This window comes from Micromonospora sp. NPDC005171 (assembly GCF_040608575.1).
GTDB lineage: Bacteria > Actinomycetota > Actinomycetes > Mycobacteriales > Micromonosporaceae > Micromonospora.
The window spans coordinates 1-51049 of record NZ_JBEXIM010000044.1 but is presented as its reverse complement, the minus strand read 5'-3'; the positions used below and the strand labels follow the sequence as shown (position 1 = coordinate 51049).

46 protein-coding genes are annotated in these 51049 nt (G+C 71.4%); 16 read left to right on the top strand and 30 right to left on the bottom strand.

Features of this window, described 5'->3' with window-relative positions:
* Positions 1 to 185 precede the first annotated feature (185 nt).
* Positions 186 to 821, top strand: a complete 636-nt coding sequence (locus tag ABZU74_RS30025) for a DUF998 domain-containing protein (protein WP_355430841.1) — start codon at positions 186 to 188, stop codon at positions 819 to 821.
* 94 nt (positions 822 to 915) lie between these two features.
* Here ABZU74_RS30025 and ABZU74_RS30020 read toward each other — a convergent pair whose 3' ends face one another.
* Both ABZU74_RS30020 and ABZU74_RS30015 read right to left on the bottom strand, forming a co-directional pair.
* A complete protein-coding gene (locus ABZU74_RS30020; protein WP_355430838.1) occupies positions 916 to 1962 on the bottom strand; it encodes a S1 family peptidase in 1047 nt (348 codons plus the stop codon).
* A 344-nt stretch (positions 1963 to 2306) separates the two neighbouring features.
* The gene (locus ABZU74_RS30015) at positions 2307 to 2783 is read right to left on the bottom strand and encodes a helix-turn-helix domain-containing protein (RefSeq protein WP_355430835.1); all 477 of its coding nucleotides are present in this window, start codon (positions 2781 to 2783) and stop codon (positions 2307 to 2309) included.
* A gap of 55 nt (positions 2784 to 2838) precedes the next feature.
* Here ABZU74_RS30015 and ABZU74_RS30010 point away from each other — a divergent pair, with 55 nt between their 5' ends.
* Entirely contained in the window at positions 2839 to 3345 is a 507-nt protein-coding gene (locus ABZU74_RS30010; RefSeq protein WP_238659783.1) for a PaaI family thioesterase, read from the top strand.
* A 116-nt stretch (positions 3346 to 3461) separates the two neighbouring features.
* On the opposite strand, the gene ABZU74_RS30005 is transcribed toward ABZU74_RS30010, so the two are convergent.
* The 3 genes from ABZU74_RS30005 to ABZU74_RS29995 all read right to left on the bottom strand — a co-directional run bounded on the left by ABZU74_RS30005 (position 3462) and on the right by ABZU74_RS29995 (position 6587).
* The gene (locus ABZU74_RS30005; protein WP_355430833.1) at positions 3462 to 4403 is read right to left on the bottom strand and encodes an acyl-ACP desaturase; all 942 of its coding nucleotides are present in this window, start codon (positions 4401 to 4403) and stop codon (positions 3462 to 3464) included.
* Positions 4404 to 4474: 71 nt separating this feature from the next.
* Positions 4475 to 5803 (bottom strand): histidine--tRNA ligase, encoded by a 1329-nt coding sequence (gene hisS / locus ABZU74_RS30000; protein WP_355430830.1) that lies wholly within the window; start codon positions 5801 to 5803, stop codon positions 4475 to 4477.
* 73 nt (positions 5804 to 5876) lie between these two features.
* Complete coding sequence (locus tag ABZU74_RS29995) at positions 5877 to 6587, bottom strand: MBL fold metallo-hydrolase (protein WP_355430827.1); 711 nt, start codon at positions 6585 to 6587, stop codon at positions 5877 to 5879.
* Between the two features lie 270 nt (positions 6588 to 6857).
* On the opposite strand from ABZU74_RS29995, the gene ABZU74_RS29990 reads away from it, so the two are divergent.
* Both ABZU74_RS29990 and ABZU74_RS29985 read left to right on the top strand, forming a co-directional pair.
* Positions 6858 to 7742, top strand: a complete 885-nt coding sequence (locus ABZU74_RS29990) for a peptidylprolyl isomerase (RefSeq protein WP_355430824.1) — start codon at positions 6858 to 6860, stop codon at positions 7740 to 7742.
* Between the two features lie 59 nt (positions 7743 to 7801).
* Complete coding sequence (locus tag ABZU74_RS29985) at positions 7802 to 8641, top strand: peptidylprolyl isomerase (protein ID WP_355430822.1); 840 nt, start codon at positions 7802 to 7804, stop codon at positions 8639 to 8641.
* Positions 8642 to 8736: 95 nt separating this feature from the next.
* On the opposite strand, the gene ABZU74_RS29980 is transcribed toward ABZU74_RS29985, so the two are convergent.
* From ABZU74_RS29980 to ruvC, 8 genes are all read right to left on the bottom strand, one after another.
* Positions 8737 to 11259 (bottom strand): bifunctional (p)ppGpp synthetase/guanosine-3',5'-bis(diphosphate) 3'-pyrophosphohydrolase, encoded by a 2523-nt coding sequence (locus ABZU74_RS29980; RefSeq protein ID WP_355430819.1) that lies wholly within the window; start codon positions 11257 to 11259, stop codon positions 8737 to 8739.
* Between the two features lie 197 nt (positions 11260 to 11456).
* Positions 11457 to 12023, bottom strand: coding sequence for an adenine phosphoribosyltransferase (locus ABZU74_RS29975; RefSeq protein ID WP_355430816.1), 567 nt, complete (start codon positions 12021 to 12023; stop codon positions 11457 to 11459).
* Positions 12024 to 12101: 78 nt separating this feature from the next.
* The gene (secF, locus tag ABZU74_RS29970) at positions 12102 to 13298 is read right to left on the bottom strand and encodes a protein translocase subunit SecF (RefSeq protein ID WP_355430813.1); all 1197 of its coding nucleotides are present in this window, start codon (positions 13296 to 13298) and stop codon (positions 12102 to 12104) included.
* A 1-nt stretch (position 13299) separates the two neighbouring features.
* A complete protein-coding gene (gene secD / locus ABZU74_RS29965) occupies positions 13300 to 15219 on the bottom strand; it encodes a protein translocase subunit SecD (protein ID WP_355430810.1) in 1920 nt (639 codons plus the stop codon).
* A gap of 279 nt (positions 15220 to 15498) precedes the next feature.
* Positions 15499 to 15855 carry a preprotein translocase subunit YajC gene (gene yajC / locus ABZU74_RS29960; RefSeq protein WP_355430808.1) on the bottom strand — a complete coding sequence of 119 codons (357 nt, stop codon included), beginning with the start codon at positions 15853 to 15855 and terminating at the stop codon, positions 15499 to 15501.
* Between the two features lie 122 nt (positions 15856 to 15977).
* On the bottom strand, positions 15978 to 17045 hold the full coding sequence (gene ruvB, locus ABZU74_RS29955; RefSeq protein WP_355430805.1) for a Holliday junction branch migration DNA helicase RuvB: 1068 nt from the start codon (positions 17043 to 17045) through the stop codon (positions 15978 to 15980).
* Positions 17046 to 17061: 16 nt separating this feature from the next.
* Entirely contained in the window at positions 17062 to 17664 is a 603-nt protein-coding gene (ruvA, locus tag ABZU74_RS29950; protein ID WP_091401818.1) for a Holliday junction branch migration protein RuvA, read from the bottom strand.
* Positions 17661 to 18188: a crossover junction endodeoxyribonuclease RuvC gene (gene ruvC / locus ABZU74_RS29945; RefSeq protein WP_210821188.1), complete on the bottom strand. Its 528-nt coding sequence runs from the start codon at positions 18186 to 18188 to the stop codon at positions 17661 to 17663. Before ruvC ends, ruvA begins: the two co-directional genes overlap by 4 nt.
* A 451-nt stretch (positions 18189 to 18639) precedes the next feature.
* Between ruvC and ABZU74_RS29940 the strand changes: the two genes are divergently transcribed.
* Complete coding sequence (locus ABZU74_RS29940; protein WP_355430802.1) at positions 18640 to 19422, top strand: 3-hydroxybutyrate dehydrogenase; 783 nt, start codon at positions 18640 to 18642, stop codon at positions 19420 to 19422.
* Positions 19423 to 19436: 14 nt separating this feature from the next.
* Positions 19437 to 21356 carry a helix-turn-helix domain-containing protein gene (locus ABZU74_RS29935; RefSeq protein WP_355430799.1) on the top strand — a complete coding sequence of 640 codons (1920 nt, stop codon included), beginning with the start codon at positions 19437 to 19439 and terminating at the stop codon, positions 21354 to 21356.
* Between the two features lie 10 nt (positions 21357 to 21366).
* Here the strand turns inward: ABZU74_RS29935 and ABZU74_RS29930 are convergent, their stop codons facing one another.
* From ABZU74_RS29930 to ABZU74_RS29895, 8 genes are all read right to left on the bottom strand, one after another.
* Entirely contained in the window at positions 21367 to 21975 is a 609-nt protein-coding gene (locus ABZU74_RS29930) for a TetR/AcrR family transcriptional regulator (protein ID WP_355430796.1), read from the bottom strand.
* Between the two features lie 11 nt (positions 21976 to 21986).
* A complete protein-coding gene (locus ABZU74_RS29925; RefSeq protein WP_355430847.1) occupies positions 21987 to 23555 on the bottom strand; it encodes an MFS transporter in 1569 nt (522 codons plus the stop codon).
* Between the two features lie 84 nt (positions 23556 to 23639).
* A complete protein-coding gene (locus ABZU74_RS29920; RefSeq protein WP_355430793.1) occupies positions 23640 to 24311 on the bottom strand; it encodes a transcriptional regulator in 672 nt (223 codons plus the stop codon).
* A gap of 78 nt (positions 24312 to 24389) precedes the next feature.
* The gene (locus tag ABZU74_RS29915) at positions 24390 to 25403 is read right to left on the bottom strand and encodes a branched-chain amino acid ABC transporter permease (RefSeq protein WP_355430790.1); all 1014 of its coding nucleotides are present in this window, start codon (positions 25401 to 25403) and stop codon (positions 24390 to 24392) included.
* Positions 25400 to 26281, bottom strand: a complete 882-nt coding sequence (locus tag ABZU74_RS29910; protein ID WP_355430787.1) for a branched-chain amino acid ABC transporter permease — start codon at positions 26279 to 26281, stop codon at positions 25400 to 25402. Before ABZU74_RS29910 ends, ABZU74_RS29915 begins: the two co-directional genes overlap by 4 nt.
* On the bottom strand, positions 26278 to 27519 hold the full coding sequence (locus ABZU74_RS29905; protein WP_355430844.1) for an ABC transporter substrate-binding protein: 1242 nt from the start codon (positions 27517 to 27519) through the stop codon (positions 26278 to 26280). Before ABZU74_RS29905 ends, ABZU74_RS29910 begins: the two co-directional genes overlap by 4 nt.
* 61 nt (positions 27520 to 27580) lie before the next feature.
* Entirely contained in the window at positions 27581 to 28273 is a 693-nt protein-coding gene (locus ABZU74_RS29900; protein WP_355430784.1) for an ABC transporter ATP-binding protein, read from the bottom strand.
* Positions 28260 to 29021: an ABC transporter ATP-binding protein gene (locus tag ABZU74_RS29895; protein ID WP_355430781.1), complete on the bottom strand. Its 762-nt coding sequence runs from the start codon at positions 29019 to 29021 to the stop codon at positions 28260 to 28262. The genes ABZU74_RS29900 and ABZU74_RS29895 overlap by 14 nt, the downstream gene beginning before the upstream one ends.
* Before the next feature lie 223 nt (positions 29022 to 29244).
* Here ABZU74_RS29895 and ABZU74_RS29890 point away from each other — a divergent pair, with 223 nt between their 5' ends.
* Complete coding sequence (locus tag ABZU74_RS29890; protein ID WP_355430778.1) at positions 29245 to 30102, top strand: SPFH domain-containing protein; 858 nt, start codon at positions 29245 to 29247, stop codon at positions 30100 to 30102.
* Positions 30103 to 30173: 71 nt separating this feature from the next.
* On the opposite strand, the gene ABZU74_RS29885 is transcribed toward ABZU74_RS29890, so the two are convergent.
* The gene (locus ABZU74_RS29885; RefSeq protein ID WP_355430775.1) at positions 30174 to 31550 is read right to left on the bottom strand and encodes a permease prefix domain 1-containing protein; all 1377 of its coding nucleotides are present in this window, start codon (positions 31548 to 31550) and stop codon (positions 30174 to 30176) included.
* Complete coding sequence (locus ABZU74_RS29880) at positions 31547 to 31912, bottom strand: PadR family transcriptional regulator (RefSeq protein WP_355430772.1); 366 nt, start codon at positions 31910 to 31912, stop codon at positions 31547 to 31549. The genes ABZU74_RS29885 and ABZU74_RS29880 overlap by 4 nt, the downstream gene beginning before the upstream one ends.
* Before the next feature lie 176 nt (positions 31913 to 32088).
* On the opposite strand from ABZU74_RS29880, the gene ABZU74_RS29875 reads away from it, so the two are divergent.
* Both ABZU74_RS29875 and ABZU74_RS29870 read left to right on the top strand, forming a co-directional pair.
* Entirely contained in the window at positions 32089 to 32352 is a 264-nt protein-coding gene (locus ABZU74_RS29875) for a hypothetical protein (RefSeq protein ID WP_091402229.1), read from the top strand.
* A 128-nt stretch (positions 32353 to 32480) separates the two neighbouring features.
* On the top strand, positions 32481 to 33227 hold the full coding sequence (locus ABZU74_RS29870) for an aminoglycoside phosphotransferase family protein (protein ID WP_355430769.1): 747 nt from the start codon (positions 32481 to 32483) through the stop codon (positions 33225 to 33227).
* 6 nt (positions 33228 to 33233) lie between these two features.
* Here the strand turns inward: ABZU74_RS29870 and ABZU74_RS29865 are convergent, their stop codons facing one another.
* Genes ABZU74_RS29865 through ABZU74_RS29855 form a run of 3 tightly spaced genes read right to left on the bottom strand, consistent with a single transcriptional unit; the run spans position 33234 to position 36591 of the window.
* Complete coding sequence (locus ABZU74_RS29865; RefSeq protein ID WP_355430766.1) at positions 33234 to 34427, bottom strand: alcohol dehydrogenase catalytic domain-containing protein; 1194 nt, start codon at positions 34425 to 34427, stop codon at positions 33234 to 33236.
* The gene (locus ABZU74_RS29860) at positions 34424 to 35878 is read right to left on the bottom strand and encodes an aldehyde dehydrogenase family protein (RefSeq protein WP_355430763.1); all 1455 of its coding nucleotides are present in this window, start codon (positions 35876 to 35878) and stop codon (positions 34424 to 34426) included. Before ABZU74_RS29860 ends, ABZU74_RS29865 begins: the two co-directional genes overlap by 4 nt.
* 56 nt (positions 35879 to 35934) lie before the next feature.
* Positions 35935 to 36591: a TetR/AcrR family transcriptional regulator C-terminal domain-containing protein gene (locus ABZU74_RS29855; RefSeq protein WP_355430760.1), complete on the bottom strand. Its 657-nt coding sequence runs from the start codon at positions 36589 to 36591 to the stop codon at positions 35935 to 35937.
* A gap of 185 nt (positions 36592 to 36776) precedes the next feature.
* On the opposite strand from ABZU74_RS29855, the gene ABZU74_RS29850 reads away from it, so the two are divergent.
* Positions 36777 to 37949 carry an acyl-CoA dehydrogenase family protein gene (locus tag ABZU74_RS29850; protein ID WP_355430757.1) on the top strand — a complete coding sequence of 391 codons (1173 nt, stop codon included), beginning with the start codon at positions 36777 to 36779 and terminating at the stop codon, positions 37947 to 37949.
* Positions 37950 to 38010: 61 nt separating this feature from the next.
* Here the strand turns inward: ABZU74_RS29850 and ABZU74_RS29845 are convergent, their stop codons facing one another.
* From ABZU74_RS29845 to ABZU74_RS29835, 3 genes are all read right to left on the bottom strand, one after another.
* On the bottom strand, positions 38011 to 39048 hold the full coding sequence (locus ABZU74_RS29845; protein WP_355430754.1) for an aminotransferase class V-fold PLP-dependent enzyme: 1038 nt from the start codon (positions 39046 to 39048) through the stop codon (positions 38011 to 38013).
* Between the two features lie 210 nt (positions 39049 to 39258).
* Complete coding sequence (locus ABZU74_RS29840; protein WP_355430751.1) at positions 39259 to 41448, bottom strand: FUSC family protein; 2190 nt, start codon at positions 41446 to 41448, stop codon at positions 39259 to 39261.
* Between the two features lie 87 nt (positions 41449 to 41535).
* Entirely contained in the window at positions 41536 to 42948 is a 1413-nt protein-coding gene (locus ABZU74_RS29835) for an FAD-dependent oxidoreductase (RefSeq protein ID WP_355430748.1), read from the bottom strand.
* A gap of 181 nt (positions 42949 to 43129) precedes the next feature.
* On the opposite strand from ABZU74_RS29835, the gene ABZU74_RS29830 reads away from it, so the two are divergent.
* The gene (locus ABZU74_RS29830; RefSeq protein ID WP_355430745.1) at positions 43130 to 43768 is read left to right on the top strand and encodes a hypothetical protein; all 639 of its coding nucleotides are present in this window, start codon (positions 43130 to 43132) and stop codon (positions 43766 to 43768) included.
* A 127-nt stretch (positions 43769 to 43895) separates the two neighbouring features.
* The gene (locus tag ABZU74_RS29825) at positions 43896 to 44768 is read left to right on the top strand and encodes a DUF4231 domain-containing protein (protein ID WP_355430742.1); all 873 of its coding nucleotides are present in this window, start codon (positions 43896 to 43898) and stop codon (positions 44766 to 44768) included.
* Between the two features lie 166 nt (positions 44769 to 44934).
* Here ABZU74_RS29825 and ABZU74_RS29820 read toward each other — a convergent pair whose 3' ends face one another.
* A complete protein-coding gene (locus ABZU74_RS29820; protein ID WP_355430739.1) occupies positions 44935 to 46320 on the bottom strand; it encodes a cation:dicarboxylase symporter family transporter in 1386 nt (461 codons plus the stop codon).
* 96 nt (positions 46321 to 46416) lie between these two features.
* Between ABZU74_RS29820 and ABZU74_RS29815 the strand changes: the two genes are divergently transcribed.
* The 4 genes from ABZU74_RS29815 (at position 46417) to abc-f (ending at position 50986) form a co-directional block, all read left to right on the top strand.
* A complete protein-coding gene (locus tag ABZU74_RS29815) occupies positions 46417 to 48003 on the top strand; it encodes a sensor histidine kinase (protein ID WP_355430736.1) in 1587 nt (528 codons plus the stop codon).
* Positions 48000 to 48695 (top strand): response regulator, encoded by a 696-nt coding sequence (locus tag ABZU74_RS29810; protein ID WP_355430733.1) that lies wholly within the window; start codon positions 48000 to 48002, stop codon positions 48693 to 48695. Before ABZU74_RS29815 ends, ABZU74_RS29810 begins: the two co-directional genes overlap by 4 nt.
* Positions 48696 to 48792: 97 nt before the next feature.
* Positions 48793 to 48993, top strand: a complete 201-nt coding sequence (locus ABZU74_RS29805; RefSeq protein ID WP_355430730.1) for a hypothetical protein — start codon at positions 48793 to 48795, stop codon at positions 48991 to 48993.
* Between the two features lie 355 nt (positions 48994 to 49348).
* Positions 49349 to 50986: a ribosomal protection-like ABC-F family protein gene (gene abc-f / locus ABZU74_RS29800; protein ID WP_355430727.1), complete on the top strand. Its 1638-nt coding sequence runs from the start codon at positions 49349 to 49351 to the stop codon at positions 50984 to 50986.
* Positions 50987 to 51049: the final 63 nt, after the last annotated feature.

Below are 51049 nucleotides of genomic sequence, written 5' to 3'. Positions count from 1 at the left end.
GATCTTTTCCTCGCCCCGATTGACCTGGCGTCCGCGCGGTCGGCCGGTCGGCCGGAGTCTTTCCTCGCCCCGCCTGGTCTCGCGGCCGCGCCGTCGGCCGGTCGGCCCGAGCGCGCGGCCGGGTGGGTCGATGCCGAGGTTGGCGGCCCGGGAACCGCGCCGGTCGGCATCGTTACGATCGCCCGATGTCCGCCGTTCCCCGTTGGGCCCTGCTGTCGGCCGCTGGCGCACCGCTGTTCCTCATCGGCGGCTGGACCCTGGCGCAGGCCGCCCAATCCGACGGGTTCGACCCGGTGCGGCAGACCATCAGTGCGCTCGCCGCCACGGGTGCGGACCATCGCTGGATCATGACGGTCGGGCTGGCCGGTCTGGGCCTCTGTCACCTGACGACCGCGCTCGGCCTGGTCAGCGCCTCGGCGGCGGGCCGAGGGCTGCTCGCGCTGGGCGGGCTGGCGACAGTGGTCGTGTCGGCATTCCCGCAGAACCCGGCCGGTGACTCGACGACGCACGCCGTGGCCGCCGGTGTGTCGTTCGGGGCGTTGGCCGTCTGGCCGGCCCTGGCGGTGCCCCGTCGCGCGACGCCGTCCCTCGACCGAACGGACCGCCACCCGCCGGGCGAGGGGCCGGCTCCCGTACGCCGGCGGGCGCTCGCGGCGGCGGCGGTCCTCCTCGGGCTGGTCGGCTGGTTCGCCGTCGAGTTCTTCACCGAGGGGACATGGATCGGGCTGACCGAGCGGCTGGCGGCGGCCGCCGAGGCGGGCGTACCGCTGGCCGCCGTGCTGCTTTCCCGGCGGCGGCCGAGGCCGTCCGGTCCCGGCTGACCGCCGTCGCGCTCCCCCGGCGTCGGCGGTTCGGTGGCCGTCAACGCGACGCGGGCCGCCGGAGTGTTCCGGCGGCCCGCTGGCGGTGTGTGGATCAGAAGACGCTGACGCCGTAGCGGCTGAGCGCCTCGGTGACCGGCTGGAAGTAGGTCGTGCCACCGGTGCGGCAGTTGCCGCTACCACCGGAGGTCATACCCAGGGCGGTGCTGCCGGCGAAGAGCGAGCCGCCGCTGTCGCCCGGCTCGGCGCAGACGTTGGTGCGGATCAGACCGGAGACCGAGCCCTCGGCGTAGTTCACGGTGGCGTTGGTCGCGTTCACCGAGCCGCTGTGCAGGCCGGTGGTGCTGCCGGAGCGCTGCACCGACTGGCCGACGGAGGCGTTGCCGGCGCCGGTGATGTCACGGAAGCTGCCGTTGTAGAGGGAGACGTTGCCGGCGGCGTTGGCCGAGTTGCTGTGCCGCACGATGCCGTAGTCGTTGCCCGGGAAGCTGGTGCCGGTACGGGTGCCGATCAGCGCGGTCTGGGCGGAGTTCGAGTACCAGCTGGCCGAGATGTTGGTGCAGTGCCCGGCCGTCACGAAGTAGTAGGTGCTGCCACTGCGCACGTTGAAGCCGAGCGAGCAACGCCCGCCCCCGCCGGCGTAGATGGCCTGGCCGCCGGAGATCCGGGTGCTCAGCACGCCGGCCTCGGCCTCGATCCGGACCGCGCCGTTGGCCCGCGCGGCGGCGGCCTTGACCCGCTCCAGCTTGGCCCCGGTGACGGTGCTGTCGACGGAGACGACGACCTGGTTGGTGACCGGGTCGCTCCACCAGGCGGTGCCCGGGATCTTGGCGGAGCGCTCCAGCTCGGCCGTGGCCCGGTTGAGCTCGGCGGCACCGCGGGTGACGTAACGGACGACGGCGCCGGCCTTGCTCGCCTTGCTGGCGGCGGCCGCGTCGGTCACCGTGACGACGGACTTGCCACTGGCGTCGATGTACGAGCCGGCGGAACGGTCGCCGAGTTCCGCGGAGATCGCGGCGGCGGTGTCGGGCGACGCGGCGGGAGCGGCCTGAGCGGGCGCGCCGATGAGCGAGCCGACGACCAGGGTTCCGGAAACGGCGACTGTAGCCGCAACGCGGAATGAGGACCTCGTGGGTCGCATGTAACAACCTCCTGGGCGGGGGAGCGGGTCTGGCCGGGGGCGGCTGACCCGAGGACAACCCGGCCGATCTGGGGAAACCGGCCAGCTGAGACTGAAGTATTCACATACTTAAGATCATTAACAAGGCTTGGATTCGCCCGGATTCACCGACCTTGATCGGCCACCTGGCCGCAACACCCCTGACGCGCTGGTGAACAGGCACCGTCACACCCGACCGACATCCGGTCCATCAGGGAGAGCGCGATCATCGATGTGTTGTCGCGCCGGGCGTCGCGTGCACCGCACACCAGAACGGCACGACGACGAGCGCCGCCCGCTGAGCACGCCGCGATGAGCGCCGCCTGTCAGGGGGTACGGCGACGGGCGCCGGGACCCGGACTGGGCACCACGTCGCGTAGCCGGACCACGTCGTGCCCGTCGGCGCAGCGCAGTTCGGCGCGGACCTCGGCGCCGCAGTCGCGGTGCGTGACACTGAGCGGGGGGCCTTCCGCGTCGGCGAGGTACCGGTCACCCCACCCGAGGACGGCGACCAGCACCGGCCACAGGTCCAGCCCCTTCTCCGTCAGCCGGTACTCGTGGCGCAGCCGACTGCCGGGCTCCCGGTACGGCTCGCGACTCAGCACGCCCTGCTCCACCAGGCCGGCGAGCCGGTTGGTCAGCACCTGGCGCGGAATGCCGGTGCGCACCCGCATGTCGTCGAAGCGGCGTACGCCGGTGAACACCTCGCGGAGGACCACAAGCGTCCACCGCTCACCGAGGATCTCCATCGCGCGGGCGATGGTGCAGTTCTCCACTGACCAGTCCAGAGCCGCGGGTCGCATCCGACCAGGCTAGATCTCGTTGACAGACTCAGCAACCGGCTGCCAGGCTGCGTCCATGACGCAGACGCAGGAACCAGCGCGCAGCCGCACCTTCACCTGGGCGGACCCGTCGGTCAACGCGGCCCAGGTCGGTCGACGCAGCGGCCTCGACATGCTCCGGGCGATGATCGCCGGCGAACTGGCCGCGCCGCCGGTGATGCACCTTCTCGACATGACCCGGATGGAGGCCGACGAAGGTCGGGTCGTGGTCGAGCTGACTCCGCAGGAGTTCCACTACAACCCGCTCGGCAGCGTCCACGGTGGCGTGCTGTCGACCCTGCTGGACACCGCCGCCGGGTGCGCGGTGCACACCACCCTGCCGGCCGGCGTCGGCTACACCTCGCTGGACCTCAACGTGAAGTTCCTCCGCCCGGTCACCGTCGACAGTGGCACGCTGCGCTGCGAGGGAACGGTGCTGCAACGCGGCCGCCGCACCGCCTTGGCCGAGGCCCGCATCACCGACGCCACCGCCCGCCTGATAGCCCACGCCACCAGCACCTGCCTCCTACTCCCCCTCCCCTAACCCCGCCCCCAATGCGTTGATCATGAAGTTATTGCCCCGACACGCCGGCGCGAGTGGCAACAACTTCATGATCAACGGGGCGAGGGACGGGGGCAGCAGGGTGGGGCGGGGGTGGGCTAGCGGAGGGCTAGGCGGGCGGCTCGGGCGTCGCGCTTCTCCTCGAAGCGGCTCGCGGCGCGGTCCAGGTCCTCCAGCTGGGCGGCGAGCTGCTCGCGGGCGGCTTCGCCGTCGGCGTTGAGGCCGGTCACGTTGAAGACGTCCCACTGGCGCAGGACCGGCTGCAGCACCTCGTCGCGGTGCTGGCGCAGGTCGTAGATGCCGGCCAGGGCGATCGCCACCGACTTGCGGGCGAACCCGTCGATGCCGCTGCCCGGCATCTGGAAGTCGGCCACCACGTCGGCGACGGCCCGCATGGCCTGGCTCGGAGCCAGCTCGAACGCGGCCGCGAGCAGGTTGCGGTAGAAGACCATGTGCAGGTTCTCGTCGGCGGCCACCCGGGCCAGCAGCGCCTCGCAGGTGGGGTCGCCGGTGGCCTTGCCGGTGTTGCGGTGCGAGATCCGGGTGGCCAGCTCCTGGAACGAGACGTACGCCAGTGAGTGCAGCACCTCGTCGCCGTGGGCGTTGGTGTAGCCCTCCGACATGTGCGTCATCCGGGCCCGCTCCAGCGCCACCGGGTCGACCGCCCGGCTGACCGTCAGGTAGTCGCGGATCGCGACGCCGTGCCGACCCTCCTCGGCGGTCCACCGGTGCACCCAGGTGCCCCACGCGCCGTCGCGGCCGAACAGGGTGGCGATCTCGTGGTGGTACGAGGGCAGGTTGTCCTCGGTCAGCAGGTTCACGATCAGCGCGGTGCGGGCCACGTCCGGGATGGTGGAGTCGGTCGGTGACCACGCCTCGCCGCCGAGCGGCCCGTCGAAGGTCCGCCCTTCGCTCCACGGCACGTACTCGTGCGGGAACCACTCCTTGGCGAGCGAGAGGTGGCGGTCCAGGTTGCGTGCGACAACCGGCTCCAGCTCGACGAGCAGCGCGGTCTGGCTCACTGTGGTGCTGACGGTCACGAGAAACTCCCTACGGTGGCGTAACTTACGCTACCGTAGGTCCCCGCGGCCGTCAGCGCCAGTGGGGACACTCAACCGACCGTCGGCTTGAGGTCCGCCAGGGGTGGCATCCACTCCTGGGCGACGGCGGTGACCTGCTCGCCGGAGCGGATGTCCTTCACCTCGTCGGGCGCGCCCTCGGCGCCGGGGAACCAGACGTACGGGATGCCGCGCCGCTCGGCGTAGCGGATCTGCTTGCCGAACTTCGCCGCGCTCGGCGACACCTCGGTCGGCACCCCGCGCCGCCGCAGCGCCTCGGCCACCCGGTTGCTGGCCGTACGCTGCTCCTCGCTGATCACCGCGACGAGCACGGCGGTCGGCACATCCCGCGAGACCGACAACTCCCCCGCGCTGAAGAGCAGCCCGAGCAGCCGGGTCACGCCGATCGAGATCCCCACCCCCGGGTACGAGACAGTGCCCGCGCTGGCCAGGTTGTCGTACCGGCCGCCGGAGCAGATCGAGCCGAAACGCTCGTAGCCGCGCAGCTGGGTCTCGTAGACGGTGCCCGTGTAGTAATCCAGGCCACGGGCGATGCGCAGGTCAGCCACGCAGAGGCCGGGCGAGTGCTCGGCGGCGGTGTCCACCACCCGGACCAGTTCCTCGATGCCCTCGTCGAGCAGCGGGTCGCTCACCCCGAGCGCCCGCACGGCGTCGGCGAACGAGGCGTCCGGGGCGGAGATCTCGGCGAGCGAAAGGCACGCCTTGGCCTGCGCCTCGCTCGCCCCGGCGGTCTGGGCCAGCAGCTCGGTCACCTTCGCCGGGCCGATCTTGTCGAGCTTGTCCACGGCGCGCAGCGTCGCCTCCGGGTCGGTCAGCCCGATGCCCCGGTAGAAACCCTCGCAAATCTTGCGGTTGTTGACCTGGATCGTCACCGGCGGAATCGGCAACGAGCGCAGCGCGTCCCCGATGACCAGCGGCATCTCCGCCTCGTGGTGCGCGGCCAGGGTGTCCCGGTCGACGATGTCGATGTCGGCCTGGACGAACTCGCGGTAGCGGCCCTCCTGCGGCCGCTCACCCCGCCACACCTTCTGGATCTGGTAACGGCGGAACGGGAAGCTCAGCTTGCCGGCGTTCTCCAGCACGTACCGGGCGAACGGCACGGTCAGGTCGAAGTGCAGGCCGAGCTGGTCGTCACCACCGGCACCCTCGGCGTCGGCGTGCAGCCGCCGGATCACGTAGACCTCCTTCGAGGTCTCGCCCTTGCGCAGCAACTGGTCCAGCGGCTCCACGGCGCGGGTCTCCAGCGGCGCGAAGCCGTACAGCTCGAACGTGGCCCGGATCTTGTCGAGCACGAACTGCTCGATCATCCGCTGGCCGGGGGTCCACTCCGGGAAGCCGGAGATGGGCGTGGGCTTGCTCATCGGCGTACTCCTTGCGGTTCCGCGCCCGCGGCGCGGTGGTGTCGTGGGTCCGCGCGCGGCGCGGACAAAAGATTTAGAGGCCCCGGGTGGGCGCGGCCGGCGACGTGCCAGCCACCTCGATGAGGTACGGGTTGCTGGCGCGCTCGCGGCCGATCGTGGTGCTGGGGCCGTGGCCGGGCAGCACGACGGTGTCGTCGGCCAGCGGAAGGATCTTGTTGCGCAGGCTGGTGAGCATGGCTGGCATGCTCCCGCCCGGCAGGTCGGTGCGGCCGATCGACCCGGCGAAGAGGACGTCGCCGGAGAGGCACAGCTCGTCAGCCTCCCAGCTCGACCCGGCGCCCGGCAGCCGGAACAGCACCGACCCGCCGGTATGGCCCGGGGCGTGGTCGACGGCGATCTCCAGGCCGGCGAGGGTGAGGGTCGCGCCGTCGGTCAGCTCGGCCACGTCCTCCGGCTCGGTGTAGCTCAGCCGACCGCCGAAGAGCGACGTCAGGTCGGTCGAGAGGCCCTTGGCCGGGTCGGCGAGCATCTCCCGGTCACCGGGGTGCACGTACGCGGTGATGCCGCGCGCACCGCAGACCGGCGCGACCGAAAACGTGTGGTCGAAGTGGCCGTGGGTGAGCAGCACGGCGGCCGGATACAGGCGGTGCTCGGCGAGCAACGCGTCGAGCTGGTCGAGCACCCCGACGCCGGGGTCGACCACCACGCACTGCTCCCCCGGCGCGGTGGCAACCACGTAGCAGTTGGTGCCGAAGGCGTCCGCGGGAAAGCCGGCCACGAGCACGGGCGCTGTCCTTTCCGTCGATCAGCTGTCGTCCTGCACAGCAGCCTATCGGGCGCGCCGAGCGAGTTTGCCGCGTCCGTCCCGCGCGCCCCGTACGGCACAGTGACGATCTCCGATAAGCGCTGCTCGGGATGGGGTGGACCTCGTACACCACATTCTCAGTCACTAGCCGTACACTCTGGCGGGCGTGTGGCGCGGCACACGTGACGCCCGGACGGGCCGGGGCGACCGGCCGCCGGCGACGACCAGGTAGAGGAAAGGGGAGCACGGGTGGCTTCCAGCAGGGACCGGCAGCGCAAACTGGCGCGGGCCAAGCTCGACCGGCAGTTGGCTCGCCGGGCTGCCGCTACGCGGCGCCGACGGCAGATCCAGGCCGGAGTTGGCGCCGCTCTGATCCTCGTGTTGGTCGTGGCCGGCTCGGCCTGGGCGCTCGGCGCGTTCGACTCCGACCCGAAGCAGAACACGGCCGCGGAGGACACCTGCCTCTGGACGCCGCAGGACGCGACGGCCAACACCAACCTCAAGGACGTCGGCACGCCGGCCACCAAGGATCTGCCCACCGACGGCACCCGGCCGATGACGGTGACCACCAACCAGGGCGCGCCGATCACCGCGGAGCTGAACCTCACCAACTCCCCGTGCGCCGCGGCGAGCATCGCCCACCTGGCGAGCCGGTCGTTCTACGACAACACCAAGTGCCACGAGATCACCGCCGAGGGCGCGCTGCGCTGCGGCGACCCCAGCGGCACGGGTCTCGGTGGGCCGACCTACTCGTTCTACGACGAGGAGCTGCCGACCGTGCCGTCGGCGTCCCCGTCGGCCAGCCCGGCCCCCGGCCAGCCGCCGACGTACCCGAAGGGCACGGTGGCGATGATCTCCAACCCGCCGGGCAGCAACGGCAGCCAGTTCCTGATCTTCTTCAAGGACTTCACCACCGCCGACCCGAAGTACCCGGTCATCGGCCGGGTGACCGGCGGGCTGGACGTGGTGGAGAAGATCGGCGCCCTCCCGACCGTGGACAATGGGACCGGGGCGAAGGTCAAGCCCAGCACCGATGTGACGATCCAGAGCCTCACGGTCGGTGAGCCGGTCACCGGTGCGGCACCGGCACCGTCGGCCTCCGGCACCCCGGCCAGCAGCCCGAGCGCCGGCTGACCGGGCGCCACCACCCACCCAAGCGGCACCCAGCAGCAGACAGCCAGGAGGATCCAGGCGTGACGTCCACCAGAGAGCGGCAGCGCGCGGCGGCACGCGCCCGGCTCGAGAAGGAGATGGCCGAGCGCGCGGCCAAGGCCCGCAAGCGCCGGCAGACGACGGCGATCATCAGCGCGGGTGCCGCGCTGGTGCTCGTGGTCGCCGGCACCGTCTGGCTGGCGGTGAGCCTCGGCGGCGACGACGACAAGCCCGGCACCACCACCGCGGCGCCCGGCGCGTCCGAGTGCGCGTACAACGCGCTGCCCACCGAGCAGCGGCCCCCGCAGATCAAGGACGTGGGGGTGCCGAGCAACGAGCAGTCCGGCACCGGCGTGCAGACCATGACGATCGACACCAACCTCGGCCCGATCACCGCCAAGGTCGACCGGTCGGTGGTGCCGTGCACGGCGGGCAGCTTCACCTACCTCGCCGAGAAGAACTTCTTCGACAACACCAAGTGCCACCGTCTCGTGACGGAGGGCATCAAGGTGTTGCAGTGTGGTGACCCCAGCGCCACCGGCAACGGCTGGCGGGACACCGACGGTCAGGGCGGCCCGAGCTACCGGCTGCCCGAGGAGAACCTGCCCACCGACAAGCGCCCGCCGTACCCGGAGGGTGTCATCGCGATGGCCAACTCCGGCCAGCCGGGCAGCACCGGCAGCCAGTTCTTCATCGTCTACGGCGACTCGCCGCTGGACCCGGCGTACACGGTGCTGGGCACCATCACCGGCGGCCTGGACCTGGTCAAGGACGTGGCCAAGGCCGGCGACGACGGGGCGTTCGCCCAGCAGGCCGGCGGCGGCCACCCGAAGAAGGAGGTCATCATCAAGGACCTCACGATGAGCAACCCGCAGGGCTGACCCCCGCGCAGACGACACAGCGCCCGCCGGCTGAGCCGGCGGGCGCTGTCGCGTTCTCGGGTACACGTCGAGGCGTGGAACTGGTCCGGTGGGCGTCAGGCCCCGGAGATGACCCGGTAGGCGTCGAAGACGCCGTCGACCTTGCGGACCGTGGCCAGGAGGTGGCCCAGGTGCTTCGGGTCGGCCATCTCGAAGCTGAACCGGCTCACCGCCACCCGGTCGCGGGTGGTCGTGACGGTGGCGGAGAGGATGTTGACCCGCTCGTCGGAGAGCACCCGGGTGACGTCGGCCAGCAGCTTGTGCCGGTCCAGAGCCTCGACCTGGATGGCGACCAGGAACGTCGAGGCGGAGGTGAGCTTCCAACTCACCTCGACGACCCGCTCGCTCTGCGCGCGCAGGTCCTCGGCGTTGGCGCAGTCGTCGCGGTGCACGCTGACCCCGCCGGAGCGGGTGACGAAGCCGAACACCGAGTCCGGTGGGACCGGTGTGCAGCAGCGGGCCAGCTTGATCCAGACGTCGCTGACGCCCCGGACCACCACGCCCGGGTCGCTGCTGCTCTGCCGACTGCGCGGCGGACGGGTGGCGACGGCGGTCTCGGCGATGTCCTCCGCCGCGCCCTCCTCGCCGCCGTACGCCGCCATCAGCTTCTGCACCACCGACTGCGCGGAGACCTGGCTGTCGCCGACCGCCGCGTAGAGCGAGGCCACGTCGGCCAGGTGCAGGTCCCGGGCGATCGACATGAGTGCGTCGGAGGTGAGCATCCGCTGCAACGGCATGCCCTGCTTGCGCATCGCCTTGACGATCGCGTCCTTGCCGGCCTCGATCGCCTCTTCGCGGCGTTCCTTGTTGAAGTACTGCCGGATCTTCGTGCGGGCGCGCGGGCTCTTGACGAAGCCCAGCCAGTCCTGTGTCGGGCCGGCCGTCTCGGACTTCGACGTGAAGATCTCGATCACGTCGCCGTTGGACAGCGTCGACTCCAACGGCACCAACTTGCCGTTGACCCGCGCCCCGATGCACTTGTGCCCGACCTCGGTGTGCACCGCGTACGCGAAGTCGACAGGCGTCGACCCGGTCGGCAGCGGGATGACGTCACCCTTCGGGGTGAAGACGTACACCTCCTGGCTGGACAGGTCGAAGCGCAGCGCGTCCAGGAACTCGCTCGGGTCGGCCGCCTCGCGCTGCCAGTCGAGCAACTGCCGCAGCCAGGTCATCTCGTCGATGTGCGCGGGCGGGCCGACGATCTGGGTGCCCTTGTGCTCCTTGTACTTCCAGTGCGCGGCAATGCCGAACTCCGCGGTGCGGTGCATCGCGTACGTGCGGATCTGCATCTCCACCGGCTTGCCGGTGGGCCCGATGACAGTCGTGTGCAACGACTGGTACATGTTGAACTTGGGCATCGCGATGTAGTCCTTGAACCGGCCCGGCACCGGCTGCCAGTTGGCGTGGATGACCCCCAGCGCCGCGTAGCAGTCGCGAACCGTGTCGACCAGGATCCGCACACCCACCAGGTCGTAGATGTCGTTGAAGTCGCGACCCCGCACGATCATCTTCTGGTAGATCGAGTAGAGGTGCTTCGGCCGCCCGGTGGTCTCCGCCTTGATCTTGGCGGCCTTCAGGTCGGTCTGCACCTTCTGCGTCACCTGCCGCAACAGCGCCTCGCGCTGCGGCTGGTGCTCCCCGATCAGCCGGTTGATCTCCTCGTAGCGCTTCGGGAACAGCGTGCCGAAGGACAGATCCTCCAGCTCCCACTTGATCGTGTTCATACCGAGCCGGTGCGCCAGCGGCGCCAGGATCTCCAGCGTCTCCTTGGCCTTCTGCTCCTGCTTGGGGCGGGGCAGGAAGGTCAGGGTGCGCATGTTGTGCAGCCGGTCGGCCAGCTTGATCACCAGCACCCGCGGGTCCTTGGCCATTGCCACGACCATCTTGCGGATCGTCTCGGCCTTGGCCGCGTCGCCCAGCTTGACCTTGTCGAGCTTGGTGACGCCATCGACGAGCAGGGCGACCTCGCCACCGAAGTCGGCCCGCATCTGGTCGAGGGTGTACTCGGTGTCCTCGATGGTGTCGTGCAGCAGCGCGGCGACGAGCGTGGTGGTGTCCATCCCCAGGTTGCCGAGGATCGTCGCCACGGCAAGGGGGTGGGTGATGTAGGGGTCACCGGACTTGCGGTACTGCCCGGAGTGCCACCGCGCGGCCGTGTCGAAGGCGCGCTGGAGCAGCCGGGCGTCCGCCTTGGGGTGGTTGTCCCGGTGGCTGGCGATCAGCGGCTCCAGCACCTCGCTGACCTGTGAGGTCTGCCAGGGCGCGTTGAACCGGGCCAGCCGGGCCCGGACCCGCCGGCCGGTGGGCGCGTTGGACAGCCCGAAGCCACCAGTGGGCGACGGGTCGATGCCGGCGTCGGTCGGGAACGGCACCACGACACCATCGGCGCCGGGAGACGCCTCGGCGCTCGGCGGGCCACTGGTCGGACGCACCGCGCCCTCGCCGGGAGCCCTGCCGGAGCCGTTGCCGGTGCCCGTCACCCGGGCCGGCGCGTCGCCTGTCAGGTCGGTCACCGAGCCGTCAGCGTCGCCTGTCGGGTGCACCGTGCCCTCCGCCGGAGGGACGACATCGTGGGACACCGGCCTCCTCACCGCTCGCCGGAAACACGCCGGCCGAAGATCGGCCGACCTGGTCTCGCCCGCCGGACGGGGTACCGCCGGCGTCAGCAAAGGGCAATGCTACCCGCACGGACGGTCCCCTGCCGCTCCGCCGGACGGTCGGCGCCGGGTCCGTCCGACGGGTCCGGGATCAAACGGTCATCAGAGCACCGACCGGCTCAAACGGTCAACAGGGCGTGCACAGGACGCGGCGCCAGTCGCTCACGCCCACCCAGGAAGCCGAGCTCCAGCAGCACGGTGAAGCCGGTCACGGTCCCGCCGGCCCGCTCGACCAGGTCCAGCGTCGCCTCGGCGGTGCCACCGGTGGCCAACACGTCGTCGACCACAAGCACCCGGTGCCCGGCGGTGAAGGCGTCCTCGTGCACTTCGAGGGTGGCCTCGCCGTACTCCAGCGCGTAGGAGACCGAGTGCGCCGGGCGGGGCAGCTTGCCGGCCTTGCGCACCGGCACCACGCCCACCCCGGTCGCGTACGCGATGGCCGCCGCGACGACGAACCCGCGCGCCTCGATGCCGACCACCACGTCGAAGGCGTCCCGCCCGTGGTACGCGACGATCCCGTCAATCACGTCATGGAAGACCTTGCCGTCGGCGAACAGGGGCATCAGGTCCTTGAACATGACGCCGGGCTTGGGAAAGTCGGGCACGTCCAGCACCCGGCTGGCGACCAGTCGGGCGACCTCCGGGCCACTGTCCCCGCGCGCTGCGGTGCTGTGGGTCTCCGTCACGGCTGTCTCGCTCCCCTTCGACGACGAACGGCGTCCGGCAACAGCATGCCGGACGCCGTTCGGGTGTTTCCTGTCGGGTCAGCGCCGCTTGGCGCCACCCGGCCGGTTGCCGCCGCCACCCGGGCGACCGCCCCGGGCACCGGTGGGCCGCTTGCCCGCCGGCCGAGCGCCGACCTTGGGGGCGGCACCGGCCAGCGCGGCGGCGTCCTGGTCGACCGGCTCGTCGGTCGGGTCGGCCTGGGCCACCGGGCTCGCGGCACCCTTGCCGGGGACCTCGCCACGGCTGACCGCGCCCCGACGGGTCAGGACCCGCTTGTTGTGCGCCTGGATCCGCGGGTCGTAGTTCTTCAGCAGCGCCAGCAGCGGGGTGGCCACCAGGATGGAGGTCAGGAACGCCACCGCCATACCGACGAACAGCACCAGACCCAGGTCCTTCAGCGTGCCGGCGCCGAGCAGGCCGGCACCGATGAAGAGCAGACCGCCGACCGGCAGCAGAGCGACCACCGAGGTGTTCAACGACCGCATCAGGCTCTGGTTGATGGCCAGGTTGGCCGCCTCGCCGTACGTCTGGTTGTTGTTGGCGGTGATGCCCCGGGTGTTCTCCTGGACCTTGTCGAAGACCACCACCACGTCGTAGAGCGCGAAGCCCAGAATGGTGAGGAAGCCGATGATCGTCGACGGGGTGACCTCGAAGCCGACAAGCGAGTAGATGCCGGCGGTGAGGATCAGGTTGGTGATCAACGAGGCGACCGCGGCCACGGCCATCCGCCACTCGAAGCGCAGGATCAGGTAGACCATCACCAGCGCGATGAAGATGACCAGACCGAGCACGGCCCGCTCGGTCACCTGGCTGCCCCAGGCCTCACTGACCTGGTTGCTGCTGATCTGGTCCACGTTGATGCCGAGGTCCTCGGCGATCTGGGCCTTGACCGCGGTGGCCTGCTCGGCGGTGAGCTGCGGCGTGCGCAGCTCGTACGAGTCGCCGCCCGGGCCGCCGACCTTCTGCGTGGTGGCCACCGTGACGCCGGTGTTCTCGGTGGCGAGGGCCGAGTTGACCTCCCGCTCGGCGTCGTCCAGGGTGCCGACGCTGGCCGGCACCTGGAACGAGTTGCCGCCGGCGAACTCGATGCCCAGGCTGAACCCACGGATCGAGAAGCTGAGGATCGCGATCAGGATCAGGACGCCGGCGACACCGAACCAGAGCTTGCGCCGGCCGACGATGTTGAGACCGGCCTCGCCGTTGTAGAGGCGGCTCGCCAGACCGTTTTCAGCCATCTCAGGCCTCCTTGGCGCGCGGGTTGCGGGGCTGAGTCGGCTGGTTGCGGGCCGGAAGTGCCCGGCCCAGACCGCTGACCCGCGGGGACAGGAACGCCCGGGTCCGGGCGAACATCGTCATGATCGGGTGCCGGAAGAGGAAGACCACGACCAGGTCCAGCACGGTGGCCAGGCCGAGCGCGAAGGCGAAGCCCTTGACCGTGCCGACCGAGACCACGTACAGCACCACAGCGGAGAGCAGCGTGATCGCGTTGGCCGAGATGATCGTCCGACGGGCCCGGATCCAGGCGCGGGGCACCGCGCTACGCGGGCTGCGCCCCTCCCGGATCTCGTCCTTCAGTCGTTCGAAGTAGATGACGAACGAGTCCGCCGCCACACCGAGCGAGACGATCATGCCGGCGATGCCGGCGAGGGTGAGCGTGAAGCCGATCTGCCGACCGAGCACCACCAGCGCACCGAAGACCAGCAGCGCGGAGAGGATCAGGCTCAGGAAGATCACCGAGCCGAGCAGCCGGTAGTAGAAGAACGCGTAGATGATGACCAGCAGCATGCCGATACCGGCCGCGAGCAGACCCGCGCGCAGGTGGCTGGCACCCAGCGTGGCGGTGACGTTCTGCGCCTCCTGCTGCTCGAAGGTCACCGGCAGCGCGCCGTAGCGGAGCTGACCGGCGAGGGTGCTGGCGTCCTTCTGGGTGAAGGTGCCGGTGATCTGGGAGTTGCCGGTCAGCACGGCCTGGATCTCCGGGGAGGAGACGATCTCGTTGTCCAGCACGACTGCCACCCGGCACTTGCCGTCCTGACCCAGCGCGGTCGCGTCGCAGGCCTGACCCTCGTTGTTGAACGCCTCACGGGTCAGCGAGGTCCACTTGCCCTGGCCGTCGCCGGTGAAGTCCAGGCTGACCACCCAGGCGTTGGTCTGGTCGAGCACCGCGTCGGCGTCGGACACGTCGGTGCCCAGCACCTTGGCCTGGTCGAGCAGGTACTTGGACGCGCCGTCCTCGCAGGAGACCACCTGCTGCTTCGGGTCGGAGATCGACGCCGGGGGGCGCTGGTCGAGCTGCGCGCAGCCGATCGTCGGCACGTTGAACTGCATCTGCGCCGGCAGCACCGCGACCTCCTGCGGAGACAGCGTGCCGAACGGCTTGAGCTTGTCGGCCAGCGACGGGTCGGTGCTCAGGTCGGCAGGGGCCTGCAGCGCGTTGGCGGCCTGCCACGCGGCGGCGCCGACCTTCTGCTCGACGGCCTTGCGCTGCTCCTCGACGCTGGCCGGCACCGGCTCGGCGCTGGCGCTGGGCGCGGCGGCGCTCGGCGAGGCCGATGCGGACGCGGAGGGGGTCGGGTTGGCGCTGGGCGACGCCGGGGCCATTCCGCCCTGGCCGCCGCTGGGCGACGAGGTCACCTTCGGCGAGGCGCTGCCCGTCGGGGTCGGGGTCGCGCCGCCGGACGGGGTCGCGCTGCCGGTCGGGGCGGCGCTACCGGACGGGGCCGGCGTGGCGGCGGGCGGCGCCTCGGCCACCCCGCTGCCGGAGGCGGCCTTGAGCACCTTGCGGAAACGCAGCTCAGCCGCTTCGCCCACGTCGTCGAGGTTGCGGTTCTCACCAGGCAGGGAGATGACGATGTTGCGGTTGCCCTCGGTGACCACCTCGGCCTCGGCCACGCCGAAGGCGTTGACCCGGCTCTCGATGATCTCGCGGGCCTCCTCGAGGTTCTCCGCCGTCGGGGGCTTGCCGTCGACGCTGTTGGTCGCCTCCAGTGTCACCCGCGTGCCGCCGATGAGGTCCAGGCCGAGCTTGGGCTCGAGCCGGTCCTTCCAGCTGCCGCTGGCGCCGGCGAAGAACACCAAAAGATAGAGGACCACGAAGATGAACCCGAGCACGGCGAGCTGCCGCCCGGGGCGCATCTGTCCCTGAGGTGGTGCCACGGCTGTCCTGTCTCCCTGTACGGTCGCGCCGCTGTCGCAGCGGCGGCGGTGTCGGGCCGGGGGTCCCGCCCGACGGGGTCTGCCTTGAGCCGACGAGATGCCGACACGAGGACCGGGCACCCCCGGCGCGGAACGCCGACGGTCACGGGAACGTGTCGACGCCCGGCGTCGACCCAACTATCCAGTTTTCACGTCTCGTCCGCTGCCCCGTTCGGGCGCGACGACCCGGAAGCCGGCCGACCGGCCGTACGCCGAACTCGCCGCTCCCGGGGGGAGGGGTCAGTCCTTGACGGTGTCCGCGTCCTCGGTGACCGGCTCGCTCGGCAGCTCGGCACGGGTGACCACCCGCGCGATGGCCGGGCGGGCGTAGCGGGTCTGCACGCCCGGTGCGACCTCGATCAGAACGGTGTCGTCCTCGATGCCGGTGACCGTGCCGTAGAGCCCACCGATGGTCACGACCTCGTCGCCGGGGCCGAGGTTGGACTGCATCGCCTCCGCCTCACGGCGGCGCTTCTGCTGGGGCCGGATCATCATGAAGTACATGACACCGAAGAGCAGGGCGATCATCAGGATCGGCGTGAAACTGCCGGCCCCGCCACCCGCTGCTGCGTAATGCACGGTTACTGACCTTCCCATTGGCCACCTGCCCGGCACCGTGGGTGCCGGAGCGGAGGCGGATTCTCACGTCCTGTACAGACCGCGGCGAAGTCTAAACCCTGCACCTGAGAACGCCGAATGCGGCACAGATCACGTTCACATCACGGCTGATCGACATCCAACGAGAACAAGTCGGGCACGGCTGGACTATCCGCACCAAATGTACCATTCGGCGGCGTCCGCCCCAGATGCCGCCAGGCGGCCTCGGTCGCCACCCGCCCCCTCGGCGTACGGGCCAACAGTCCAGCACGCACCAGGAACGGCTCGCAGACCTCCTCGACCGTGTCCGGCTGCTCCCCCACCGCCACGGCGAGGGTGGACAACCCGACCGGACCGCCCCGGAACGACTCGACCAACGCGGTCAGCACCGCGCGGTCCAGCCGGTCCAGGCCCAGCGCGTCCACGTCGTACACGATCAGAGCCGCACGGGCGGTGTCGAGATCGACCACCCCGTCGGCCCGGACCTCGGCGTAGTCGCGGACCCGGCGCAGCAGCCGGTTGGCGATCCGCGGCGTGCCCCGGGACCGACCGGCGATCTCGATCGCGCCCTCCGGCGTGATCGGCACCCCCAGGATCCGCGCCGAACGGTGCAGCAGCGTCTCCAGATCCGCCGGGGCGTAGAAGTCGAGGTGCGCGACGAAGCCGAACCGGTCCCGCATCGGCCCGGTCAACAGGCCCGAGCGGGTCGTCGCGCCGACCAGGGTGAACGGCTCGACGTCCAGCGGGATCGCCGTCGCCCCCGGCCCCTTGCCCACCACCACGTCGACCCGGAAGTCCTCCATCGCGCTGTACAGCAGCTCCTCGGCCGGGCGCGCGATCCGATGGATCTCGTCGATGAAGAGCACGTCGCCCTCGGCGAGGCTGGTCAGGATCGCCGCCAGATCACCGGAACGTTCGATCGCCGGGCCGCTGGTCACCCGGATGCCCGCGCCCAACTCGGCGGCGACGATGTTGGCCAGGCTCGTCTTACCCAACCCGGGTGGGCCGGAGAGCAGGATGTGATCCGGCGGCGACCCCCGCCGCATGGCGCCCTGCAACAACAGGTCGAGCTGGTCGCGTACCCGGTCCTGGGCGATGAACTCGGCCAGCCGCCTCGGCCGGACGGTGGCCTCCGCGTCCCGGTCGGCGTCGCTGACGTACGCCGAGACGAGCCCCTCGGTCTCGCTCATCGTGCTACCCGGGCGGTCATCGGGTGCGACCGAGCAGTCGGATGGCCTGCTTGAGCAGGACCGGCACCGGCGGGGTCTCCCCCTCGATCGACTCCGCCACCGCGGCCACCGCCTGATCGGCCTGACCGGCCGTCCAGCCCAGCCCCACCAGCGCCTGCCGGACCTGGTCCGGCCAGCTGCCGCGGGTCACCCCGGCCACCCCGTCGGCGCCGATCGGCACCGGGCCGATCCGGTCGCGCAGCTCCAGCACCAGTCGTTCGGCGCCCTTCTTACCAATCCCGGGTACGCGGGTCAGGGCGGCCGTGTCGGCGTTGGCGATCGCCTTGCGCACCGCGTCCGGGGTGTGCACCGCCAGCACCGCCTGGGCCAGTCGCGGGCCGACCCCGCTGGCGGTCTGCAGCAGCTCGAACAGCGACTTGGCGTCGTCGTCGGCGAAGCCGTAGAGGGTCAGCGAGTCTTCCCGCACGATCAGGCTCGTGGCGAGCCGGGCGACCTGGCCGACCCGCAGCTCCGCGAGGGTCCCCGGGGCGCAGTGCACGGCGAGCCCGACCCCGCCGACCTCGATCACGGCCTGGTCCGGACCCGTCGCGGTCACCGTGCCGCGCACGCTGGCGATCATCGTGCTCCTCCTCGTCGTGCCCGGTCGGCCGCGGCGGCCAGCTTGGAGCGGGTGCCGCCGCGCCACACGTGGCAGATGGCCAGGGCCAGCGCGTCGGCGGCGTCCGCCGGCTTCGGCGGCTCGGCCAGCCGCAACAGCCGGGTCACCATCGCGGTCATCTGCGCCTTGTCGGCCTGACCGGACCCGGTCACGGCCGCCTTCACCTCGCTGGGGGTGTACGTCTGCACCGGCAACCCGGCCCGCGCCCCGGCCAGCACGGCGATGCCACTGGCCTGCGCGGTGCCCATCACCGTTCGCACGTTGTGCTGGCTGAACACCCGCTCGACGGCGACGCTCTCCGGTTCATGCTTGGCCACCAGCTCGGTGAGCGACCGGTCCAGGTGCAACAGGCGCAGCGCCAAATCGTCGGCCGGGTCGGTGTAGACCACGTAGTAGGCGACCAGCGTGCAGGGCCGGCCGGGCACACCCTCGACCACGCCCACCCCGCACCGGGTCAACCCCGGGTCCACACCGAGCACGCGCACGCCGCCCCCTCCCCAGCCGTCAGCAGTACGTGTGTTCGACACCCTAACCGGCGCCGTTCCCACCAGCCCCACGGGACACGCCCTCCGCCCCCGCACCCCTACCCCGCGCCCCTGCCTGCCCCCGCACCCCTGCGGCCGGCAAGGTCACGCTCGATCCTGGATGTAGTGGCCACGAAGCGCCCGGGAGGCCACTACATCCAGGATGTTGCGCGATCTTGCGGGCGCGACGGCGCGGCGCGCCCGGGAAAGGGCGGACCCCGGGTCGGGTGAGGCGGAAGCGGGCGACGAGGGCGGCACGAGGCGGGGCACGGCGTGGCGGTGGCGGGGCGGGCGGGGCAGGGCGGGCGGGACGGGGCCGGCGGCAGGGGCGGGTGGGCCACACAGCTCCGGTACGGAGTATGTGTCGCTGGCCCATGTGCCGGGGAGCACACAGCTCGTAACTTCTTGCGCCATGACGGCAGAACCCGTGGTGGTCCCCCACGTCGTACAGGTCGACCTCGCCGGTCGGACCGCCCTGGTCACCGGGGGCGGCGGCGGCATCGGGCGGGCCTGTGCCCTGCGACTGGGCGCGGCCGGCGCCAAGGTGCTCGTGGTGGACCGCAACCTGGAGGCGGCCAAGGCGGTGGCCGCCGAGGCTGGTGGCCGGGCCGAGGGTGTGGACCTGTCCGACGCCGCCGCTGTGGATTCCCTCGATGTGGACGTGGACATCGTGGTGAACAACGCCGGGCTCCAGCACGTCGCGCCGTTGCAGGAGTTCCCCGTCGAGCGCTTCGAGTACATCCAGCGGGTGATGGTGGAGGCGCCGTTCCTGCTGATCCGCCGGGCGCTGCCGCACATGTACGCCCGGGGCTGGGGGCGGATCATCAACATCTCGTCGGTGCACGGGTTGCGCGCCTCGCCGTACAAGGCGGCCTACGTCTCGGCCAAGCACGCGTTGGAGGGGCTGTCGAAGGTGGTCGCGCTGGAGGGCGCCGCGCACGGGGTCACCGCCAACTGCATCAACCCGGCGTACGTGCGTACCGCCCTGGTGGAGAGCCAGATCGCCGACCAGGCGGCCAGTCACGGCATCGACGAGGCAGAGGTGATCGAGAAGATCATGCTGGCCCGGGCCGCGATCAAGCGGTTGATCGAGCCGGAGGAGGTGGCCGAGCTGCTGGCGTACCTCTGCTCGCCGCCGGCGGCGTTCATCACCGGCGCGTCGATCGCCCTCGACGGGGGCTGGACGGCCAACTAGTGGGGTTGAGCACAATGTCGACCATGTCATCGCCGGTGGAGTTCCTGGAGTTGCTCGCCCGAGAGGCCGCGGCGGTCGAGTTCGAGGGACCGCTGGTGGCCGCGCGGGCTGCCGGGCTGCCGCCGGACCGGCTGGCCGAGCTGGAGCAGGCCAAGTCGGTGGCGTTGCGGGTCCGCGCGCTGTTGGAGCGTCGGCGCCGTCGGGAGAGCGAGCTGTCCGGCCTGTACGACACGGTCAGCGACCTGGCCGGGCTGCGCGACCTGGACGACGTGTTGCGGGCGATCGTGCACCGGGCCCGTCACCTGCTCGGCGCGGATGTGGCGTACATGACGCTCAACGACGACGAACGTGGCGACACCTACATGCGGGTGACCGACGGGTCGGTGTCGGCCCGGTTCCAGCGGCTGCGCCTGCCGATGGGCGCCGGTCTCGGTGGCCTGGTGGCCCAGTCCGGCGCGCCGTACGTCACCGCCAACTACGGCGAGGACGCGCGCTTCCACCACACCGGCGAGATCGACGCCGGGGTGGGCGAGGAGGGTCTGGTGGCGATCCTGGGGGTGCCGCTGCGGCTCGGCTCGACCTCGATCGGTGTGCTCTACGCTGCCAACCGTTCGGCCCGGCCGTTCGTCCGGGAGGAGGTGGCGCTGCTGGTGTCGCTTGCCGCGCACGCCGCGGTGGCGATCGACACCGCCCGGCTGTTGACCGAGACCCGGTCGGCGTTGGCCGAGTTGTCGGCGGCGAACACCACCATCCGGGCGCACAGCAGCTCGGTGGAGCGGGCCGCGGCGGCCCACGACCGGATGACCGCGCTGGTGCTGCGCGGCGGCGGGGTGGAGGACGTGGCGGCCGCGGTCACCGAGGTGCTGGGTGGCGCGCTGCTTGCGCTGGACGCCGAGGGCCGCCTGCTGGCCCGGGTGGGCGAGATCGAGGAGCCGGATCGCACGGACATCGTCGAGGCGGTGGCCGCGTCGCGGACCGAGGGGCGCAGCGTGCGCCGGGGTCCCCTCTGGTACGCGGCAGTGGTGGCCGGCGCGGAGAACCTGGGCGCGCTGGTGCTGCGCCCGGACGACGAGTTGGTCGACGCCGACCAGCGGATCCTGGAGCGGGCCGCGTTGGTGACCGCGTTGCTGCTGCTGTTCCGCCGGACGGTCGCCGAGGCGGAGGGGCGGGTACGTGGCGAGTTGCTGGACGACCTGATCGCCCGCCCGCTGCGCGACACCGACGCGCTGCGCAGCCGGGCCCGTCGGCTCGGGGTGGACCTGGACGCACCGCACGTGCTGGTGGCGGTGGGCGACGACGCGATCGCCGCGACCGGCTCGGCTCGGCAGCGGGTGCTCTCCTGGGCCACCACGTACGCCTCGGCGCGCGGTGGACTGGCCGCGGCGCGCGACGGCCGGGTGGTGCTGATGCTGCCGGGGTTGGACGCGGGGGGAAGCGCCCGCGCGGTGGCCCGGGATCTGTCCCGGGTGACCGGCCGACCGGTGACCGCCGGGGCGAGCGGCCCGTCGAACACGCCGGCGGCGTTGGCCGGGACGTTCCAGGAGGCGGACCGGTGCCTGACGGCGCTGGGCGCGCTGGGCCGCGCCGGGCAGGGCGCGAGCACCGTGGAGTTGGGCTTCGTCGGGTTGTTGCTGGGCACTGTCGGTGACCGGGGTGAGAAGGACGTGACCGAGTTCCTCGGCGCCACCGTCGGGCCGGTGCTCGACTACGACGCCCGGCGCGGCACGGCTCTGGTGAAGACGCTGGAGGCGTACTTCGGGGTGGGTGGCAGCCTGGCCCGGGCCGCCGAGCAACTGCACGTGCACGTCAACACGGTGACCCAGCGGTTGGAGCGGGTCGGGCAGTTGCTCGGCGTCGACTGGCAGCGGCCCGAGCGGGCGCTGGAGGTGCAGCTCGCGCTGCGTCTGCACCGGCTGCGCGCGCCGGCCAGCTGACCGACGCCGGTCAGCGGGTCCGGATGCCCTCCAGCACGGCGTCGACGACCCGCTCGGGCAGGGACTGCTCGTCCAGGTCCGGGTTCCACTGCAGCACCCGCTGGATCAGCATCGGCCCGGTGAGCAGCGCCATCGTCACCTCGACGTCGATGTCGGCGCGGAGCACCCCCTCGTCGATGCCGCGCCGCAGCACCTCGCGCATCAGCTGCCGGCGGGGCGAGATGATGCTCTGGTAGAGCTGGAACTGGTCGGCGCTGCGGTTCACGGCGGGGGCCAGGCAGGGCATGATCTTGGCCGCTCGCGGGTCGACGTTCTTGCCGATCGCGCCGACCAGCAGCACCAGGTCGTCGCGGACGGAGTGGCCCGCCGGCTGCGCCAGGACGCCCTTGAGTCGCCGCAACGCGTCCAGCAGCAACGCGTCCTTGCCCGCCCAGCGGCGGTAGATGGTGGCCTTGCCGACCCCGGCGCGGGTGGCGATCGCCTCGATCGAGAGCGCCTCGATGGTGCTGCCCTCGGCGAGCAGGTCGAGGGTGGCCTCGATGATCGCCTCGTCGGCGCGGATGCTCCGCGGTCGCCCGGGCGACCGCGGAGCATCGGCAGTGGACGTCATGTCCGCCATTCTCCCCGAACCTATGCCGTGCCAGCGAGCTCAGGCTCGGCGACCGGCGCCGCCGGGGCGACGCTGGCGTCCTCCTTGCCCGGCATCCAGCGCAGCACCACGATGATCCCGAGTGCGGCGATGACCGCGGAGAGCCCGGCCGCCCAGTGCATGGCGGTGACGAAGGCGTCGTTGGCCGCCGAGATCAGCCCCGGCGCCGCCGGGCCGAGCTGGCCCGCCGCCGCGTACGCCCCGGAGATCGACTCGTTGGCCGCGTCCTGGGCCTGCGTGGGCAGACCGGTGAGCGCGTCGCCGATGTCGCTGCGGTAGACCGCGGAGAGCACCGAGCCGAGGACGGCCACGCCGAGCGCGCCGGCCACCTGGCGGATGGTGTTGCTGACCGCGGAGCCCACACCGGCCTTCTCCCGGGGCAGCGCCGACATGATCGACTCGGTTGCCGGCGGCATGATGTTCGCCATCCCGGCGCCCTGGATGAGGAAGACGAGCAGCACGATCCAGATCGGGGTGGAGGCGCCAATGAAGACGAAGGCGCCGAGTGACACCACAGTCAGCGCCAACCCGACGGTGGCGACGGCCTTACCGCCGTAGCGGCGGACCATCGCGGCGCTGCGCGGCGCGAAGACCAGCTGGGCGCCCGCGAAGGGCAGGAAGAGCAGACCGGTCTGCAGGGGGCTGTAGTCGCGTACGAGCTGCAGGTAGAACGAGCCGAAGAACATCGAGCCCATCGCGGCGAAGAAGACCAGGCCGACGATGGCGACCGGTGCGGCGAAGCGGGGCACCTTGAACAGTCGGACGTCCAGCGACGGGTGGTCGCTGCGCCGCTCGTGCTGCACGAACCAGGCCAGCACCGCGATGCCGACCAGGATCGAACCCCAGGCCACCGGGCGGTCGAAGCCGTGCTCGCCGCCGTCGATGATGCCGTATGAGAGAGCGACCAGGCCGACCACGGAGAGCAGGACGCCGAGCACGTCGACTCGGCCGGGCCGTGGGTCACGCGACTCGGGGACCAGCAGCGCCACCAGGACCACGCCGGCGGCGACCACCGGCACGTTGATCAGGAAGACCGAGCCCCACCAGAAGTGCTCCAGCAGCGCGCCGCCGAGGATCGGGCCGATCGCCACGGCGAGACCGACAGCGCCGGCCCAGACCCCGATGGCCCGGCCGCGCTCGCGCGGGTCGAAGACGTTGGAGATGATCGACAGTGTCACCGGCATGATGGCCGCGCCGCCGACCCCCATCAGGGCGCGGGCCGCGATGAGCTGTCCGGGGCTCTGGGCGTACGCGGAGAGCAGTGACGCCAGGCCGAACAGCACCAGACCGATCATCAGGAAGCGCTTGCGGCCGGCGCGGTCGCCGAGCACCCCGAAGGTGAACAGCAGTCCGGCGAAGACGAGCGTGTAGGAGTTGATGGACCACTCCAGCTCGCCCTGGCTGGCGCCGAGGCCGTGCACCGGGTCGGCCAGGGTGCGTAGCGCGACGTTGAGGATCGTGTTGTCGAGGACGACCACGAGGAGGCTGATCACCAGCACCCCCAGGATCGCCCACCGCCTCGGGTGTCCGGTGTTGTTGTGCAGCTCCATGCCTGGCTTTCCCCCCACGCTGATCACCCGCGACGAAATACGATACGGGTCAGACTCGTAACGTGGGTCAGCCTACGACCCGCATTAACGATACGGCACCGATCCGTATCGTATGTGGTGGGCATCACTCCCGGGCACGACCGTCAGGCAGGCGTTGACGGCCTCCGTCAACGTGCCGAGGCGGATCGCCGGTCCGCCGAGCGGCTCGACCCAGCCCGGCCCCGCGCCGTACACCCGAAGGAGCGGAAAATCCCGGGCGAAGCGCACCAGGCGGTACGCGCGGCCGGTGAGCGGTGTCTGCGACCAGAGCACGACGGTGCGCGGGCGGGCCCGGTACACCGCGCTGGTGAGGGCGGACCAGGGCAGCGCGGGGCCGAGGTTCAGACAGCCGCGGCCCTGCTCGCGCAGCGCGGCGGCGAGCGCGAGCAGACCCAGGCTGTGCGCCTCCTTCTCGGCGCCGGCCAGCAACACCCCGCCGGCGGGCAGTGGCAGGCCCGGCTCCCGGCGGTACGCGTCCAACCCGACCCGGACGCCCTCGAAGAGGGCGTGCTCGATGACGATCTCGGCGGCGGTACGCCCCGACAGCCGGGCCAGCAGCGGACGGCAGACCTGTTCCCAGAGCGCCGGCACGCCCCACGCCTCGACCACCTCCAGCAGCACCGAGGCGACGCCGTTGGCGTCCAGGTCCTCGGCCGCCAGCGAAACCTGCTTGTGCGCGATCTCCACGGCCTCCGCCGGCATCGGATCAGTCAGCACCAGACGTACCCCCGGGTAGACGTTCTCTACCCGGGGGTTCGCTCGGAGGGCGCGCGGCGGATGCGCCGCGACGGAAATTCAGCGGCGGCGGGCCGCCAGCCGGTGGGCCAACGCGGCGACGCTGCCCCAGATACCGCGCCGGAACAGCACCACGACGAGGACGAAGATGCCGCCGGTCACCAGGCCGATCGCCTCGAACCCGGAGAACGACAACCAGTCCTCCAGCCGGACCACGAGGGCGGCGCCGAGCACCCCGCCCCAGAGGGTGCCGATTCCGCCGAGCACCACCACGATGACCGCCTTGCCGGAGGTGGTCCAGTGCAGCACGTCCAGCGAGACGAACCGGTGGCCGACCGCGAACAACCCGCCACCGAGGCCGGCGATGAACCCGGAGAGCACGAACGCGGTGAGTTTGTAGCTGTGCACCGGGTAGCCCAGTGCCCGCGCCCGGGCCGGATTGTCCCGGATGCCGACCAGCACCCGACCGAACGGTGAGTGCACGATCCGCCAGGCGGCGGCCAGCCCGAGCAGCACGATCGGCAGGATCGCGTAATAGAAGAAGTAGTCGTCGGTGAGATCGACGCCGAACAGCTCGCGGGGCACGCCCTGGAGGCCGTTCTCGCCCTGGGTGACCGAGCGCCACTCGTTGGCCACGTAGTAGACCATCTGCGCGAAGGCCAGGGTCACCATGGCGAAGTAGATCCCGGTCCGCTTGACGGCCAGATAGCCGATCGGCACCGCCAGCACGGCCGCGGCGAGGGCCCCGGCCAGCACCGCGAGCGGGAACGGCAGGCCGGCGTGGATGGCCACCAGCCCGGTGACGTACGCGGAGGTGCCCCAGAACGCGGCGTGGCCGAAGGACATCAGCCCGGTGAAACCGAGCAGCAGGTCCACCGCCACGGCGAACAGCGCCCAGCAGAGGATGTCCACAGCGACCGCCGGGTAGAGGCCGTTGGGCAGCCACGCCGCGACGGCCAGGCCGACGGCGAGCAGCGCGTACCGGACCCAGCCCGGAGCCCGGGCCACAGCGATCAGCCCGGACGGTGGCGTCGAGCGGGACGCGTCGGTAGCGGTGTCCACGGTGTTGGTCATGCGGGGGCCTCCTCCCGACCGAACAGGCCGGCCGGGCGCCAGAGCAGCACGCCGGCCATCACGACGAAGACGATCGTCTGCGAGACGAGCGGAAAGTCGGAGAGGTACGCCTCGCCCCACGCCTGCACCAGCCCGATGCCGAAGCCGGCGGCGACCGACCCGAAGATCGAGCCCAACCCGCCGATCACCACCACTGCGAACACCACGATGATCAGGTCGGCGCCCATCAAGGGGTTGACCGCGCGCATCGGCGCGGCCAGCACACCGGCGAGGCCGGCCAGCCCGATGCCGAAGCCGAAGACCGGGGTCACCCACCGCCCGACGTCGATGCCGAACGCGCGGGTCAGGTCCGGCCGCTCGGTGGCCGCGCGGACCACCATGCCGATCCGGGTACGGGTCAGCACCCACCACACCGCGACGCAGAGCAGCAGCGCGAAGCCGAGGATGAACACCCGGTACGTCGGGAAATCGAACAGCCCGAAGTTGACCGACCCGCTCAACAGCGACGGCGTCTCGTACGGGCTGGACTGCACGCCGTAGCGCAGTTTCACCAGGTCCTGCAGGATCAGCGTCAGACCGAAGGTGAGCAGGAAGTTGTAGAGCGGGTCCAGTTTGGTCAGCCGGTGGATCACCGCGCGTTCCAGCGCCATGCCGAGCAGACCCAACCCCACCGGCATGATCACCAGGGCGGCCCAGAACGGCACGCCCGCCTCGCTGAGCAGCACGTACGCCCCGAACGCACCGAGCATGTAGAACGCGCCGTGGGCGAAGTTGACCACCCTCAGCATGCCGAAGATGACAGCGAGCCCGAGGGCGAGCAGGGCGTAGAACGCCCCGCTCACCAACCCGTTGAACGTGTTCTGCGCGAATCCGCTCATAGCTTGCAGTCCGCGGAGGGCGCGCGGAACGCCTCCGCGGCGGGGATCGTCTTGAGCACCTTGACGTAGTCCCACGGCTCGGCGACCTCGGACTGCTGCTTCACCTGGGCCAGGTACGCGTCGTGCACCACCCGGTGGTCCTCGGCCCGGATCTTCCCGTTGCGCAGGAAGACGTCCTCGACCGTCTTGCCCTCCAGACCCTTGACCACCGCGTCCGCGTCGTCGGTGCCGGCGGCCTGCACCGCCTCCAGGTACTGCAGGGCCGCGGAGTAGTTGGCGGCGTGCGCGAACGTCGGCCGGGTGCCGGCCTTCTGCTGGAAACGGTCGGCGAACTCCCGGTTCCTGGCGTCGAAGTTCCAGTACCAGGCGTCGGTGTACGTGGTGCCGGCCAGCGCGGCCGGGGTGAGCGAGTGGATGTCGGTGAGGAACATCAGCCCCACCGCCAGGCCGACGCCCTTGTCCCGCAGCTTGAACTCGTTGTACTGCTTCACCACGTTCACCAGCTCCGCGCCGGCCTGCATGGTGCCCAGCACGTCCGGCTTCGGCTTCAGGTTCGGCGCCTTGAGCAGGAAGGTCGAGAAGTCACCGCTGGTGTTCGGGAACGGCGCCCCGTCCCTGCCGACCACAGTGCCGCCGGCCGCCGTGATCGCGGTGGAGAAACTCTTCTCCATGTCCTGACCGAAGGCGTAGTTCGGGTAGAGGATGTACCAGTTCTTGCCGATCTGCTCGGTGGTGGTCTTCCCGGTGCCGTTGGCCAGCATGTACGTGTCGTACGCGTAGTGGAAGGTGTACTTGTTGCAGCTCTTGCCGGTCAGGTCGGTGGTCGCCGCGCCGATGTTGAAATAGAGCTTCTTCTTCTCCTTCGCCACGTCGGCGACCTTCAACGCGGCCGACGAGGTGGGGACGTCCAGGATCAGGTCGACGCCCTTGCGGTCGTACATCTCCTGGGCCTTCGAGTTCGCCACGTCCGGCTTGTTCTGGTGGTCGGCGGTCTGCACGGTGATGTCCTTGGTCACCGCCTTGTCGCCGTACTTCGCTGTGAAGTCGGCGATGGCCATCTCCACCGCCGCCACCGAGTTCTTCCCGGACAACTCCGAGTACGCCCCGGACTGGTCGTTGAGCACGCCCAGCACGATCTTGTCGCCGGTCAGCTTCTGGTCGCCACTCGACTGGGGGCCACCGCCGCCGCACCCGGCGACCAGCACCACCACCACCGCCGACGCCGCGGCCACACCCATCGTCCTGCGCATGCCCACTCCATCCATCCCGCGCGTCGTCGCGCGGGTCCCGTTGAGAAATTCAGATCCCGAGGTACGCGAGCAGTTCGCGTTCGCGCGAACGCACCTCGGAGTTGTCCATCGCCTCGGCGACCCGGCCCTCGGCCAGCAGGTAGTGCCGGTCGGCGACACCGGTGGCGAAGTGCAGGTTCTGTTCGACCAGCAGCACTGTCACGCCGTGCCGCTTGGCCTCGCGCAGCAGGTCGCCGACCTGCTGCACCAGCAGTGGCGACAGCCCCTCGGTGGGCTCGTCGCAGAGCAGCAGTCGGGCGCCCATCCGCAGCACCCGGGCCAGCGCGAGCATCTGCTGCTCGCCGCCGGAGAGCGTGGTGGCCGCCGAGTCCCGCCGGGTGTGCAGGGCCGGGAACGCCTCGTACACCCGCTCCAGCGACCACGGGTCGGGGCCGACAGTGGGTGGCAGCGTGAGGTTCTCGGTGACTGTCAACGTGGCGTAGCTGCCCCGGTCGTCGGGCACCCAGCCCAACCCCAGGCGGGCCCGTTTGTGCGCCGGCAGCCGGGTGATGTCCCGCCCGTCCAGTTCGACAGTGCCGCGCTGACCGGGGTGCAGTCCCATCACGCAGCGCAGCAGTGTGGACTTGCCGGCACCGTTGCGGCCGACCAGGGTTACCACCTCGCCGACGGAGACCTCGAGGCTGACATCACGCAGCACCTGCGCCTCGCCGTAGAAGGCGGACAGGTTCTCAATGCGCAGCATCAGCGGCTCCCAGGTAGGCGGTGATCACGCGCTCGTCGGCGCGGACCTGCTCGTACGGGCCCTCGACGAGGACCCTGCCGGCCTGGAGGACGGTGACGGTGTCGGCGAGCCGGCCGACCACGCTCATGTTGTGCTCGACCATCACCACGGTCCGGCCCTGGCGGACCCGACCGATCAACTCGACGGTGCGGTCGACGTCCTCCAGGCCCATCCCCGCGGTCGGCTCGTCGAGCAGCAGCACCTTCGGGTCCAGCGCCAGGGCGATGGCCAGCTCCAGGGCGCGTTTGCGGCCGTACGCCAGGGCCGCCGAGGGGGCGTGTGCCAGCTCGGCCAACCCCACCATGGCCAGGAGTTCGTCGGCCCGCTCGGTGTAGCGGCCCATCAGCTTCGCCGAGCGCCAGAACCGCCAGCCCAGCCCGCTTGACGACTGCAACGCCAGCGCGACGTGCTCGCGGGCGGACAGTTGGGGAAAGAGGCTGGTGATCTGGAACGAGCGGGCCACGCCGAGCCGGGCCACCTGCTCCGGGGGCAGCCCGGTGACGTCCCGCCCAGCCAGCTCGATCCGGCCACCACTGGGTCGCAGGAAGCCGGTGAGCAGATTGAACAGGGTGGTCTTGCCCGCACCGTTCGGGCCGACAAGCGCGTGCACACTGTCCGACGCCACGTCGAGGTCGACGTCGTCGACCGCCCGGAAGCCCCGGAAGTCGCGGGTCAGCCCACGGGCCGACAGGAGCGCTTGCCCGGCCATCGCCTCATCCTCCGCACGTCGCGGCGACGGTCGGTTCGGTGACCGTGGTCACAGGCCCGTCGCGTGGACGAAACCTACGGCGGGCCGCCGGAGTCGAACCATGTCGATGAACTCCATATTCGACAGGCGATTGACGTGCGCGAACTCCACTCCCCCACGCCGTCGATTTGACCGGACCCCCTAGATTGATGATCCACACAGCCCATCGGAAGGTCCCCACCCCATGCCCGTCGGCTTCACCATGGCGATCGTCTTCGCCGTCGCCCTGGCGGTCAGCGCCATCGTTGCTCTCGTCGCTCCCGCCCGGTCGCTCAAGCGGATGGCCGCCCTCGCGGCGCTCGGCTTTCTCGCCCTCACTCTGGTGGTCGGCGTCGCCTCCAGCGCCCACTCGGTGCCCATCCGCTCGGTCGGCATCGTCACCAGCTTCGGCAAGCCCACCGGCGAGGTGACCGGCTCGGGCCTGAAGTGGGTGGCGCCCTGGCAGAAGGTCGGCGAGTGGGACGCGGGCCGGCAGAAGTACGACCACATCGGCGGCAACAACTGCGTACGGGTGCGGACCGGCACCCTCGCCGACGCCTGCGTCGAGGTGCTCGTCGAATGGCAGGTCAAGCCGGAGAACGCGCCGAAGCAGTTCATGGACTACAAGGGCGACTTCGGCAGCTTCCGGGGTCAGCGGGTGGGTGTGCAGCTCGACAGCGCGGTCAACGACGCCTTCGCCGCGTACAACCCGCTGGAGAAGATCGACGCCCAGACCGGTGACCTCAACGTCGACCTGAAGCCGTTCGCCGCGAACATCAAGACCAGCGCGGAGACCCGCCTCGCCACCGACGTGGACATCCTCTCGGTGACCATCACCCGGGTGAACCACGACGACAAGACCGAGGGCAACATCAAGGCGTTCCAGGACAAGCTGGCGCAGACCCGCAACCTGGAGCAGGACCGCAAGAACGCCGAGATCTCCAAGCAGATCACCGAGACCAACGCGAAAGTCGACAAGGTGACCCGCTGTCTGGAGATCGCGGAGAAGAACGGCGCCAACCCGGGGCTCTGCATCAACCCGGGCATCGTCACCGGCAAGTGACGAGCGGCCGGCCCACCCGCCACGGGTGGGCCGGCTCGCGCGGCACGGCCCACCCGGCCGGTCCGCGCCGACTAGGCGAAGCTGAACAGCGGTGGGAAGACGAGGACCACGATCCAGGCCCACGCGGCGTACACCGGCAGGTAGCCAGTCTGCCACCGTTCGAGTGTCGCGAACGGCGTACGTCGGCGGATGAAGGTCAGCAGGAGCCACGCCGACCACGCGAGGTTGACCAGGAGGATCACGTTCTCGCCGAGCGCGGCAGCCCGGTTGGGCGTACCGCCGTACTCGTCGGTGATCCGCTCGGTGATCTCCAGCAGGACCAGCACGTCGATGGCCAACGCACTGACCACGAGCGCGAGTTGGAGTTTGTCGAACGGGCCGGGCGGGGCCAGCGGCTCACGGGCCGAGAGCGAGTAGAGCAGCAGCCCCAGCACCACGACCAGCAGCAGGTCGAAGAGGAGCAGCGCCTCCCGCTCGACGTCGATGCCGTGGCTGGTCCAGACGACAGCGACGAGGAAGGCGAGCAGGGCGGCAGTGAAGAGCGGGGTGAACAGCCTGGTGAGGACCGGCGCGATGTTCTCGACGACGCTCTGTTTGGCTTCGACGAGCCAGCCGGCCACCACGACCGCGGCCGCGGCGCCACCGGGCAGCAGCCACTGCGAGATGAACTCCTCCGGGACGATCCCGATGGCCGCGAACGTGTTGAACAGGAACGCGGCGAGCACGCCGCCGCCGAGGGCCATCAGCACCAGGTAGATGAACCACTCGCCGGTGAACCGGATGAAGTCCATGCGTCGACGGGACGAGCGCCAGTCGTCGGCGACGTAGGCCAGACCGACCACCAGCCACAGGGCGATGGGCAGGTGGATGCTGGTGACGACCACTGACTGCGAATCGTCCGCCAGGGGGTAGGCGTTCGCCGCCACGGCGCCGAGGACGAAGAGCGCCGCCAGTGCCGCGATCACCGTCCGCCGGGCTCCCCGGCGCCACGCCAGGTACGCCGCCAGCCAGGGCAGCACGAACACCGTGAAGTTGCGCGCGTAGAACGAGCCGTCGTCGGCGAAGCTCAGCCCGAACAGCGCCGGCACCTTGACGGACGCCAGCGCACCCGCCGCGCAGCCGAGCATGACCCACAGGTCCCGACGGGAGCGCGTGCCACCGACCGGGATGCCGGAGTCGCCGGTCAGCACCAACTGCTTCCACAGCCGTTCCGAATGTTCCCGGGCGAACTCGCGGGAGAGGTCGTCGAGGCTGCCCATCCGTTTCACCGCGACCAGGAACGCCTCGTCCGGGCTCAGGCCGGTGGCGACGAGCTCGTCGACGGAGCCGCGGAGGTGGTCTTCCAGCTCGTCGGCGTCCACAATCTGCAGTTCCCTGCGACGCAGCACGTACTGGCGCCACTGCTCGAACTGCGCTTCCAACTCCGGTGGCCCGTCGTGCGCCGTCATGCGAGGCCCTCCAACGGGTACGCCGTGAGCGGCCCGCGGTCGTGCCAGATCTCCTTGAGCGCGCCCACCACGGTGTCCCACTGTCGGCGCTGCTCGGCCAGCTCAGCCAGGCCCCGGTCGGTGATGCGGTAGTACTTGCGCTTCCGCTCGCCGGCGACCGCCTGCCAGCTCGACTCCAGGTGGCCGAGGCGCTCGAGCCGGTGCAGCAACGGGTAGAGCAGCCCTTCGGTCCAGTCCAGCTCACCCCCGGACAGCTCGTTGATCCGCCTGATGATGGCGTAGCCGTAGCTCTCGCCCTCGGCCAGGATGCCGAGCACCATCGGCGTCGCCGAGGCGGCGACCAGATCCTTGGCGACCTTCACGTGACCTCCTGCCCCTAAACCTAGAAGTACGATGCATAGTACTGCTAGGTGTAGCTCCCGGCGCAACGGCCGGGAGCGGGACGCCGACCGAATCGCCGTCACGGGCAACTGTGGTGCCGCGATCGGGCAATTCCGGGTTAGCCTTGGCGCATATGGCTACCTTTCGCAGCGCCTCAGTGCTCCTTTCCTCAGACGGCACCAGGACCCCCGGCACCGCCGCGCTCTTCGCCGAGCCGGCCCGTAGAGGCGGGATTCCGCCGTGGGCGGGCGACTTCCGGCCCGCCAACAGCGCCGGCAACGGCCCCAAGAACGCGGTCGGAAAGACCTTCACCCTGGAGTTGCCGGACGGCAGCACCGGCAAGGTCGTGGTGCAGGGTCTCAAGAGCGGCAAGGGCGGCGTCGTGCTGGCGCTGATGGGCGAGGACGCCCCGCCCTTCTGACCAGTCGCACGGCTCTCATCGCCCGGGTGCCCCGGGTTGACCCTCCCGGGGTCGGCCCCGGGCACCTGGCCAACCACGCCCGGTCGTCCCCGACAAACCGCTGGGATGTCGACTGTCGCGTCGCGATAATGGCCGCTGTGCCGGAGGTCGAAGTCGTCGTCGCCCATCAGGAACGCGCGACCCTGCGCGTCGGCGACGTGTTCCTGAAGATCGACGCTGATTCGGGGCGCACCGACGTCGAAGTCGAGGCGATGGCCATGGCGCCGGTCCCGACCCCCGAGATCCTCTGGCGCAAGCCGCCCGTCCTCGCGCTCGCCGCCCTGCCCGGAACGGCGCTCGGTCGCCTCGGCGAGCCGTCGACCGCGTCCCCGGCGGCGTGGGCCGCAGCGGGCGCCGCCGTTCGGAAGCTGCACGACGCGCCGCTACCGCCCTGGCCCGGCCGCAGCCGCGAGGAGTTGACGTCGCAGCTCGACGCCGAGTGCGCGTGGCTCGTCGGCAACGGCGTCCTCCCCACCGACCTGGTCACCCGCAACCGCCAGGTGGCCGAGGCGGCGCTCCGACCGTGGACACCGGTTTTCACGCACGGCGACCTACAGATCACCCACGTGTTCGTCGAGGGTGACGAGATCATCGGTGTGATCGACTGGTCCGAGGCGTGCCAGGGCGATGCCCACTTCGACCTCGCCACCTTGACGCTCGGGCACGAGGAGCGCCTCGACGACGTCCTCGCCGGCTACCGCGCCGACGTCGACCTCGGCGTGATTCGCGCCTGGTGGTCGCTGCGAAGCCTGCTGGTGATCCGCTGGCTCGTCGAGCACGGCTTCGACCCGTTCGCACCAGGCTGCGAGGTCGACGTGCTGCGATCCCGGATGTGACGAGCGTCAGTCCAGGGTGACCACCCAACGGGCGCCCTCGCCCCGGGCCAGCCGGTCGAACGCCGCCGGCGCCTCGTCCAACGGAATCGTTCCGCTGACCAGCACACCCAGATCCAGTGTGCCGTCGGCGAGCTCGGCAGCCAGCACCGGCACCTCCCGGTCCGGGTCGGACGAGCCGTACACCGAGGAGCGCAGCGTGCGCGCGGAGTGGAAGATGTCCAGGGCGCCGAGGCTGACCATGTCGTCCTTCGCGCCCATGCCGACCACTGTCACCCCTCCCCCACGCCGGGTGAGCCGCCAGGCGGCGCGGATGGTGGCGGCCCGACCGACGCACTCGAAGGCGTGGTCGACGCCACGGCTCTCGGTGCGCGCCCGTACCTCCTTGGAGAGCCGGTCGTCGGAGAGCAGGAAGTCGGTCGCCCCGGCGGCGAGCGCCAGGTCCCGCTTCGCCTCGGCGACGTCGATGGCCAGGATCGTCGTGGCACCGGCCCGTCGGGCCGCGCTGAGGACGGCGAGCCCGACCCCACCGAGCCCGACGACAGCCACCGACTCGCCGGGTGCCACCCGGGCGGTGTTCCGGACCGCGCCGACGCCGGTGAGCACCGCGCAGCCGAGCAGTGCGGCCTGCTCGGGCGGCAGCCCGGCGGGGATCGGGATGACGGCACGCTCGGGCACCACCACCGCCTCGGCGAGCGCGCCGAGGCCGAGGGTCAGGTGCAGCGGGACCCCGTCGTCGGTCTCGCCGCGCGGCACGGTCGGGGCGGTGGTGTCGGCGCAGAGCCACGGTTCGCCGCGCCGGCACCACCAGCAGGCCCGGCAGGCCGGTGCCCAGTTGAGCACCACCGGGGTGCCGACCGTCAGGTGGCTGCCCGGCCCGACCTCGGCCACCACTCCGGTCGCCTCGTGCCCAAGCACCACTGGGAACCTCGCGGCGAGAGTGCCGTTGACCATGGACAGGTCGGAGTGGCAGACACCGGCCGCCCTGATCGTCACCCGCACCTCGCCGGGGCCGGGCGCGGGCAGGCGTACCCGCTCGACCCGCAGTTCGGCGCCGGACCCGCGCGCGACCAGCGCGCGAACAATGACCGGCTCGGTGCCGCCGCCCGGCGCGGCCGGGGACAGCTCGGCGTGGCCCGTCGACGCGGCCGGGGACAGCTCGGGGCGACCCGGCGCGGCCGGGGACAGCTCGGAGCCGGTCATCGCTGGATCGCCTTCAGCTCGCAGAACTCGGCCAGCCCGTGCACGCCCAACTCCCGGCCCAGGCCGGACTGCTTGTAGCCACCGAACGGGGCGAGCGGGTTGAACGGGGCGCCGTTGATGTCGACGGCGCCGGTACGCAGTCGCCGGGCCACCGCGAGCGCCGCGTCGGTGTCGGCGGACCAGACCGCGCCGGCCAGCCCGTATTTCGAGTTGTTGGCGATGGCGACCGCCTCGTCGGTGTCCGCGAACGGGATGACGGCGAGCACCGGACCGAAGACCTCCTCCTGGGCGAGCGCGCTGTCGGGGTGCACGTCGGCGAAGACGGTCGGGGCGACGAAGTGCCCGCGGGCCGGCACCGGGGCCTCGGGCCCGCCGACGACCAGCCGGGCGCCGTCGGCGAGGGCCCTGTCGATGTGGCCGCGCACCCGCTCGGCCTGCGCGGCGGAGACCAGCGGGCCGAGCCGGGTCGCCGGGTCGAACGGGTCGCCGAGTCGGTAGCCGGCCACCGCCGTGGCGATCAGGTGCAGAGCTTCGTCGTATCGATCGTTGTGCACCAGCATCCGGGTCCACGCCGTGCAGGTCTGCCCGGAGTTGAGCAGGGCGTTGCCGACGCCCACCTTGACGGCGGTGGCCAGGTCGGCGTCGGGGAGGATCACGTTCGCGGACTTGCCGCCCAGCTCCAGCGCGACCCGGGCGATCCGGTCGGCGGCGAGCCGCATGATCCGCGCGCCGGTGGCGGTGGAGCCGGTGAACGAGACCAGGTCGACGTCGGGGTGCCCGGCGAGAGCCTCGCCGACCACCGGCCCGGTGCCGGGGACCAGGTTGAGCACGCCGGGCGGCAACCCGGCTTCGGTGACCGCGTCGAAGAGCAGGTACGCGGTCAACGGGGTCAGCTCGCTGGGCTTGAGCACCACGGTGCAGCCGGCGGCCAGGGCGGGTGCGAGCTTCGCCATCACCTGGTGCAGTGGGTAGTTCCACGGGGTGATCGCGCCGACCACGCCGATCGGCTCGCGGACGACGAGGGAGTTGCCGATGCTCTCCTCGACCGGTGCGCGGGCGGCGAGCGCGACGTGGTCGCGCAACACGGTCAGTGGCAGCCCGACCTGCACCCGGGTGGCGAGCTTGAGCGGCGAGCCCAGCTCGACGGCGATGGTGTGGGCGAGGTCGTCGGCGCGGGCGGTGAGCGCCGTGTGCAGCCGGTGGAGGTGGGCGGAGCGCTCGGCGGGAGTGGCGGCCGACCAGTCGGGAAACGCGGCCCGGGCTGCGGCCACGGCGCGATCCACGTCGGCCGGGGTGCCGGCCGGCACCTGCCCGACCAGCTCTCCGGTGCTCGGGTTCTCCACGTCGATCAGATCGGTGGCGGCGGGTGCCGTCCACTCCCCACCGACGTGCAGGTGGTGTCGGAGGCGCAGGGAGTCGGGCAACTGCGACGGCGGGGCGGCGAGGTCCATGTCGTCCCTTCGAGGGTGGGCGATGGGCGATGAAACTAGCGCTGGGAGTTTGGACGCTACCCGGTGGGCCGGGCGGACTCCACCGTGTCGACGGTGCGGGTGTACTCGGCGGCCAGACCGTGCAGCAGGGCGTCCAGGCCGAGGGCGAAGGCGCCCTCGTCAACGCTCTGCTGGTGCTCGGCGAGCCGGTGCGCCTGACGCAGGTGCGGGTAGTGCGCCGCGTACAGCTCCGGGTCCTCGACGAACCCGCGGGCGAACGAGCCGAGCGCCGACCCGGCCACGAAGTAGCGCAGCGCCGCGCCGATGTGGGTGGCGCGGGCCGGCGGCCACCCGGCCCGGACCAGGCCGCCGTAGACCGCGTCGGCCATGGCGAGGGCGGCCGGACGACGACCCGGCCCCTGCGCCAGGTAGGGCACGATGTTCGGGTGCGCGGTGAGCGCCCGCCGGTACGACCAGGCCCAGTCGCGCAGCGCGGCGACCCAGTCCCGGCTGGCGAAGCCGCGGGTGTCGACGGCGCCGGTGACCGTGTCGGCGACCGCGTCGAGGATCTCGTCCTTGGTGGCGAAGTGGTTGTAGAGCGAGGGACCCTGCACCCCGAGCGCGGCGGCGAGCCGGCGGGTGGAGAGCGCGCCGAGCCCGTCGGCGTCGATCAGCGCGAGCGCCGTCTCGACGATCCGGTCGCGGGTGAGCAGTGGCCGCCGAGGTCGGGGCACGTCAGACCTCCTCGGTGTGGGGCGTCTCTGCCCGTGGGAACCACCTGTTCACGCACCCTATCGGGGACCGCTGGCGGGCAGGCGTCTCCATCTGGGGTCTGGACGAATGAAAACTTACACCGCTAGTTTAGGTATGACCGCTGCGGCCCGCAGCGGCGCACCGCCACGCCGACCGAGGGGGAACCGTGGACTTCGCACTGTCCGACGAGGAACGCGCCGTCCGAGACACCGTGCGCGCGTTCATCACCCGCGAGGTGATGCCCCTGGAAGCGGAGGTGCTCCGCCGCGAACGGGCGCACCAGCCGGGCCTCGACCACTCCGAGGTGCGCGAACTGCAACTCAAGGCGCGCAAGTTCGGCTTCTGGGGCCTGGCCACCCCGGAAGAGTACGGCGGGATGAACCTGCCAGCCGTCCTCCAGTCGTTGATCTGGACCGAGCTGGGCCGCACCTTCGTGCCGTTCCGCTTCGGCGGCGAGGCGGACAACATCCTGTTCCACGCCACCGAGGAGCAGAAGCAGGAGTTCCTCATCCCGACCATCGAGGGCGAGCGGCGCTCCTGCTTCGCGATCACCGAACCGGGCGCCGGGTCGGACGCGGCCAACATCCGGCTGTCCGCCCGCCGCGACGGCGACGACTGGATCCTCGACGGCGAGAAGACGTTCATCACCGGCGGTCACGACGCCGACTTCGCCATCGTCGTCGCGGTGACCGACCGGGAGAAGGGCGCCCGCAACGGCGGTGCCACCGCGTTCCTGGTGGACCGGTCCATGGGCTGGCGCTCGGAGTTCATCCAGACGATGGGCGAGGGCGGGCCCGCGTCGCTCGTCTTCGACGGCGTACGCGTGCCGCACCGCAACATCCTCGGCGAGATCGGGCAGGGCTTCACGCTCGGCATGGAATGGATCGGCAAGGGGCGCTACACCATCCCGTCGCACGCCATCGGCATCGCCGAGCGGGTGTTGCAGATGGCCATCGAGTACGCCAACACCCGGGAGACCTTCGGCGCGAAGATTGGCACCAACCAGGCCATCCAGTGGATGATCGCCGACTCCGAGACGGAGCTGGAGGCGGCCCGTTGGCTGGTGCTCCGCTCGGCGTGGACTGTCGACGCGGGCCTGGACCCCCGGCACGCCTCGTCGATGGGCAAGCTCTACGGCGCCGGCATGGTCAACCGGGTGGTCGACCGGGTGCTGCAGATCCACGGCGGCATGGGCTACACCCGAGAGCTGCCGATCGAACGCTGGTACCGGCAGGTCCGGCTCTACCGGATCTTCGAGGGCACCGACGAGATGCAGCGGCTGATCATCTCGCGGGACCTCCTGCGCGGCTACACGAAGATCGGTGGCCACCTGGCCTGAGCCGGATGTCTGCTGCCGTCGAGGACGGCCGGCCACGCGCCCGGCCGTCCTCGACGCCGGGTCAGCCGGTCAACGCCGTCAGCGCGGCGTCCACGTCGGCCTCCGTGGAATAGACGTGGAACGAGGCCCGGACCCGTCCGGCACGCACCGCCGCCCGGATGCCGGCCGCCGCGAGGCGCTGCTCCGCGTCGGGCACGTCCACGCTGACGATGGCGCTCTCCCCCGGCGGCCGGCCCAGCCCGGTCAGGAACCGGTTGGCCAACGCCACGTTGTGCGCCCCGATCGCCGACACGCCGATCTCGGCGACCACCTCCAGGGCGGGCGCCGCCCCGACCCAGCTGAACCAGGCAGGTGAGATGTCGAACCGGCGGGCGTCGTCGGCCAGCCGCAGCGGCGGGCCGTAGTAGGAGGCGTGCGGGTCGCCGGCCGCGTACCAGCCGGCCGCGTCCGGACGCAGCCGCTCACGCAACGACGGGGCTAGATAGACGTACCCGGTCCCGCGCGGATTCATCAGCCACTTGTAACCGCCCACCGCCACCGCATCGGCCCGGCCGCCGTCGAACGGCAGCCAGCCGCACGCCTGGGTGGCGTCCACCGCCACCAGCGCGTCGTGCGCGCGGGCCGCGGCCACGATCTCGTCGTACGCCGCGACCGCCCCGTCGGCCGACTGCACCAGGCTGAACGCGACCAGGTCGGTATCGGCGTCGATGGCGTCGACAAGCGACTCCAGTGGCACCGTGCGGACCGTGACGCCCCGCTGCTCCTGCACCAGCCAGGGGAAAAGATTCGAGGTGAACTCGACCTCGGGGACCACCACCGTGGCACCGGCCGGCAGCGCCGCCGCGACCGGCGCGAGCAGCTGGGACACCGCCGCGCCGACCGCCACGTCACCGACCGGCACCCCGATGAGGCCCGCGAAGGCGACGCGAGCCCGCTGCGTCGACTCGCCCCAGCCCTCCCACGACGTACGACCAACCCGCCAGGCGGCGAGGGCCTCCTGCACCGCCGCCCACGCCGGCTCCGGCGGCAACCCGTAGCTGGCGGTGTTCAACCAGCCCGGCTCCGGCTGCCACAGCTTCTGCGCCTGCTCGATCTCCATGCCGTCGACGCTAGGCCGAGCGGCGCGCGACCGGCACGACCAATCGGCGATCGGCGGCCTGTCAGATCCGTACGACGTCCTGACCGCGCGTTTCCTCCCGTGACCCCGGCGGGCTTCCGGCGCGGGCAGACGGTTTCCCGAGGGCGTGATGACTCTGCGGGATGGCCCTCACCAGCATCCTTCCGCGCACGGCGACGGGCGACTCCGGCGTCACGGCTTCCGGCGGGGCCCGACCGACTCATCGGCAACAGGCGGGCGGGCGCGGGCGAGACTGTCGGCGAGGCCGGCGAGCCACCTGTCCACCTCCACCAGGTGCCGGACCGACTGACCGTCGGCCTCGCCGAGGAGCGGACGGATCCGGTCCAGCTGGTCGACGCAGCTGCTCGACACCGGCGTCCAGGCCGAGGTCCGGCCGCTGGCGACCTCGTCGGCGAGGGCGTCGTACGCCGACCGCAGGCGCCCGGCGGAGTCCCGCAGGAACGCCACCGCCTCGGGCCAGCTGGCGAGACAGCCTGGCGGGTTGCGCCGCAGCAGCGACTCCGCGCCCGGCATGACGTGGTGCCCGGCGCTCAGCACGGCATCCCAGTTCACCTGCTGACGGTGTGGATCGTGCCGCTCGGAGTGGTACTGGCAGTACGACGAGTCGATCAGGACCATCCGCCGACGAACCCGGTTGAGGGCACCCTCGGGTGGCGGAGCGTCGCCGAGGATCGCCTGGACCGTCTGTTCGACCGCGTCCGCGTTCGCCGACAGGTAGCCGGCGGCGTTGTGCCGCAGGTCGTGGACCGCGCCGCGCGGCCACATGGCCACCCCGGCGAGCACGCCGATCACCGCGCCGAGCAGCACGTCGACGAGGCGGGCCTCGGCGAGCCGCCACCCTGCCGGGCTCAGCTGGGCGAAGACGACAGTCAGCAGCAGGGTGAAGAGCGCCTGCTGCCACACCGGACCGAGCAGGCGACCAACACCGAAGGCCAGCAGCAGGGTGATCGGCAGGACGACGGCGTACACGATCGGCTCGTCGACGACGAACATCACCCCGCCGCTGACCACCGCGCCGACGATCGTGCCCAGCACGGCCGGCCGCAGCGCGGTGCGGGTGTCGGAGGCCGAGGTGCGCAGGACGGTGAGGGTGGCCAGCAGCACCCAGAATCCGTGGGTCAGCTGCAACACTCCGGCGGCCACCCGGGCGATGGCGAGCGCCACGGCCAGCCGCAGTGAGCTGTGCAGGTGGGCCGAGCGCGGCGCCAGGTGGGAGCGGAACTGCCACCAGTACAGCGTCCACGGGCTGTGCCGGGTGTACTCGAACAGCCCCGAGGAGGCGTCGTCGCCGTCGAGCCGCGCGCCGGTGGCCACCCGGGAACCGACGGCGAAGACCCGCACCTGGTCCGCGAGGGCCAGCGCGGTCGCGTCCCGACACAACCGGGGTACGTCGGCCGCGTCGCGGACCTGACCCTCTCCCACCGGGTACGCCGCCTCGGCTCGTCCGACCGCCACGTCCAGGTCGGCGGGGGCTACCGCCGGGCCCCCCGGGGACAGGCTCCGGCCGGTGGCGCGGGTCATGTCCGCGCACGAGCGCAGCAGACGCGCCGCGGTCAGATCCGGGATCGGTTCCGGCGGGGCTTCCGTCGCCAGCCGGTCCGCCTCGGCGAGCACCTCCCGTAACGCGGCCGCGCAGATCCGCAACGCCCGGTCCTGAGCGCCCGCCGCGGTGGGCGCCCACGCTGGAGGGCTGCGGTTCAACTCGATCGCCGCCACCACGTCGTACGCCCGCTCGCGCCGATTGTCCCGGCCGCCCGCAGCGGCGTGCGGGTCGGTCAACCGCTCGGCGGCGGCGTCGAGGAGGGCGGCGACGCCGTCGGCCGCCTCGGCGAGGCGCTGCCGGTAGGAGACCGGCACCGGGTCGGGCCAGAGGAACACGTCGGCGGCGGCCAGTAGCACGACGGCGAGGGTCACCCCACCGAGTCGTTCCGGCAGGGTGCCCGGCTGGTACGGCGGGAACGACGCCAGGATGTAGAAGAGTTGGAACGCGCTCGCCAACCCCACCAGGCGCGGGTTGCCGACCCCGGCGAACGCCACCACGAACCCGACGACGAGCATGCCGGCGGCGGCCGCCCAGGTGCTCCACGCCAACAGCGAACCCACAGTGATCAGCGCCCACACCGCTGGCAGCGAGGACACCAGGATCCGCGCCCGTTGCGGCGCCGGACCGGGCAGCTGCGCGAACGACCCGGCGGCGATGGTGCCGAACAACCCGTAGGTGGCGAGCGTCGAACTGCCCGCCCCGTACCGGCAGCCGTAGAAGACGACGGAGGCGACGAGCGTCAGCCGGGCCGCGCGTCGCAGGATGGCGTCGCCCGGGTCACGGCGACGAAGCCGGCCAAGGAGGCTGGTTCCGAGCACGCCCGCTCCCCCGGTTCGTCGCAGCACCCCTCCCCGGCCCACCATTTTCCACCGCGCCCCGGCGGGGGCGGCGGGTTTGGCGACGAATCACCGTCGGGTGCTGCCGAGCAGACCGAGTCGGAGGGCCCGGAACAGGGTGCCCGGACGGCTCAGGGAGGCCGGATGGTCGAGCATGGTGGTGACCCGACCCAGCCGGGCGTTGAGCACCGGGTCGGTCAACGACGCCCGGAAGAGCAGGTCCCCGAACCACTTGGTGACCTTGTAACCGGGTGGGTAGGGCCCGTCGACGTGCGGCAGCTCGATGTCGGCGGTGGTGGAGATCTGCCAGGCGGCGTCGACCACCACGCGGACCTGGTCGAAGTACGCCCGCGCGGGCTCGTCGTGCGGCTTCGGACCGGACCGCAGGTACCTCGACAGGCAGGAGGCGTGCAGCGCCGCGGAGGTCATGCCCTGGCCGTACACCGGGTTGAAGGAAGCGACAGCGTCGCCGGCGGCGACCAGCCCGGCGGGCAGCCGGTCGAGCTTGTGGAAGTCGCGGCGTCGGCTGTCCGCCTGGTGGTACGTGACCACCCCACCGAGCATCTCCCCGTGTTCGGCGATGTCACCGAACATCTGCGGGTAGTGCTCCCGGCAGCGGGCGGTGAAGTCGGCGACGTCGCGGCTGGGCCGGTCCCCGTCGTACCCGGCCACCAGCATGATCCAGCGGTCCCCCTCGACCGAGTTGATTCCACCGATGCGGGCGGTACGCCCCTTGCCCGCCATGGTGTGGAAGACCGCCACCCAGGCGTCGCTGACCTCCTCGTCGCGCCTGAAGAGCGCCGTGGCGTAGTTCAGTTTGATCGGCATGCGGTGCATCGGCGGGCGCGGCCACCCGTGCTCGGCCAGCCAGTCGCTCAACCGGCTGGACCGCCCCATCGCGTCGACCACCAGGTCGGCCGCTTCGACGACGGGCTCGGTGCCCCCCTCGGGCAGGTACCGGGCGCCGGTGACCCGCCGATCGTCGAAGAGCAGGCCCTCCGCCCGGCCGTACACCATCCGGATGTTGTCGACGGCGAGGGTGCGCCCCCGGACCAGCGCCTCCAGGAACGGACGTGTGGTGATCAGCGCCGGCCCGGTGCCGGTCGGCGCGGGCGGCAGGCCCAACATGCCGTTCACGAAGACCTTCGCCGTGCTCGGGTCGCTCGGCGGCGGCGGGGCGCCGAGCGCGAGCGCCTCGTCGGCGATGCCGGGGAACCAGCGCTCCAACTGGACCTGACCGGCGGGCAGCAGCGCGTGCACCTGACTGCCCTGGGGCACACCCGGGCGTGGCCCGGCGTCGACGTCGGACGGGTCCCGTTCGATGATCAGCACTTCGTCGGCGTGGTCGCTCAACACCCGGGCCGCCAGCAACCCGGCCATGCTGCCACCGAGCACCACCGCACGTCGCATGACCACTCTGGTCTCGGCCGGTCGTTCGGCCGTCGCTAGCTCGGCGAAGAGCCGGGACGGAGAGGGGGGCATGCGATCACTCCTCGAACGGTCGGGAAAGCTCGGCATCCACGACCGTAACCACCGCAGCCCTCGTCGTCAGCGCCCAATTGGCCCGCCGCTTCTGGTTGGCACCCGGACGCGCTGGCCAGATCCGCGGCGGGCTCCGCTGACGAGGGTCGCGCCGGGTCCGGCCACCAGCTATGAATATCGGATGAGCGCGCATGCCGGCGCGACCCGGACCCTTCGTGCCCCGGGCCTTCCGGAGCCCGGGGTGGGCAGCCGGACCAGGCCGATCGCATGGTGGGGCTTCCTCTGCCTGGTGGTGGTCCTCTTCGCCTGCACGCCGGGAGACGAGTCGCGCCAGCCCACCACCCGGCCGGCCAACGGCACGGCGTCGTCGACGGATGCCAGCGGTGGCCGGCCGCCGTGCACGGCATCGGTCGATGCCCTGGCGGCACCGCCGACGGGCTACCGGCTGGTGGGGAAAGACGTGGCGGTGCCCGACGCCCGCGTGATGTCGACGGAGGATTCTGGGAAGGCCGATCCGGCGGCGCGACTGTTCGCCAAATGGGGGCTCGTCGTCCGCGCGGGCAAGGTCGTCGACCTGCGGGTGGCACCCGACTGGCAGGACAAGGCCCGACTTGGCTGGGGTGGCACCAGCACGCCCGCGAGGACCGCCAGGGTGCACGCCTGCACGCCGGAGGGTGGGCAGGCCCAGTGGCTGGCCTTCGTCGGTGGCACCTGGGTCGCGCAGGCCGCCTGCGTACCGCTCATCATCACGTCGGACGGCCGGGACGACCGCGTCAACCTCGGCATCGGTGCCCCCTGCGACGAGACCACCACGCCCTAGCCCCGCGCGCTCGGCCGGTCGGAGTGGACGGCGGCGTCTACTATCGACAACCTGCGTACCGACTGCTGGCGGAGATCGCTGTTCACCCCCGCCGATGCCCTGGACGTTCTGTCGAGAGGTCAACGACATGCTGACGGCCGAGGACCTTCCCCCGTTTCAGCGCGCCGTGTCCTACGAGTCGCAGCGCGGCCAACGCGTGTACGCGACCTTGATCGCGCTGCGGCTGTCCCTGCTTCTGGTGGCCGCGGTCGCGGGAGTCGTCACGTGGAAGCTCGACAGTGTCACACTGGGCCCTGCGCTCGCGGCGGGCGCGTTCGCCGCCACCTCGATCGTCGAGGTCTTCCTCCTCACCAATCGCCCCAACGAGCGGTGGTACGTCGGCAGGGCCCTCTCCGAATCCATCAAGTCACTCACGTGGCGATTCACCGTCGCAGCTGATCCCTTTCCCCGATCGCAGAGCGATTCGGCCGGCGTCGACGAATTCACCGACCGATTGTTGGGCTTGACCCGAGACATGTCAGCCGCCGGGTTGGCGGCCCCCGCAGTGGCGGGGCAACAAATCACGCAAGGAATGCTGTCACTGCGTTCCGCCTCCCTTGAAGACCGCCGCGCCGCGTACCTGACCGGTCGTCTGGAGGCCCAGCGAGCCTGGTACGCCGAGCGGTCGCTGTCGAATCGGGCACGGGCAACCCGCTGGTCGGTCAGCATGCTCGTGCTGGAGATAGTCGGGGTCACCCTGGCCGTGTCGAGGGCCGCCGGGCTGACCGACCTCGACCTGCTCGGAGTGGCCGCCGCGGCGGTGGCGGCCGGCGCGGCCTGGACGCAGACACGGCAACATGGCGCGGTGGCGACGGCCTACGCCCTGGCGAGTCAGGAGCTTGCCGCCATGGGCTCGCTGTCCACGCGGATCAGCTCGGAAGCCGAGCTGTCCCGGTTCGTCAACGACACCGAGACGGCGATCTCCAGGGAACACACGATGTGGCGAGCACGGCGACGCTGACGCCTCCCACTCTCGGCGCCCGCTACCCGCGGATCGACTCGGTCTTCCGGAAGTCGCGCTGTCGCTGTGGCTCGGATGCCCCGGCTTTCCGGCAACGGAGTGGATCACGGCGTGGACCGGGGTCGGGGCAGCCAGCGCCGCCCCGACCCCGGTCTCACGTCGTGAATCAGGCCGGCGCTCCGGCAGGCGCCGCTGCCTTCTCGTCGGGGCGGGACTCCGCCTGGTCGTCGTCGTGCTCGTCGAGCATCGTCGCCTCGTCGAACGGGTCGTTGCCGCTCAGCACCGCGGCCGCCCGCTCCCTGTCGAACTCTCCGGTCCAGGTTCCCACCAGCACTGTCGCCACGGCGTTGCCGGCGAAGTTGGTCAGCGCCCGAGCCTCCGACATGAACCGGTCGATGCCGACGATCAGCCCGACCCCGTCGACGAGGTCCGGCCGGTGTGACTGGAGGCCGCCGGCCAGCGTGGCCAGCCCGGCGCCGGTGACCCCGGCGGCACCCTTCGACGCGATGATCATGAACAGCAGCAGTGAGATCTGCTCGCCGATGGCCAACGGCTTGCCCAGCGCGTCGGCGATGAACAGCGACGCCATGGTCAGGTAAATCGCCGTGCCGTCCAGGTTGAACGAGTAGCCGGTGGGCACCGTGATGCCGACGACGGGCTTGCTCACACCGAAGTGCTCCATCTTGGCGATCAACCGCGGCAGCGCCGACTCCGACGACGAGGTGGACAGGATCAGCAGGAACTCCCGGCCCAGGTAACGCAGCAGCGAGAAGATCGAGACCCGGGCCACGGACCACAGCAGCGCGCCCAGGAAGACCAGCACGAAGATCAGGCAGGTGACGTAGAAGCCCACCATGATCTGGGCGAGGCTCTTGAGGGCGTCCACGCCCGTCGCTCCGACCACGGCGGCCATCGCGCCGAACGCGCCGATCGGCGCCAGCCACATGATCATGGCGAGGACCTTGAAGACGACCCGCTGGATGACGGTGATGGCGCTGAGCACCGGCTCACCCCGCCGGCCCATGGCCTGGACGGCGAAGCCGACCAGCAGGGCGACAAGCAGCGTCTGGAGCACCTTGCCCTCGGTCAGCGAGGAGAGCAACGTCGTCGGGATGATCCCGAGCAGGAAGTCCGCCGTACCGGCGGCCTCGTCACCGGCGGCGGCCTTGCCGGAGCCGGCGAGGTCCGGGCCGAGATTCAGGCCGGAGCCGGGGTGGATGAGGTTGCCGACGACCAGGCCGATGGCGAGCGCGACAGTCGACATGGTCAGGAAGTAGCCGAGGGCCAGGCCGCCGACCTTGCCGACCTTCGCGGCCTGCCGGACGGAGCCGACGCCGAGCACGATGGTGCAGAAGATGACCGGGCTGATCATCATCTTGATCAGGTTGACGAAGCCGGTGCCGATCGGCTTGAGTTCCTTGCCGAAATCGGGGGCGACCAGGCCGACCACGATGCCGGCGACGACGGCCACGATGACGGCCAGATACAGGTAACGGGTACGGTCCCGGCGGACCGCCGGAGCCGGGGTGGTGGCGGATGTGGTGGTGTCCATGTCGACAATGTGAAGCGCGTCTCACCCGTTGACAGCCTTGCGGTCATTCTGTTCACCGCGATGGCCACAGCGGTGGCGCGACAAGGAGGTGACGGGGTGGCCCGACGCCAGTGGAGCATCGCGGGGCAACTCTTCGCCCTCCAGGCAATGGTGGTGACGCTGCTCGTGCTGGCCGGCGCGGCGGGCGCCGTCTGGCTGGCCCGCAGCGACTCCCGCCAGGCCGCGCAGGAGGAGGTGCTCGCGGTGGCGCAGACAGTGGCCCGCTCCCCCGACGTCCGGGCGGCCCTCACCACCGCCGACCCGGCAAGCGTCCTCCAGCCGTACGCCGAATCGACCCGGCTGGCCACCGGCACCGACTTCGTGGTGGTGATGGCCCCCGACCGCACCCGTTTCTCGCACCCGACCCGGGACCGGATCGGCGAGCCGTTCGTCGGCGAGATCGGGCCCGCCCTGGCGGGCCGCCCGTTCACCACCACAAACGTCGGCACGCTCGGCGAGTCGGTGCGCGCCGTCGTTCCGGTCTACGACGAGCAGCGACGCCTCGTCGGTCTGGTGTCGGTGGGCATCACGACCCGCGCGATCGACCGTAAGCTGCTCGGCCAGTTGCCGGTGCTCTTCGGTGTGGCGGCACCGGCTCTGGCGCTCGCCGCGATGGGCTCCTGGCTGCTCAGCCGCCGGCTCCGCCGCCAGACGCACGGCCTGGGGCCGGCGCAGATGACCCGGATGTACGAGTACTACGACGCCGTCCTGCACTCGGTGCGCGAAGGTCTCGTCGTGCTGACCACCGATCGTCGGGTGGCGCTCGTGAACGACGAGGGCCGCCGGCTGTTGGGGCTCGACGCGGACACGCCGGTGATCGATCAGCCGGTGGCCGGGATCGACCTGCCGCCCGCGGTGGCCGAGCTGCTCGACTCCGGGCGGGACGCCCGTGACGAGCCGATCCTCGCCGGCGACCGGGTGCTTGTCGCCAACCAGCGGACCACCCGCTTCGAGGGCGCGGTGCTCGGCACCGTGCTGACCCTGCGCGACCAGACCGAGCTGCGCACGCTGGCCAGCGAGCTGGATTCGGTGCGGGCGCTGACCGAGGCGTTGCAGGCGCAGACGCACGAGTCGGCCAACCGGTTGCACACAGTGCTGACCCTGGTGGAGCTGGGCCGCGCCGACGAGGCCCTCCGGCTCGGCACCCGGGACCTGGCCCTCGCCCAACAGCTGACCGACCGGGTGGTCGGCGCGGTCACCGAGCCGGCGTTGGCCGCCCTGCTGCTCGGCAAGTCCGCACAGGCCGGCGAGCGCGGGGTCGACCTGGTCATCGAGCCGGACTGCCGCCTCGACGACAGCCCGCTTCCGACCGGCGACCTGCTCACCGTGGTCGGCAACCTGGTCGACAACGCCCTGGAGGCGGTGGCCGGCACGCCGCCGCCACGCCGGGTGCGGGTCTTCGTCGGCGCAGCCGACGACGAGCTGGTGGTCCGGGTCGCCGACAGCGGCCCCGGGCTGGCACCGGAGCGGGTCGCCGACGCGTTCCGGCGCGGCTGGTCCACCAAGAGCACCGGCCGGGGCCTCGGCCTGGCGCTGGTCGGGCAGGTGGTGCGACGGCACGGCGGCAGCGCCGAGGTGGGTCGCTCGGACGACGGCGGCAGCCTGTTCACCGTCCGGCTGCCGGGCAGAAGCGAGCGGTCGTGACGGACATCCGCGTGCTTGTCGTCGAGGACGAGCCGCTGCTGGCCGAGGCGCACAGCGCGTACACCGAACGGGTTCCCGGTTTCGTGGTGGTCGGGGTGGCGCACACCGCGCGGGCGGCGATGGCGGCCCTGCGCGCGAACGACGGCGGCGACGTGGACCTCGTACTCCTTGATTTTCGGCTGCCCGACCTGCACGGCCTGGACGTCTGCCGGGCGCTGCGCGCGGCCGGCAGCAGCGTCGACGTGCTCGCGGTGACCTCCGCGCGGGACCTGGCGGTGGTACGCACCGCCGTGTCCCTCGGGGTGACCCACTACCTGCTCAAACCGTTCACGTTCGCCGCGTTCCGCGACAAGCTGGAGCGGTACGCCGACTACCGCGCCCAGGCGCTCGCCGACGGCGAGGTCACCGCCCAGCACGAGGTGGACCAGATGTTCGCCACCCTGCGCGGCACCGCCGGGCACAGCCTGCCCAAGGGGCTCGACGCGCACACCCTCGACCGGGTACGCGCCGCGCTCACCGACGGCACCCGCGCGGAGGTCGGGCTGTCCGCGACCGAGGTGAGCGCGTTGACCGGAATCTCCCGGGTGACCGCCCGCCGTTACCTGGAGTATCTGGTCACGGTCGACCGCGCCGCCCGAACGCCCCGCTACGGCACCCCCGGCCGCCCCGAGGTCGAGTACCGCCCTCGCTGAGCGGGGCATGACTCCGCCCCGACACCGGCCGCGAGATGCCGCCCGCCGATGGTGGAAGTGGGAGAATCGACGTCGAACCGATACCCGGAGGTGGGCCGTGACGTCGAGCAATGCCGAACGGACGCCCGAGTGGCCGGCGGCTGAGCACGTGCCGGCCGAGGAACTGGCCCGTCGTCAGGGCATTCAACCCATCGCCTCGGTGGACGACCTGGCGCGTCCGGACCTCTTCGAGTCGGACGAGGAACTGGATGAGTTCCTCGCCGACCTGTACACCTCTCGGCGGGCCGGCGCCGCATGAGCCTTGTCGTTCTGGACACTCGCCGACTTCGCTGAGTACGACGGGCTACGTCTCTTCGACGTGTCCTAGCTTCGGCACCAGCGAGCATCGCTGTCCAGTCTGCGAAGCTGCACCTGGCCGGGAATCCGGTGGCGGGGTGAAGATCCGTTGTTAGACTTGCCTAGTTGGGTTAGTGGCACGACCAGGGAGACCAGACATGGCGGGTGACGACGACATCTCCGGGTGAGACCGGACATGTTCGGCCATCGGTCCGGCGCGCGTAGGCGCAGCCGCCGTGGCCATGCCGTCGTTCCACCGGTTCCCGTTGTCGTCGGGCGGCCTAGGCGCGCCCACCCCACCCTTTGAGGTCACTCGCATGTCTGATGCGTTCATTGTCTGCTCGAATCTGTCCTTCTCCTGGCCGGACGACACCCCGGTCTTCTCGGAGCTGTCCTTCACAGTGCCGGGCGGCCGCACCGGCCTGGTCGCGCCCAACGGCGCCGGCAAGAGCACACTGCTGCGGCTGATCGCCGGGGAGCTGCGGCCCAGCGGCGGCAGCGTCACCGTCGACGGCCTGCTCGGCTACCTTCCGCAGACGCTGCCCCTGGCCGGTGATCTCAGCGTGGCGCAGGTGCTCGGTGTGGCCGAGCGGATCGCGGCACTGCATGCCATCGAGGCCGGCGACGCCAGCGAGGAACACTTCGCCACCATCGGCGACGACTGGGACATCGAGGAGCGCACCCACGCCGAGCTGGACCGGCTCGGCCTCGGTGAGCTGTCACTCGACCGGCGGCTGCACACCCTCAGCGGCGGCCAGGTGGTCTCCCTCGGCCTGGCGGCGCAACTGCTGCGCCGGCCGGACGTGCTGCTGCTCGACGAGCCGACGAACAACCTGGACCTGGAGGCACGGCACAAGCTCTACGACGTGCTCACCGACTGGTCCGGCTGCCTGCTGCTGGTCAGCCACGACCGGGAGCTGCTGGACCGGATGGACCGCATCGCCGAGCTGGACCGGGGTGAGATCCGCTGGTACGGGGGCAACTTCACCGCGTACACCGAGGCGGTGCAGGCGGCGCGGGAGGTGGCCGAGAGCAACCTGCGCAACGCCGAGCAGGAGGTCAAGCGGGAGAAGCGGGAGATGCAGCAGGCCCGAGAACGCGCCGACCGACGGGCCAGCAACGCCGCCAAGAACCTGAAGAACGCGGGCCTGGCCCGGATCGTGGCGGGCGGTCTCAAGCGCAGCGCGCAGGAGTCGGCGGGCAAGGCGCAGGAGACGCACGCCGGCCGGCTCGGGCAGGCCAAGGCCCGACTCGACGAGGCGGGGCGAGCGGTACGCGACGAGGACCGGATCACCGTCGACCTGCCGGACACCACCGTCCCGGGCGGTCGCACGGTCTTCTCCGGCCACGGGATGCGGGCACGCTTCGACGACCGGGAGCTGTTCGGCGGCGACGGCGCCGACCTGGTGATCCGGGGGCCGGAACGGATCGCGCTCACCGGAGCGAACGGCGTCGGCAAGTCGACCCTGCTGCGCCTGGTCCAGGGTGACCTGGAGCCGGCCGGCGGTGAGATCCGGCGGGCCGACGGGCGGATCGCGTACCTGTCGCAGCGGCTGGACCTGCTGGACCTCGACCGTACGGTGGCGGAGAACTTCGCCGCGTACGCGCCGAACCTGCCGGACGCCAAGCGGATGAACCTGCTGGCCCGGTTCCTGTTCCGGGGTGCCCGGGTGAACCTGCCGGTCGGGGTGCTCTCCGGCGGCGAACGGCTGCGCGCCACTCTCGCCTGTGTGCTCTGCGCCGAACCGGCGCCGCAACTGCTGCTGCTCGACGAGCCGACGAACAACCTGGACCTGGTCAGCGTCGGGCAGTTGGAGAGCGCGCTGTCCGCGTACCAGGGTGCGTTCGTGGTGGTCAGCCACGACGAACGGTTCCTCGCCGAGATCGGCGTGCAGCGCTGGTTGCGGTTGGCCGACGGCCAACTGCGGGAGATCAGCGCCCCCGACCGAGGCTGAGCCTGGCGGTCCGGCCGGCGCACGCCGGCCCGGCCCCGGCCCGGTCCCCGCACGTTTGAACAC

What these genes read in the sequence shown, in the direction of transcription:
- ABZU74_RS30025 (WP_355430841.1), top strand. Translation starts at nt 186, where the DNA reads ATGTCCGCCGTTCCCCGTTGGGCCCTGCTGTCGGCCGCTGGCGCACCG.
- ABZU74_RS30020 (WP_355430838.1), bottom strand. Translation starts at nt 1,962, where the DNA reads ATGCGACCCACGAGGTCCTCATTCCGCGTTGCGGCTACAGTCGCCGTT.
- ABZU74_RS30015 (WP_355430835.1), bottom strand. Translation starts at nt 2,783, where the DNA reads ATGCGACCCGCGGCTCTGGACTGGTCAGTGGAGAACTGCACCATCGCC.
- ABZU74_RS30010 (WP_238659783.1), top strand. Translation starts at nt 2,839, where the DNA reads ATGACGCAGACGCAGGAACCAGCGCGCAGCCGCACCTTCACCTGGGCG.
- hisS (WP_355430830.1), bottom strand. Translation starts at nt 5,803, where the DNA reads ATGAGCAAGCCCACGCCCATCTCCGGCTTCCCGGAGTGGACCCCCGGC.
- secF (WP_355430813.1), bottom strand. Translation starts at nt 13,298, where the DNA reads ATGGCTGAAAACGGTCTGGCGAGCCGCCTCTACAACGGCGAGGCCGGT.
- yajC (WP_355430808.1), bottom strand. Translation starts at nt 15,855, where the DNA reads ATGGGAAGGTCAGTAACCGTGCATTACGCAGCAGCGGGTGGCGGGGCC.
- ruvB (WP_355430805.1), bottom strand. Translation starts at nt 17,045, where the DNA reads ATGAGCGAGACCGAGGGGCTCGTCTCGGCGTACGTCAGCGACGCCGAC.
- ruvA (WP_091401818.1), bottom strand. Translation starts at nt 17,664, where the DNA reads ATGATCGCCAGCGTGCGCGGCACGGTGACCGCGACGGGTCCGGACCAG.
- ABZU74_RS29940 (WP_355430802.1), top strand. Translation starts at nt 18,640, where the DNA reads ATGACGGCAGAACCCGTGGTGGTCCCCCACGTCGTACAGGTCGACCTC.
- ABZU74_RS29935 (WP_355430799.1), top strand. Translation starts at nt 19,437, where the DNA reads ATGTCGACCATGTCATCGCCGGTGGAGTTCCTGGAGTTGCTCGCCCGA.
- ABZU74_RS29930 (WP_355430796.1), bottom strand. Translation starts at nt 21,975, where the DNA reads ATGGCGGACATGACGTCCACTGCCGATGCTCCGCGGTCGCCCGGGCGA.
- ABZU74_RS29925 (WP_355430847.1), bottom strand. Translation starts at nt 23,555, where the DNA reads ATGGAGCTGCACAACAACACCGGACACCCGAGGCGGTGGGCGATCCTG.
- ABZU74_RS29915 (WP_355430790.1), bottom strand. Translation starts at nt 25,403, where the DNA reads ATGACCAACACCGTGGACACCGCTACCGACGCGTCCCGCTCGACGCCA.
- ABZU74_RS29910 (WP_355430787.1), bottom strand. Translation starts at nt 26,281, where the DNA reads ATGAGCGGATTCGCGCAGAACACGTTCAACGGGTTGGTGAGCGGGGCG.
- ABZU74_RS29905 (WP_355430844.1), bottom strand. Translation starts at nt 27,519, where the DNA reads ATGGGTGTGGCCGCGGCGTCGGCGGTGGTGGTGGTGCTGGTCGCCGGG.
- ABZU74_RS29900 (WP_355430784.1), bottom strand. Translation starts at nt 28,273, where the DNA reads ATGCTGCGCATTGAGAACCTGTCCGCCTTCTACGGCGAGGCGCAGGTG.
- ABZU74_RS29895 (WP_355430781.1), bottom strand. Translation starts at nt 29,021, where the DNA reads ATGGCCGGGCAAGCGCTCCTGTCGGCCCGTGGGCTGACCCGCGACTTC.
- ABZU74_RS29890 (WP_355430778.1), top strand. Translation starts at nt 29,245, where the DNA reads ATGCCCGTCGGCTTCACCATGGCGATCGTCTTCGCCGTCGCCCTGGCG.
- ABZU74_RS29885 (WP_355430775.1), bottom strand. Translation starts at nt 31,550, where the DNA reads ATGACGGCGCACGACGGGCCACCGGAGTTGGAAGCGCAGTTCGAGCAG.
- ABZU74_RS29870 (WP_355430769.1), top strand. Translation starts at nt 32,481, where the DNA reads ATGGCCGCTGTGCCGGAGGTCGAAGTCGTCGTCGCCCATCAGGAACGC.
- ABZU74_RS29865 (WP_355430766.1), bottom strand. Translation starts at nt 34,427, where the DNA reads ATGACCGGCTCCGAGCTGTCCCCGGCCGCGCCGGGTCGCCCCGAGCTG.
- ABZU74_RS29860 (WP_355430763.1), bottom strand. Translation starts at nt 35,878, where the DNA reads ATGGACCTCGCCGCCCCGCCGTCGCAGTTGCCCGACTCCCTGCGCCTC.
- ABZU74_RS29845 (WP_355430754.1), bottom strand. Translation starts at nt 39,048, where the DNA reads ATGGAGATCGAGCAGGCGCAGAAGCTGTGGCAGCCGGAGCCGGGCTGG.
- ABZU74_RS29835 (WP_355430748.1), bottom strand. Translation starts at nt 42,948, where the DNA reads ATGCCCCCCTCTCCGTCCCGGCTCTTCGCCGAGCTAGCGACGGCCGAA.
- ABZU74_RS29830 (WP_355430745.1), top strand. Translation starts at nt 43,130, where the DNA reads ATGAGCGCGCATGCCGGCGCGACCCGGACCCTTCGTGCCCCGGGCCTT.
- ABZU74_RS29825 (WP_355430742.1), top strand. Translation starts at nt 43,896, where the DNA reads ATGCTGACGGCCGAGGACCTTCCCCCGTTTCAGCGCGCCGTGTCCTAC.
- ABZU74_RS29820 (WP_355430739.1), bottom strand. Translation starts at nt 46,320, where the DNA reads ATGGACACCACCACATCCGCCACCACCCCGGCTCCGGCGGTCCGCCGG.
- abc-f (WP_355430727.1), top strand. Translation starts at nt 49,349, where the DNA reads ATGTCTGATGCGTTCATTGTCTGCTCGAATCTGTCCTTCTCCTGGCCG.